The organism is Brucella sp. TWI432 (assembly GCF_039674445.1).
GTDB lineage: Bacteria > Pseudomonadota > Alphaproteobacteria > Rhizobiales > Rhizobiaceae > Brucella > Brucella chromiisoli.
In genome coordinates this window covers 173,015-224,830 of record NZ_JBDJNL010000004.1, presented here as the reverse complement: position 1 = coordinate 224,830, position 51,816 = coordinate 173,015, and the positions used below count along the sequence as shown (strand labels likewise).

The following is a 51,816-nucleotide window of genomic DNA, read 5'->3' as shown; positions in this document are numbered from 1 at the left end:
GCTTCAGATACAGAAGCCAGGCACGACTACGCCTGTTGATATGGGGCAGCAGACTTTTGACGGTCTGGATCGGCTCAAAACTGTTACAAATGGTGGTCGGCAGTGGAGATATTCATACAGTGACAGCGATCAATGCATCTCACAGAAACCATCGCAGGTCTACTCTCCAGATGGTTTCCATCTTACGTATAAATATAACGTCTACCTCGGGGAAGTTATTACACAGATAGACGCTTCAAACTCTTCCAAGAAGTATTATTACAGCTCTATTGGACGTTTGTCTGCCGCAAGCGAAACAGGTGGCCTTGTTACTACTTATGCTTACGACAGTCTTGGGCGTGTGAATGAAAAGACGCATATAAGAGCGGCAAAATTCCTATTGGAAGAAACGAAATGGTCTGTTCTTGGTAGAAGACTGAGCCAAACAGATGTGGATGGTACAGTCACAAAGTTCACTTATAATAAGAACGATGGCAGCCTGAATTCGGTGAGCGGGACGGACGTTCAGGCAGATTTTAGCTACAATAATGGACACATATCTGGCTGGAGCGTACTGAATTCGTCAGATGCGTTCACGCTGAATGCGACGATCACACGCGATGCGTTTCTCAGAGAGACCGCAAGAACATATACCAGTACCAAAATGCCAAAGGCCCTCACTGTGGGTCAGGCATTTGATCCGCTGCTTGGCCTTGTGTCGTCGCGCAGCATTCAGGAAGCTGGAAGCTCTGTTGCCACTCAGAAATATTCTTATGAATACGATAATCGTAACCGCCTCTCGAACTGGAAAAGCACAGGGGTAAACCATCCGCAGGATCCGCTGGGCTTCCCTCTCACTGATCAGGTGTTCACCTATGATGCGTTCAGCAACATCACCCAGGCACAGAACACCTATGCCGATGGCAGCACAAAGCAGTTTACATACGGCTTCAGCGCTACTGACAACGCGCAGTTGCTGAGCGTGCATTGCAGCGACAGTTCCGTTGCAGACATTGCACTCGAATATGACAGCTGTGGGCGCATGGTAAAAGACGAAGCGGGCAGAAAACTCACTTATGACCGCTTCGGACGTCTGTACTCCGTGCAGGATGCTACGAATACACTAACCTATGCTTATGATGCGTTTGACAAGCTTAGTAGTCAGACACTTTCTGATGGCAAGCAAACCAACTTTTACTATCGCGACAACGCCTTAAGCTACGCCATTGATACCAACAATGGCACGCAGACAATCAACAGATGGGTGCGGGCCAATGGTGAGTATCTCGCCCATCAAACCCCGCAAGGCATCTCAGCGGCAATTACCACCGCTATGGGCTCCACCCTGGCTCAACTCGACAAGACGGGCGTGAGCGCATTGAGAGCATACACCGCCTATGGCTATCTGCATGCAGACCCGGATCCAACGGCCGACCTTGATTTTAATGGACAAATCAGGGACCCCATCACAGGCCACTATCACCTGGGAAATGGATACCGCGCCTTCAATCCAATCCTTATGCGATTCAATGCCCCAGACTCCCTGTCGCCTTTCGGGCAAGGCGGTGTCAATCCATACGCTTATTGCCAAGGCGATCCTATAAACTTCGCAGACCCTTCAGGGCATTTCAAGATGAATTGGGTGTTGGCCGGGGCAATGCTCATGACATTGGCAGTGGTGGTTGTGCCAGGTGCTGGAGCCATAGCTGATACAGCGGAGATGGGCATTGCCGCGTATAGAGTAGCAACGGAGGGTGCAGAAGCAACTGAGGCAGCTGCGGTTTTGGCTGAAAAATGCACGGTGGCAAACATAGCTTCAACCGGTGTAAAGCTCGTGGCAGTGGCTGCAACAGCGACGCAGATAGGAACAGGTATTGCTTCCATGTGTGACTATCAAGCTCCCAAAACAGTGATCATACCTACAAAAAATGGCAGCATTACAAAAACCGTTGACGATAATTCAAAAAGTGAAAATCTAGAGGCCTGGAGTATAGGCGCAGGCGCTGTAGCATGGGGCGCTACGATGCTGGCCGAAACTGTAAATAAAGGCATCAATAAAATTGCAGAGCGCTTTAATAGAACCGAGAGTACTTCAGGCAACACCGGTGAGCAGGTAGAAAATGAGATATCCTCAACAGCCCGAAATAGGTCCGTATCGACACAGACTCCCGGATCGTTTTCGTTGCATTCGGAAGCTCGTAGCCCCTCTTCAGCAAACCTTGATACTTTAATACCTATGCCTCCAGACCGTACACCAGACCTGCCCCCCGCCCGCGAAACCGTCAGACCCCCTTTGAGAGCACCATCAGGGCAGATGTCCAACGTGTTAGGGATGCCTTTCTTGGGGAATGATGACTGAATGTAAAGGCTTTTTTTGAAAGAATACTGTGTTTTCAGCGTTTTATGACTATGTCGAATTGTAGTCATATTATGACAACCACAACGCTAAGGGCTGAAATACCTAGAGTATTTCCTGTTTTGATTGAACCATTGGAAATGCTCTAGCGGCAGTAGATGCAGCATAGTCTGAGTCGGCAAATGAAGTGATGTAGAGTGGTATTTGATTGCAACTTTTTTGCTTTCAATGGATGCCTTGGTTGTTCTATTATACTCGTTAAATGAATAAAAATCACTTTTTTAGATAAAAATATGACGCATAATTATGTATTATTTTTTTTCTAAAGTGATTTTTTTGAATTTTATTTAAACATAAAAGGATATTAGTTATGGGTGATGCAAAAAGCCTTAAGATTTCTATCAAGAACAGCCCTGCCAAACCATGGACAGGCGCAGGCAATAAGCCTGATGATGCCTCTATAATTATTGCTGAAGTCAGCGTTGCTGATGGAGTGGATGGCACAAGCTATATGGCAAAACTGCAGTTCACCGGTGTAAATGAAAGTGAAGTATATTTCCTTGATGATAATGGCGCAATCACTGGCCTAAAAACAAAGGACCTTATACTAAAAGGTTCTGCGGTTACTATTGTTAAATTCACCGCCGAAAAATCGCTGAGTGCGAGTATAACCGGCGCTTTGTACGAAAACACATTTATGGTTCCGAAGTCCAGTGATACGCAGAAATTCACATTTTCGGCTCCGTTAGATAAAATTAAGCTAGATATATCTCCAACAGAGAGTGCTTTTGATGGTAAAATATATGCTACAGTATCTGTAACCGCTGGTGGTGTTGCAGTTGAGGGACAACAGGTATCATTAGACTTAAATAAGTTAGGTCCAGCGGTATTTGTTGAAAATCCAGAGAAATATACAATTTCTCAAGGGGGGTACTCTGCTTCTGGGAATACTGATAACCTTGGGAATTTTGAAGCAAAAATAACGCCGCTTCTCTGGGGAGGTGATTACTTGATTGCCAGCATAAGTGATCGGTCTGGAAATGAAATTGACCATGATACAAAAGATTTTACTATAATGGCGCCAGAAGATTTGTTTATGGACTTGATTGTACTGTCAAGTTCAAATGATGATAATGAATTATTAGCTTGTGGGGAACTTAGTACAGATGGTGTATTTTGCTATCATGGTTACGCAGCGGCCGATGGAAAGTCGTTTATTACAATATATGGCTTTTTAGGCCGAAAGACAAAATCGGGAGATGGATTTGGCGGTGAGATATTGAATATAGCAATAAGTGGTGGCGTCGAATTTGATCAAAAAACATTTGAAGACCCCAATGACAACTATCTCTATAATTCCTCTAAAGAAGCTCACTTAAAGACGCAGGCGAGTGGAAAAACGCAAACTTTAACAATTAGAAGTACACAGCCATGCAGAGGTAGCATAACTATCACTCGCGGTTCGGGATTTCCATCTGTCGTAGTCGATTTCGAGTTTTTTGATCCTTGGACAGACGTTAGCTCTGTTAGCTCAACGTTCATGTCATCGCCGAATTTCTCGAGAAGATTACTTTTTGCAAACGGGAACCATTTCGCGGGTTTGAAGGTTATGTTAAACCCCAGATCTCCAAGGGTTAATTTGTCGCTCAGCTCCGACACAATTCGCCAGCATATTAGACTTATCGATAATGTTACCCAAGAGTACTTAGGAATGGGTGATTTTTATCAATGGAGAGCTTATGATACGCCGCCTAATGATAGCTATGGCACGGCCCTGTTTGACTCAGGTGGACCAATGCTTGAAGAAGAGCAGCCTTCTGAAGCGATTAATTTAAGAGTAGTCAATTACTACATTACATCTACCGCATATGCTGGCGAGAAAGGTGAAACCGACTCGTATACATTTGGTCTGGAAATCAAACTTCCCGGAATGAGGATAGAACCGACGGATCCACCTCAGAGGGATCGCTATGGAAATGTCCTTGGTGAGGCTCATTCTATTGCTCCCATTACATATTGCACGAACGGAACGGAACCTCTCGATTTAAGTAGGTGCCCCTCTATCAGAACGCTGGAGAAGCGAACGATTACCGGCAGTGACTTAAAAGTGGACGCATTTTTCGATAAAAAAGATATTAATGACTTTGGCCCTGTGAATAAGGATGCGATAGATACGGCAGATAATTTCTACAGAGTTTGGTACTTCGAGGCTTACATTGATAATACGAAATTTGCTATACCAAGTGATATTGCTACATTGAGTGCTAATACAGCAATTAATTGGCCTTACGGTTTGAGACAAGTCACTAAAGATCTTTACAGTTACCAAGTTTATTTATGGCCGTTTAATGTAGATCCAAAATACCCTCCGAAGAAATTGCCGTCTCCAAATGAAATGACTGTAGAGGGTCAGATGGATTCACCAAAAACAAAACTCTATCATCCTGAGAAAGCGAAAATATATTTTGCTTGGTATGCTAATTTTTCATGTTTCCCTGAAAAAAGCACTCCTAATAAATTCATTTCTATAACGGGTTTCGATCAGTATGGAAACGACCTAGCATTTACATTTGATACAGCAGGTATGCCGACCAATTACAAAAATTCGGGAAAAGATGTCAGCGAATGGAACCCGTTCATCTCTGGATTTAACGAAAGGGCCGAGAAAATACAAAATCGATATAATACATCTATCGATACTGAAAGCAATAAATTGTTAACGCCTGGTGTTCCTTTTGGTGCTATTGCATTCGGAACTTATACTTTAGGTATAGATATTGAATATAACGGAGTGCGTACGAGTCAATTCTTGGGTGCGGAGAAGTATAGTTCAAGTTCTAGCTGGAGTTATTTGAAGAGTCAAACGGCGCGACCGGATCCGAGTCAAGTGGCGTGGACTATCTCAGCAAATCCCAATACATTCGATTCCATTTTAAATCATAAATTATATATGACTTTTTTTTACGATAATGTAAATAATTTTATTATCCCGGCAAAGTATTCCCCGAATACATCAGCTGATGCAATGTGGTTAACAACGAGTTCATTAAAAGGCACTACACCATACGATAATTTGTCAAAGTGTTCTTTGATGCTGTCACCCGTATGGAATACGGGAAATTTCGTTATATTCTGCACTGAAGGGGCAGGATATATATATGCTTATGCAGTAGATCACGGCATGTCTTTTAAAAATTTTGAAGAGGGCAGTTATAACTTTGAATTCTACATAACTTAGAGCAGCGCTCATAAATAGGCTTTTGATTTGAATGAATTGGTGATCCAAAGACCTTGAAGTGCGAGGTCTTTGGACTTTACCGCCTTGTTTTGGCTGGCGAGAATTGCCAAGTGGTTATGATTTTTTACTGTGTCTGTTTTCATTTTCAAGTCAGGCGCGTTATCTTTGCGGTGTAATTTGGCCCAATCGCTTCGAGGCTTCTATTTTGGATAAGTTGAGAATATGCATGGGCTGCTGTTTGCGGTATGACACGATCGGGATGTAATCATGAGAGGTGAGTCTTCGATTGGGTGGGGCGAGCGCAGAGCGTAAATCATTGCTGCTATTGCTGTTACAGTTCACTATCTCGCGCTTGAAGTCGCTGCCCCTATATTGTTGCACGCTTATCGTGCATCCCCAGTCTGGAAAAGTTGCAAGCTAAAAAATAGAAACTCATAACTTTATCAGTTGCGAGATGAGCAGGAGTCTGATCATCTTCTAAAAAAGCGATGACTTAAAGCATGCCTCTCTCAAATTGGCAGGTTTTGGGATAAGTCTGCGTCAAAACAACAAAATGAGATACATCGCTCTGATGGGATCAGATCGAAACGTGCTCTGAGAAGGGAATGCCTGAATGTCTGTAATGCCCGGTTTGCGTGCTGATACCATACTTCATAATGGTACGATCTGGTGTGGGTATGAGGAGGGCACAGCAGAAGCTCTGGCGATCTGGCAGGGCAAAGTGCTTGCAACGGGCACCAAAGATGAGATCTGGTCGCTCAAAGGCGACAATACGCATGTGATTGATCTGGAGGGGCAGTTTGCGACGCCGGGTTTAAACGATGCACATCTGCATCTCATATCAGTGGGGCTCACGCTCAACTGGATTGATGCGACATCGCAAGCGGCACCGACATTGGAAAGCTTGCTCGATGCAATACGCGAACAAGCCGCTTCCACACCTGCCGGAACCTGGATCAGGGCGCGTGGCTATGATCAAACCAAGCTTGATGTTGGCCGTCATCCGTATAAATCAGAGCTTGATGCTGTGGCGCCGCATCATCCGGTCATGCTCGTGCGTGCCTGCGGCCATGTATCGATTTTCAACTCGAAGGCTTTTGAGCTTGCGGGAATTGATGAAAATTCACCGGTGCCGGATGGTGGTCTGATTGAACAGCAAAATGGCGTGCTGACGGGCATGGTCGCAGAAAATGCGCAAGGCGTTGTGCGGAAGGCTATCCCAAAGGCAACCACAGAAGAGATGATCGACGCCATTGAGGCTGCGGGCAATCTTCTGCTTTCTTACGGTATCACCAGCGTCATGGATGCAGCCGTTGGTCAGGTTGCAGGCTTTGATGAAATTCGGGCCTACAATTTCGCCAAGCTTAACAAACGATTGCCGGTCCGCACCTGGCTTGTGCTTCTGGGCGATCCTGGAGCGTCGATTGTCGAAAAATGCTATGAAGCCGGTCTTGTGTCCGGCGTTGGCGATGACATGTTGACGGTGGGTGCGGTCAAGATTTTCCTTGATGGCTCCGCAGGCGGTCGCACAGCCTGGATGAGCAAGCCTTATCTTGGTGATGATAACAATATTGGTGTGCAGATTTTACCCGATGCAGAGCTTGAAGCGCTGGTGCTTGACGCGCATAAAAAAGGCTATCAGCTTGCCTGCCATGCCATTGGAGACGCTGCCATCGGGCAGCTGATTACCGCTTATGAAAAGGCGCTTGCAGCTTACCCCGATGCGGACCGTCGCCATCGTATTGAACATTGTGGCTTCTCCACACCACAGCAGCACGAGCGGATGAAAAAGGCGGGGATTTATCCATGCCCACAGCAAGTGTTTATTTATGATTTTGGCGACGCCTATATTTCGGTTCTTGGTGAAGAAAAAGCACTGTCGAGCTATCCGCTCAAGACATGGAAAGATCTTGGTTTCAAGCCCGCAACGGGCAGCGATGCGCCTGTCTGTCACCCCAATCCCTATCCGAACATCTATTCGATGCTGACGCGTGAGACCGGCAAAGGGACAGTCATGGATGCGCGTGAGCGGGTGAGTATTGAAGAAGCGCTTCAGGTCTATACCGAGTATGGTGCTTTCTCGCAGAAGCTCGAACATGTGAAAGGCAAGCTGATCCCCGGTCAGGTGGCCGATATCGCTGTGTTCTCCCGCAATATGCTCAATGCGAAGCCGGATGAAATCCTTAACGATACGCGTTGTGTGCTCACCCTTCGCGATGGCGAAGTGGTGTTCAGAGCACCGAACGGATCATAAGAAATCAAGTGAGAGGATAAGATGGGGAAGAATATGAGAAAATTTGCGTTGCTTGCAGCATTGTCCGCAGTTTTGATGGCGGGCACTGCCGCTTACGCTGCCGACGCGCCTCGTTCCGGAGGCGTTATTAATTTCGTAGCCCCTTATGGGGATAGTTTTTCGACGCTTGATATTCAGGCATCTCCGGCCACGCAGGATGAGTTTTATGCAAAGGCTATTCACCGCACGCTTTATGATTGGGATGCCGATCAGAATAAGCCGGTATTGGGTCTTGCAACAGATGTAACGGTCTCGGATGACAAGCTTGTCTATACATATAAGCTACGGGAAGACGCATTTTTTCACGATGGTAAGCCATTGACGGCGGATGATATTATCTGGAGCTATACCCGGATAATGGACCCGAAGAAGGCATTTCCTCCGGCACGCTATATTTCCGAAATAAAGGGCGCGGAAGACTATACCCAAGGCAAAGCAACGGAAATTTCCGGCCTGAAAAAGATTGATGATCACACGCTCGAAATCACCCTTAAACAGCCGATAGATCCCGGTTACCAGTTCATGCGCAACAATACGGCCATTTATCCGGCCGGAGAGGGCGACAGCGATGTCTTTCAACGTCACCCGATTGGTCTTGGCCCTTACAAGTTTGCGGAATACATTCCCGGCTCCCGTCTGACGGTTGAAAAGTGGGATAAATATTACGAAAAGGGAAAGCCTTACGCGGACAAGATCAATATCATGATCATGGGGGATGCCTCTGCACGTGATGTGGCCTTCCGCAACAAGGAGATTGATGTCGCGGTTCTTGGGCCTGCACAATATACCGCCTATCTTGCAGATCCTGAGCTTGCGAAGAACATGGTGGAAGTCGCGGAAGTTTACACGCGTGCTGTTGGTTTTAACCCGGATTTCAAGCCGTTTCAGGACAAGCGTGTTCGTCAGGCGATCAATTATGCCATCGACAGTGATCTGATCATCAAGCGTCTTGTGAAAGACAAGGCATATCGTGCGGTCGGCTGGCTGCCAAATTCTTCGCCAGCTTTCGATAAGGATGCGAAGCCTTATCCCTATGATCCTGAAAAGGCGAAGGCGCTGCTTGCCGAAGCCGGTTACCCGGATGGCTTTGAGTTTGAATTGACCGCGACGCAGAATGAAAGCTGGGGCCTGACGATTGTTCAGGCCATCATTCCGATGCTGGATAAGGTTGGGATCAAGGTGAAGGCAAAGCCGGTTGAGGCCTCTGTTCTCGCCGATGTGGTTCCAGCGGGCAATTTTCAGGCTTATATGTGGTCGCTGGAAAGTGGACCTGATGCGCTGACTGCGATGCAATGCTTCTATTCAACGACGCCGCAATCTGCTTGCAACTATCAGAAATTTGCCAATGCGGACTTCGACAAGCTGGTCGATGAGGCCAAGCTGGCTAAAACCGAAGAAGAAAAAAACGAGATTCTGAAGAAGGCCAACAATCTGTTGCAGGAGGAAGCGCCGGTCTGGTTCTTCAATTACAACAAGGCTGTCATGGCGCATCAGCCATGGCTGCATGGTCTTCAGCCGAACTCGGCAGAGCTCGCGGTTCAGTCCTATGAAAAGCTCTGGGTTGACGACACGGTTCCATCGGGGCGTTAAATCGAGCCTATCTGGATCGGCTCGCCTTTTGGGGGCGGGCTGGTTTCTCTTCGATCTGAAAAGAGGACTGTGTGCTCTATTTTATTGTCCGCCGCGTCTTGCAGATGATACCGACGGTCATTGCTGTATCCCTGCTGATCTTTATCATTTTTAGCGTGGTCCCCGGTAGTATTGCCTCGGGACTGATTGCGAATGGCAAGGGCATGAGCGATCCCAAAATAGTCGAAAAGATCACGCAGGAGTTTGGCCTCGACAAGCCTGTTCATGTCCGGTTCGGCAATTATATGGTGCAGCTTGCGCAGTTAGATCTTGGCATTTCCTACAGATCAAGGCAGCCCGTCATCTCGCTTATTCACGAGCGTATGGGGCCGACGCTGAAGCTCGCATTTGCAGCCATGGCTTTTGCGATCCTTGTTGGTGTGCCGCTTGGTTTTCTGGCAGCCCTCCGGCCCGGCAGTATTCTGGATAGTGTTACCATGATTGGTGCAGTATCCGGTCTTTCGTTGCCGCAATTCTGGCTTGGTCTGCTTCTGATGTATTTCTTTGCGCTGACGCTTGGCTGGTTACCGAGTTTTGGCTATGGCGATGGCGGTATAAGGCATGTGATCCTGCCTGCACTCACCTTGGGCGTTGCGCCACTTGCCCTTCTGGCGAGAACCACGCGCGCAGCCGTTCTTGAAGTGATGGGTGCTGATTTTATCCGCACCGCGCGCTCCAAAGGCATGAGCAGCTTCCGCCTTGTCAAATGGCATGTCATGCGCAACGCGCTGGTGCTCATTATAACGACGATCGGATTGCAGTTTGGCTCGATGATGGGGCAGGCTGTTGTGGTGGAAAAACTTTTTTCATGGCCGGGGCTTGGCTCCTTGCTGATCGACAGCGTGTCGATGCGTGATATTCCGGTCGTGCAAGGCGCCATTCTTGTGATCGTATTGTGGTTTCTGATCATCAATACGATTGTTGATATTCTCTATGCGGTCATTGATCCGCGTATAAGCCACGAGTAGGCCGATGAAATTGCGTTTCAATCTCGTCTTTGGCGGCCTCATCTGCGCTATCATGGTGACGGGCGCGGTTTTTGCGCCATGGATCGCGCCTTATCATCCAGTGATGGATGCGGATCTCATGAATGCCGAGCTGCCGCCGGACGCCCAGTTCTGGTTTGGGACCGATGCGCAGGGGCGTGATGTGTTTTCTCGCCTGCTTTATGGCGCGCAGGTCTCCCTGACTGTTGGTGTTGTATCGCAGTGTATCAATACGGTCATCGGCCTTAGCCTTGGTATTTCGGCAGGTTATTTCGGCGGCTGGTGGGACGATCTTGTCAGTGGTCTCACCAATCTGATGCTGGCAATCCCTTCGTTAATCTTTGCGCTTGCGATCATGGCCGTGCTTGGGCCCGGTTTGGCAAGCCTGCTGCTTGCGCTGGGCCTGACGAACTGGTCGTGGACCTGCCGTATTGCGCGAAGTTCGACATTGTCTCTTAAAAAGCAGGGCTATATTCAGGCGGCTAAAATGCTTGGTTATAGTGATGTGCGCATCATGATCACACAGATTGTACCCAATATGATTGGGCCAATCCTTGTCATTGGTACGCTTGGCATGGGGGACGCTATTCTTGCGGAAGCAGCGCTTTCTTATCTTGGGCTTGGCATCAGTCCGCCAGAGCCGAGCTGGGGCAATATGCTCACCGATGCGCGGGAACTGATTGTCAATGCGCCTTGGGCAGCCGTCTTTCCCGGGCTGGCAATCTTTTTCACTGTGCTTGGGCTTAATCTTTTCGGTGATGGTCTGCGAGATTGGCTCGATCCGCATATGAGGACGCGCAAGGTATGAGCGAACAAGCACTTCTTGAGGTGGAAAACCTGCGCATCGACATTGCTTCGGGTGCAACACAGCACAATGTGGTCGAAGATGTGTCTTTTACAATTGGCGCTGGCGAAACATTCGGTTTGGTCGGCGAGTCTGGCTGTGGCAAGAGCATAACCGCGCTGTCGATGATTGGGTTGCTGCGTAAACCGCTCTCGGTGACAGGGGGGGCAATCCGTTTCAAAGGGCAGGATTTACGCGCAATGTCATCGCGTGACATGCGCAAATTGCGCGGCAATCGCATCGCCATGATTTTTCAGGAGCCGATGACAGCACTTAATCCTGTCTCACCCGTGGGTCGACAGATTGCGGAGATGTTCGTGCTGCACGCGGGCGCAATATGGCATGAAGCAGAGCGTAAGGCTGTTGAGGCGCTGGCAAATGTGCAGGTGCCTGCACCTGATCAGCGTGTGAAGAACTATCCGCATCAGATGTCTGGCGGTATGCGACAACGCGTGATGATAGCCATTGCCCTTGCCTGTAACCCCGATTTGCTGATTGCAGATGAGCCCACCACGGCCCTTGATGTCACAGTACAGGCGGAAATCCTGCGTCTCATGCAGGAGCTTTGCACAGCGCGCGGAACGTCTGTGCTGATGATCAGCCATGATCTGGGTGTGATTGCCAAAATGTGCCGCCGGGTCGGCGTTATGTATGCCGGGCATCTGGTCGAGGAGAGAGCGACGGCAAGCCTTTTTCAGCATCCATCGCATCCTTATGCGCAGGGTCTTCTGGCCTCCCTTCCTCTGCTTGGCTCCCGTCAAAAACAAGGGCAGCGCCCCTTGCAGGAAATTGCCGGCGTGGTGCCGTCGATTTCTGCCTTTCCTGCGGGGTGCAGGTTTGAACCGCGCTGCACGCGTGCAACGGATATTTGTCGGGCTGAAAAGCCGGGATGGACGCCTTTGCAGGATGCAGGCTTGGTGAGGTGTTTCCATCATGAATGAGATGCGTTCAACTCAGCCCATGGAGCCGCTTGTTCGCATAGACGATCTCTGTGTTCGATTTCCGGTGAGTGGCGGCATTTTCAGCCGTTCAAAGCAGTTGCTGCATGCAGTCAATCATATGAGCCTCGAGCTGATTAAAGGTGAGTGCCTGTCGATTGTTGGTGAATCCGGTTGCGGTAAATCCACGCTTGCGCTCTCAATCGTCGGATTGCAAAAACCCACGAGCGGAGAGATTTATTTCGAGGGCAGGCCAATTACAGGCGTAAACGAGCCGTCGCGGCTAGAACGTGCAAAAATGGCGCAGATGGTTTTTCAGGACCCGTTTGCTTCGCTCAATCCTCGCCAGACAGTTTATACGTCGCTTGCGGCACCCTTAAAACTTCATGGTGTAAAATCACGCTCCGAAATAGACGGTCGCGTGGAGGAAATTTTACGTCTTGTCGGCTTAAAACCGGAGCAAGCCAAGCGCTTTCCGCATGAATTCTCCGGGGGGCAGCGTCAGCGTATCGGGATCGCACGCGCATTGTTGCTCAATCCCAAGGTTATTGTTCTCGATGAACCAGTGTCTGCACTTGACGTTTCCATCCGCGCGCAGATCATCAATCTGCTGCTGGAACTCAAAGAGCGGTTGGAGCTGTCCTATATCATGATCAGCCATGATCTAAGCGTCGTTGAACATATGAGCGACCGCGTGGCTGTGATGTATTTTGGACAGATTGTCGAAAGTGGGCCATGGGACCGGGTATTTTCAAATCCAACGCATCCCTATACGCGTCGCCTGATTTCAGCCATTCCCGATCCAGTGGCCGAACTGACGGGCACGCGTCTCATTGACGATAGAAGTGCCCCTCAAGCACCGCAAGGCTATGCATTTTATCCAACGCGCTTTGGCTCTCATGATGTGCATCAGCCGCCGCCATTGACGCAACTGACTGACATCGGCGGTGGACAGTATGTTCGGGTGATTGAGGCGAACTGAGCAGCCTATTGATGTAAGTGTCTGAAAATCAGTTCGCCAATCGGGATGGCTGAGGTTGCCGCAGGCGAGGGCGCATTGCAGACATGCAGCACGCGCTTTGAGCGTAAAAATTTGAAGTCGTGTATTAACGTGCCATCTTTCGAGACAGCCTGCGCACGGATCCCGGCACGATAAGGCAGAAGGTCATCAGCGCGAAGCGACGGGCAATATTTGCGGCATTTTTCCAGATAACTGGATTTAAATACGCTGTCCTTCATTTCGTTCAAGCCGGAGCGAAGATGGTTTGAAATGACCTTCCAGAAGCCGGGGAATTTTGCGTATGTGGCGATGTCCTCAAGGCTCACCGAGAATTTGTGATAGCCTTCGCGCGACATTCCAAGAACTGCATTTGGCCCCACCGTTAATCTGCCATCCATCATCGGGGTTAGGTGAATGCCGAGAAACGGCATAGATGGATCAGGCACCGGGTAGATCATGCGTTCGACCAGATTGCTAAGTTCCGGCTTTAGCGCGTAATATTCACCACGAAATGGCACGATTTGGAAGTCTACGGCCTTTCCTGAACGTTGTGCGAGGCGGTCTGCCTGTAGTCCGGCGCAGGCAATAACCGAACGGCTTTCCCACACATCCTTATCTGTATGGACACGGACGCTGTCGGAACGCTCTTCGATGCGATCAACCTCAATGTTGAATAGGATGGTGCCACCAGCAGCTCTGATAATATCGCCCATGACCTGAGAGACTGCGCGATAATCAACGATCCCGGTTTGCTCAACGAGCAATGCACCAAGCCCCGTCACAGACGGTTCGATCTCGATTAGCTCCGCATTATTCAATCGACGGCAATTGATGCCGTTCGTCGCAGCATTTGTTTCGAGATTGTCTAAGCGCTGCAATTCGATCTGGTTGGTGGCAACCACCAGCTTTCCGGGTGTGCGGTAGGGAATAGCATTTTCATCGCAAAATTGCTTCGTGATGCGCTCACCTGCGCGGCAAAGCTCGGCTTTCAGACTGCCGGGCTTATAATAAATCCCAGCATGAATAACTCCGCTGTTATGTCCGGTCTGGTGCGCGGCCAGCGTGCTTTCTTTTTCCAACAAAAGAAGGCGAGAATCCGGCTCGCTTTTGACTATTTTCAAAGCGGTCGCCAAGCCGACGATGCCGCCACCTACGATACAATAGTCGAACATGGTTTGCGCTCGATGTTTGATGCCTGATGCAGGATAATCTTGTCACCAGTGATGCCAATGGGCTTTATCACTCATGATGCCGCAATCGGCTGATTAATTGCAACAACAACTCGCGCTTGTTAAAGATACGCACCATTGCAGTGGGCTTTGACGAAGCTGGCCCAGCTTATCGTCTGCAAATCAATTAAACACTGCTCAGCAGAATGCTGGTTTCACTGTTCAGGACGCCTTCGATTGTTCGCACTTCACGCAAAACGCGGTCAAATTCGTGAAGGCTTTCCGCATGTATTTCTGCCACCAGATCCCATGACCCATTGGTCGTGTGCAGCGTGCGTATCTGTGGCAAACCTCTTAAAAGTTTTATGACCTTGGTTGTTGAGCGACCTTGCACTTCGATCAGCATGATCGCGTGCACAACTCCATCGCTGGAATCTTGCCGGACGCGTATGGTGAAGCCCAGCGCTGCACCTGTCTCAAGCAATCGGTCGAGACGCGCCTGCACGGTCCCGCGTGAAACGCCGAGGATTGTCGCCAGCTTCGAGAGTGGTGCACGTCCATCCTCTCTTAAAATGGCAATGAGCTTGTGATCCAGTTCGTCAAAAATATGCATAGCGTTTTTTATATTTTGACTGTGCAAATTGCTATAATTTTTACAATTCACCCAGCACTTTTATAATTTTAACTGACTTTATGCTCTCCTAATCTGCTTCTCAGAGTTCTGATGGAGGTGAGGGTAAGGATGTTCAGCGGATGACAAAAAGTCTGATTATACAGCCGAGGTCCACGTCGACATCGTTTGAGCTGGCGTGGTGGTGAGCCAGAAATGTCAACTGTCTCCTGAAACGCCATATGTTTTAACCCCTTGTTTTCATGCATGTCCCTTGTGGAAACCCGCTAATTTTTCCGCGACATGTTTTAGCAGTGAGAAAAGTCTGAGAATGAGCAGACCCTCTGTCCAGAGTCCGAAATCGGTCGTTATGATCCGGCCGCACCATTTTACGCCCAATGCGCAAACCGCAAAGGACAATGCGTTTCAGTCTATCGACGAGCAACGCTCTGCTGAAGTTCTTGCGAAAGCAGCCTTCGACGAAGTCACAGCCATGGCAGAAGGTTTGGCCGATGCGGGGGTAACGGTGCATTTGTTTGAAGACGAAACCCAAGCGCTGCCGGATTCCGTTTTTCCAAACAACTGGTTTTCGACCCATTCGGGCGGGCATGTTGCCATTTATCCGATGTTTTCGGAAAGCCGCCAGAAAGAACGCCGCCCTGATGTTATCGAAATGCTCAAACGCGACTATCGCGTTCAGGATGTTATCGATTACTCCGGTTTGGAGCGCGATCACTTCTATCTCGAAGGCACCGGCGCCATGGTTCTTGACCATATTGGACGTGTAGCCTATGCAGCCCGTTCCAACCGCACCAATGAAGTGGCGCTCGAGCGTTTCTGTACACATTTCAACTTTGAACCGATGGTGTTCGATGCGGTCGATTCGTCGGGAAGGCCCATTTATCATACCAATGTGCTGATGTGCATTGGTACGGATTACGCGCTGGTGGGTACCGATCTGATCACAGATCCGGTCCGTCGTCAGGACATTGTTGATCGGTTGCAGGAAACCGGTCGCACGCTCATTCATCTCTCTGCTGAGCAGATTGGTGAATTTGCAGGAAATGCCATTGAACTGGAAGGTCGTGATGGCCGGGTTCTGGCGCTTTCTGCACGCGCCTATGCCGCATTGAGCAAGATCCAGATCGAGACAATCGAACAGACCGCGAAGCTGATGCCTTTCGCAGTCCCGACGATCGAACTTGCGGGCGGATCGGTTCGGTGCATGTTGGCTGGCATTCATCTCTCGCGCCGCACAACAAACGGCACACATTTGCTTTACGCAACATCAAGAGCCGGTTAGATAGGCTCCAGCTTAAATAAGGGAAACCTTCAATGTCTTCCAACAGACCTGTTTATGAGTTCAATTCGATCATCGTCCGTGAGCCTTCGCACTCTGTGGTGAATGGTCTTCGCGCGCTGGATAGCGGCAATCCCACCTATGAAGGTGTGAAGGCTGAGCACGATGCCTATATTGCTGCCATGCGTGCTGCAGGCGTCGAGGTCACCATTCTTCCGGCACTCGAAGAATTCCCCGATTCTATTTTTGTTGAAGATCCTGCACTCGTCTTTACTGAAGGTGCAATTTTGCTTCGTCCGGGCGCACTGACCCGTGTTGGCGAAACGGCTGAGATCGAACCGACGCTTCGCAAGATGTTTGATACGGTTGTGGAACTGCCGGAACCGGGCTTTGCCGATGGCGGCGATGTTCTGACGACACAGAAAACTGTGATGATCGGCCTTTCTGCCCGTACCGACAAAGCAGGTGCAGCCGCACTGATCGCCAGCCTTGAAAAGATTGGGCGCAAGGGTGAGGTTGTCTCAACCCCTGAAGGTGTACTTCATTTCAAAACTGATTGCTCACTGGTTGATGAAGAAACCGTTCTTTCCACGAGCCGCCTTGCAAAGTCCGGTGTCTTTTCGGGCCTTCGTCAGTTGATCGTGCCCGAAGGTGAAGAGGCAGCTGCAAATGCATTGCGCGTCAATGACGTGGTGATGGTAGGCTCCGACTTCCCACGCACCATCGAGTTGCTGGAAAAGAGTGGCTATAACGTGGTTCCGCTCAAGACAACGCAAATCGGCAAGATCGACGCCGGCCTTTCGTGCATGTCGCTTCGCTGGTATCGCAAATAATTCTGATGGCTCGGGGGCATTTGCTCCTGGGCCGTTTTCTCTCTGCATTCCCTGTGCCTGCTCTCATCCAAAGGCAGGCCGCTACAAAAATATAAGGAGAACGGGAACATGGTTGGTTTTAAAGGGAAAATTGCAGGTGCGATTGCGCTTGTTGCATTGGCTGGTGGTGCCGCTCAGGCGGAAGGAAAGCTTCGTCTCGGTATGACGCCGGAGCCGTATATGCCTTTCACACAGGTTAATGCGGCAGGAGAGTGGGAAGGGCTGGAGGCAGACCTTTCACGCGCACTTTGCGAGAAGCTCGCAGACAAGTGCGAATTCAAGTCCATGGCATGGGATGGTCTCATTCCTTCGCTGACTGAAAACAAGGTGGACTTCATTATCGGTGCGTTTTCCGTCACAGATGAGCGTCGCAAGGTCGTTGATTTCAGCACGCCTTATTATACGGAAGGTACTGTTGTCGTCGGTGCGAAGTCGGATACAGACACGGTTGGCACGGTTGCTGCAAGCGACGGTTCAGGCGAAGTTGTCGATCAGGCATCATTGGCTGACAAGATCGTTGGTGTTCAGACATCGAGCGTACAGTCGGCCTATATGACCAAGTATCTGCCGGATGTTTCTTTGAAGAGCTACGACACCGCAGACAATTCGGTTGCTGATCTGGTTGCAGGCCGCGTTGATTATGTTCTCGCACCGGATTTGTTCGTGCAGAACTTCCTCAAAACGCCGCAGGGCGCTGATTACGAAATCAAGCTTGTTGCGCCCAAGAGTGTGGTTTTGGGTGAAGGTGTTGCCTATGCAGTACGCAAAGGCGATACGGCGACGCTTGAAAAAGTCGATGCGGCGCTTGCCGAGCTCGACAACGACGGCACCCTGAATGGGCTCGTCGACAAGTGGATTTTCGAACAGAAATAATCCTGATGAGGGGCGAACGCCGGTAGCGGCGTTCGCCCTGCAGCGTCGATCCAAAAAACTGAATTTGTTTTTTGGAAATTGCGATGCGTCGTTTCAAAACTTCGGATTGTTTTCTGCGCTTTGGTCCAAGGGAGCAATGCTCTGAATGATTTCCTGTCTGATCGGATGAATCGTTATGGATTCTTATTGGCAACTGCTCGCTTGGGGAAGTGAGGGCTGGGGAGACGAGTTTGCGCACGGACTTATGATGACCTTGCAGGTCTCAGCCGTGGCATTTGCAGTCTCGTTTGTTTTTGGTCTTGCTGGCGCCTCCGGGAAGCTCTCGCGCAATCGCTTCATAAAAGCTATCGCCGAATTATATACGACAGTGGTTCGGGCTTTGCCGGAGCTGCTTGTTATCCTGTTGCTTTATTTTTCTGTCGCCACAGGCGCCGAGAAGCTGCTCAAAGCGAGCGGTCTTGTCGGAAACGATTTCCAGTTCAGTGCCTTCTGGGCGGCAATTATCGCGCTGGCTTTTGTCAACGGCGCGTTCATGACGGAAGTGCTGCGGTCTTCTTATCTGGCTATTCCGCGCGGGCAAATAGAAGCTGCGCTGTCCATCGGTATGCGCCGCCGCCAGATATTCACGCGTGTCACTTTCCCGCAAATGATGCGTCATGCGGTTCCCGGTATCGGTAATCTTTGGCTCTCAATCACCAAGGAAAGCGCCATTATTTCGGTTCTCGGTTCATTCCATGAATTGCTTTATACGGGTTATCGTGCAGCCGCATCGACCAAGCAATACGTCTTCTTTTATGGCCTCACAGCATTTCTCTTTCTGTGCATCACGCTGGTTTCGGTTCTGATCATTATACAACTCGAAAAGCGCCTGAGCCGGGGGCACGGATAATGGAATCGATTGCAAAAATCATTGAGTTCCTGCCGCCGCTTATCAAAGCGCTCCCGCTGACGCTGTTCTTGACTGCAACGGCGGGTGTCATCGGTCTTGTTTTTGGAACACTGAGTGCTCTGGCGCTTCTTTCAAAAAAGCGCGTCCTGAAATGGCCTGCTTTCACTTACACGTTTATTTTCCGTGGCACGCCGCTTCTGGTGCAGCTTTATCTGATCTATTACGGGCTTGGACAAATCCTGCCCGGAACCTGGGTTAGACATAGCTTCCTCTGGCCTTACATGCGTGACGGCTTATGGTATGCGGTCTTCGCGCTGAGCCTCAATCAGGGTGCCTATAATGCGGAAGTCATTCGCGGTGCGATCAAGTCGATCCCCCGCGGTCAGATCGAAGCTGCACTTTCTATTGGTATGACGCGGTTCAAGATTCTACGTCGCATAACGCTGCCGCTGGCTTTCCGTCATTGTATGCCCGTTTTGACCAGTGATCTTATCATTCTGCTCAAATCGACGTCGCTCGCCTCAACGATCACCATCATGGAAGTGATGGGTACCGCGCGCGCGCTTCAACGCAGTTCTTTGTCGATCTTTGAGCCACTGATCGCAGCAGGCATTCTTTATTTCACCGTTGTGTTCATCCTCACCCGGATCATGAATGTGGTTGAACGGCGCATGAGTGGCTCACGCGCGTCTATGGTCTGATCTGTTTCAGGAGCAATTCAAAATGACGTCCATGGCACTCACCGTCCGCAATATTCACAAGAGCTTTGCTGGTGTCGAGGTTCTCAAAGGCATCTCGTTTGAAGCCAAAAAAGGCGATGTGATCTCGCTGATCGGCAGCAGTGGCTCCGGTAAAAGCACTTTGCTGCGCTGCATTAATTATCTGGAAACACCGGATGAAGGCGAGATCGCAGTTGCGGGGGAGGTAATCCGCACGAAGGTCGGGCCGGACGGAAAATCGCATGCTGCCGATCCTCGACAGCTTGTTCACATCCGTACGCGTCTGGGCATGGTGTTTCAGAGCTTCAATCTTTGGTCACACCGCACGATCCTTGAAAACATAATCGAAGGCCCTGTTCATGTTTTGGGCATGTCAAAAGCCGAAGCCATTGCCGAGGCCGAGGTTTTGATGGAAAAAGTGGGTATCACGCCTAAACGGGATCAATATCCGACGCAGCTTTCAGGTGGGCAGCAGCAGCGTGCAGCTATCGCGCGGGCGCTTGCAATGAAGCCGGAGGTTATGCTTTTTGATGAGCCAACCTCGGCACTTGATCCGGAGCTTGTGACGGAAGTGTTGCAGGTTATCAAGAAGCTTGCTGAAGAGGGGCGTACCATGGTCATGGTGACGCATGAAATGGCGCTTGCCCGCGATATTTCGAGCGAAGTTATCTTCTTGCACCAAGGGCTGGTTGAAGAACGTGGTGCGCCAGAGACTGTGATGAGTGATCCACAGTCGCTACGCTTGCGCCAGTTCCTGCATATGAATTGAGTACAACAAACATGACCGATAAAAATCAAGGCGCATTTATCGACGAACTCAAAGCGATCCGCAGACATCTGCACAGCATCCCTGAGCTTGGACTGGAGGAAGTGGAGACTTCCGAATTTATCGCCTCGACGCTGGAAAAGTGGGGCTATGCGTTAAACCGTGGTCTTGCAAAGACGGGTATCGTCGCTTCTTTGCGCCGCGGCAACTCAAACCGTTCTATCGGGTTTCGCGCCGATTTTGATGCGCTGCCAATTCTGGAAGAAACGGGCCTGTCTTACGCGAGCAAGAACAGTGGCAAAATGCATGCTTGCGGTCATGACGGCCATACAACCATGCTATTGGGGGCCGCGTGGTCGCTTGCACAGGATAAGGATTTTTCAGGAACTGTTCATTTCATTTTCCAGCCTGCCGAAGAAAACTATGGCGGTGCGCAAATGATGATCGAGGAGGGGCTCTTTGAGCGTTTCCCTTGCGATCAGGTGTTTGCGCTGCACAACTGGCCGGGGCTTGAAGCTGGAAAACTTGCATCCAAAGCGGGTCCGATTGCGGCGTCCATCGATGCTTTGACGCTGACGGTGAAGGGCAGCGGTGGACACGGAGCGGAGCCTGAAAAGACGATCGACCCTATTGTGGTGGCGTCAAGCATCGTTATGGCGTTGCAAACTATCGTTGCCCGCAATGTCCCGCCCCATCAGTCAAGCGTAATCACCGTTGGTGCCTTTAATTCGGGTGCGGTCTGTAATGTTATTCCTGATGCGGCAAAACTCGAAATTTCGATGCGCGCGACTGATCCCATGATACGCGAAACGCTGCGTGATAAGGTCGAGCAATTGGCGAAGATGCAGGCGGCGAGCTATGGCGCCGATGTGAGTTTCGATTGGATGACGGGGTATCCGGCGACGATTAATGATGCCAGGGCCGTTGAACAGGCAAGAGCAACGGTTGTTCAGCATTTTGGTGAAGACAGTTTTGAAGACCTGGATAAGCCGTTTATGGGCAGTGAAGACTTTTCTTTCATGCTTGAAAAGACAGCCGGTGCCTATTTCCTGATTGGCAATGGCGATAGCTCTGGTCTGCATACGGCAACTTACAATTTCAATGATGAGATTCTTGAGCGCGGCGTATCGTTTTTTTGTCACCTCGCGAAAGATATACTCGGCACAAAGCTTGTTGAATAACAGGCTTTTGGCCTCGTCTATTCCAGTCAGTCTTTCACGGACGAAGCCATCGCCTGTAATATGATAACAGCGGATGCAGCGCCCGGATCAACATGCCCGAGTGAGCGTTCACGCAGGCGCGCTGCACGGCCTTTTGTTGCAATCATGGAGCGGGTCGAGTTGGCACCGGCAGTTGCTGCCGCCACTATGTTTTCCCAAAATGCGCGGAAGTCCAGATCTTCCTGAACAGCAATTTGCGCCGCTTCTGCAGCTGGTAGCCAGGCATCAAGCATCGTCTTGTCGCCGCGCTGCCCATGGCCGCGTTCACGAATGCCCACACCGATTGCTTCGATAATGATCGCGCATGTTGCGGAATCAAGGTCTTTGCGTTCCATTGTTGCTTGCGCCGCGCGGCGAAAACCGGTTGCATAGAGTGGTCCGGTGGATGCTCCCACAGCGTTGATAAAGGCTGTCGCAGCCGTATTGAGAACGGTTGAAATATCCGCATCATCCAGATCAAGCTGAAGCAATTCGCGCTTCACCGCCTTAAACCCAAGGGCCATGGTTGTGCCATGATCCCCATCGCCTATGGTGCCATCAAGTTCGGAAAGCCGATCTTTGTCAGCTTCAATGGCAGTTGAAACTGCATCAAACATGTTTGCAAGACGGCGAGCCGCAGTTTCCGACATGAAATTCCTCCTCAAACCTTACAACCGTAAGCCGTGTTGCTCATCATAAGGCGCATGCTAATTTACTTATAGGCAGAACAGAAAAGGCAATAAATACCGGCGTTTTAGCCTATTCTAAGGCTTGCCGTTTCGCATGGATGCTGCAACAGCTCGCTCAATTCCTGATCAAGATGAAGGATCGATATCGAAGCCCCTGCCATGTCCAGAGAGGTGCAGTAATGCCCGACCCAGTTGGCTTCAATATGAATGTTCTTGGCATCCAGCCGCTGGGCGACACGTCGATAGAGAACATAAAGCTCCATGAGCGGTGTGGCTCCAAATGAATTGACCAAAACGGCAACCCGATCGCCAGAGACGGCGTTCATTTCATTGAAAATTCTGTCCATGATGCCATCAACGATTTCATCAGCCTGTCGAATCCGGTCACGCGAAACACCCGGCTCACCGTGAATGCCGACGCCGATCTCCATGTCCTCCGGCCCGATCTCGAAGTTATGCCGTCCTGTTTGTGGCAATGAGCCGGGTTCCAGTGCAACACCGATGGTGAAGGTCCGTGCGTTGGCCTTGCGTGTCACAACTTCGCACGCTTCCAGTGAAAGCCCCTTGTCACAGGCCGCACCTGCAACCTTGAAAACGAAGAAATTGCCTGCCACGCCACGCCGACCGTCCTTGTCATCAATGGGTGAGGAGGCAATATCGTCGGTGGTCAGAACAGTTTTAATCCTGACACCTTTTTCCTCGGCCATTTCAGCCGCCATCTCGAAATTCATGACATCGCCGGCATAATTGCCATAGACAAAGAGAACCCCTTCGCCTTTGGAAGCAGCAAGTGCACATGCAACAATAGGGTCGGGTGGCGGTGAGGAAAACACGTTGCCGACAGCCACTGCGTCGGCAAGTCCTTTGCCCACATAGCCGAGGAAACATGGCTCATGCCCGGCACCGCCACCAATCACCAGTCCGACCTTGCCAGCACGGGGACCCTCACGTGCAACGAGCGCGCGGTTGGAGGTGCCGATGGGTTGTAGGAATTTGCCATGCGCCCGCACAGCGCCGTCGAGCATTTCCTCAACCACCTCATTTGGATTGTTGAGCAGCTTTTTCACACGCATGCGAAACGCCGCAGGCATTTGACTGGCCTTTGGGCGCTGCGAAAGGCGCGCTTCGAGATCGATGACGCTGTCTGCACGCAGGATTCCAAGTCCGGTTGCCGCATCGGTAACCAGCACATTGATATGACCGCCGCGAAGGGCCGCAAGCAGCGCCGGCACCTTGTCAAAGCCGCCAGCCACGGCAATCCGCGTCTGTATCTTTTGCAGTTTATCAAGCGAGATGCCGATTGTGCGGCCATCCAGCGGCCCGGCAACGGGTTTTCCACGTTCATCAATAAAGCGCCCGGCGACAACACCAACCGCGCCTGCCGCAAGATAGTGCTGCAAGGATACGGATTCAAAAAAGCCACTTGTATGAATCGTGGAATTGGATCGAAGCGAGGACACACCAAACAGTATGCGATTGGCCTGTTCCAGTGTCGCAAACTGCTCTTGTATCAGGGGTTCTTCGAGCAGCACATTACGGGCTGTTGGCGAGCGCACCATGGCGGGCGCCGTGATGTTGACACAGCGCGCAGATACGGCTTCTGCGAGCACCGCAGCACAACGTTCCGGCGTATAGGGGAAGGATGCGGTCGTTCCGCCTGTCGCCTGCACAACAGTCACATCCTGCAGGGCTGCAATATCAGTATGCTCGCCCACTGCAAGTACGGTCCGGCCCCAGGCTACAGCCAGTGTGTCACCGGATTTCAACGTCTTGTTGAGAGCATGGGCACCCGCCACACCAAGGCGATCAATCAGCGGACGGGCATTGTCATCGTGAGGGATGATAAGGCAATCGGTCAGACCAAAATGGCGCTTGAGTTCCTGCGCGACAGACAGCGATTCAAGCCAGCCGCCGCCGATAGAAATATTGACGATCCCTTTTTCGCGCGCCTCAGCCAGATAGCTGTTTACGGTCGCGCGCGAGATACCCATAACATCGGCAATCTCGCTCTGCGTCAGGCCATCCTCATAGTAAAGCCAGCAGGCCCAAACATAAAGATCGTCTCCGTAACGCATGGGGATAGCGGTCGCATTTTCGCTGGCATTCGACCGGGGTTTGCCGACTTTGCGCGATGTGTTGGGCTTGAGCGTCATGCGATGTTCTGTTGCCTCCGTTCCGGCCGCAACGATGAAAGCAAGTGATCGCGATTGCAACATGATAGAGCGAATTTGATGGCTGAACGTGTTTGCTCACACAGTTTTCAGCCATCAAATTCAAATTCTATGCAGACTTATTGCTGAAGACGGTTTTTTGCCTGCGCAGACAAGTCCGTCAGAATCAGCGCGCAGGATGTTGCACCCGCGTCGAGAACCCCTAGCGAGCGCTCGCCGAGGCGGCTTGCACGTCCGATTTTTGCGACGAGATTAAGCGTGGAATCGCGACCGGCTTCAGCAGCCAGCGAGAGCGCATCAAGGGCCTCGGAGAAGGACTGACCATCGTTATTGGCCTCGTCAAAAGCATTGATTGCCGGGATCAGCGTGTCAAGCAGCGTCTTGTCACCAAGCTTTGCTGAACCGATTGACTGGATGCCTTCAAGACCGGCATGAAGCATCGCGCTAAAAGCGGCAGCATCGATATTCTCAACGCCTTCCAGCTTTTCTGCGAATTCGTTGAACATCACACCATAAAGCGGTCCCATTGACCCACCGATTTCGGTGAGCAGAACTGTGCCTAACGTATCAAGACCTTCTGCAAGCGAGACGCCCTTATTTCTCAGGCGCTCGGCTGCAAGGCCAAAGCCCTTGGCCATATTCACACCGTGATCGCCATCACCGATTTTTCCGTCAATTTCGCTGAGATAAGCTTTGTTTTCGATAATTCTGTCTGCAAGCGAAAGAACGATTTCACCCGATCCGGCATTTTTGAATGTCTGCATGATATATTTCTTTCTTAGAGAACTGCCGTGCACCGGGCTTCGACATCCAGAAGCGTCTTAAGTTCATCGTCCAGCGCCATGACTGTCAGTGTTGCGCCAACCATTTCAAGCGAGGTAAAGTAGTTGCCGACATAGGTACGATAGATCTTGAGGCCGCGTGCGGTGATCTCCCGCTCAATGGTATCGTTGAGAATATAGAGCTCGTTGACTGGCGTGGCGCCAAGCCCGGAAACCAGAACGGCAACTTCGGTGCCTTCCGGCAGATCGTGATCGTCGAGAACGATCTTGCTCATGTCCCGGGCAATCTCGTCGGCGCGCTTCAACGGTTCGACACGCACGCCCGGCTCGCCATGATGACCGATACCGACTTCCATCGTTCCGGGTTCAATCGTGAAGTTTGGATGCCCGACCGCCGGCAGTGTGCACGGGCCAAGACCAACACCGATTGAGCGGCAATTATCGATGGCTTTCTGCGCGCTTGCCTGTACTTCAAGAAGGCTAGCACCCGATGCAGCTTTTGCACCACCGATCTTCCACATGAAGATTTCGCCAGCAACACCGCGACGTTTTTCCCGTTCACTGGCAGGGGCCGAGCAGACATCATCATTGGCGACAACAGTCAGCACTTCAATTCCGGCCTTGGCAGCAAGCTTTATTGCCATTTTCACGTTCATGTTGTCTCCGGCATAATTGCCATAGAGACAAACAACACCCTTTCCACCATTGGCTTCGCGGGCTGCATCATAAAAGCTCTTGGCGGTCGGCGACGAGAAAAGCTCTCCTACAGCCACCGCGTCGAGGAGATTTTTACCGGTGTAACCAATAAAAGCAGGTTCATGGCCCGAGCCACCGCCAGTAATAACGCCAACTTTACCTTCGATTGGTGCATTTTGGGCGACAACAACACGCGGGTTTTCCGACGACAACCGCACCAGATCTTTATGGGCTTTGATAAAGCCTTTGACGGTGTCTTCGACAACTTCATCCGGATTGTTAATAAATCTTTGCATTTTGCACCTATTGAAGGCGAGAGATAAGTTCCCGCTCTGAAATTTTAATGCCGTATTTTGGTAACGAACAAGCGTGAGACCATTTGCTTTGTGAAAGAAGTGTGTCTCCACCATCAATCAGAAGGTCTGAACCATTTATCATGTTCGCGCCGTTTGATGCCATAAAGACTGCGATGGCTGCGATTTCTTCCCAAAACGCGAAGCGTTCGGTAGGAATGCGCGCCTTCGATGATGGAAATGCCAGATTTTAGAGCGTCATCGGGCGTGGAATACTCAATTTCTTCGCGGCATAGCCAAATCTTTTTGCCGTCGCGCTGCTGAATACCCATCCGAATAAAGCGGAATGTGGATTTGCAGGCGACAATGCCGTTGTAAAGGGCGGCACCCTCTGCGAACGATTTTTTTGGTTTTTCAGTTTTCAAGAACGTCTGCACGGCATCCTCCTTGACCACGCATGGCAAAAATCACAAACAATTCGACGTATGTCAATATAGGTAGATGACATTTGTCAAATTATACCTATCAAATGTCAAATCTTGAATATTTGCCGCGCTAAAGGGCGAGTGGTTTCCCGCGCTTATCGGCCCGGGAGAGGGAATATCTGTTCAATGTGTTCAGTGCATCCAGCGTTTACGGCATTGCTTTTGGCGCGGTGTTTATGGTGATCAGACTGGGTTTGATTGCTATCGATAGCGCGTGTGAACAAACGAATCCGCGGAGGGAAGCGGGAATAGAAAATTGCTCCCAATATTGTGATATACAGAAATATTTTCTCCCAGCTTAAAGGTGCTACATCCCGCCGGGAAACAAATCCCAACGGAGTCAATAATGAAGCTTTATTATAAGTCAGGTGCATGTTCTCTGGCCCCGCACATCGTTCTGATCGAGGCAGGTTTTACCTATGATCTCGAAGCGGTTGATCTTAAGGAAAAGAAGATCGCAAGCGGTGCTGATTATTTTAAAATCAATCCACGTGGTGCTGTTCCTGCACTTGAGATTGAACCGGGTGTGGTGATCACGCAGAATGCTGCTGTTCTCCAGTATATTGGTGATCATTCCGATGTTGCAGCTTTCAAGCCAGCCTATGGCACGATCGAACGCGCGCGCTTACAGGAGGCGCTCGGTTTCTGCAGTGATCTGCACGTGGCTTTCAGTGGCTTGTTTGCGCCTGATCTTTCTGATGATGCGAAGCTTAAAGTAATTGCTTCAATCAATCGCCGCATGGGCCAGTTAGAAGCAATGCTTGCGAATGGTCATTCCTACTGGTTGGGCGAAGACTTCACGCAGGCAGATGCATATGCCGCCGTGGTCATGGGCTGGGGCCTGATGTTGAACGTTGATCTCTCTGCTTATCCAAAAGCCCTCGCGTTGCGCGAACGCGTCATGGCGCGCCCTGCGGCTCAGAAGGCTTTGAAAGAGGAAGGTCTTATTTAAGATCAAAGGCCGGAGACAATTGGTTTTCGGCCTTTTTTTATGGGTTCCTTCGCAACCTGAGACTGTTCACTCGTGAACAATCAGTTGAAACCACGTGTCCAGAAAACGGCTGCGTTTGTGGCCGTCAAGATAACCCAGAAGCTTCGGGCCAAGCTCAATGGGTTGAAGTGGAGCTAGATCAGACGGGCTTTCGTCTGACGTGAGGCCGGTCTTTTTAAGCAAGGATTGGCCATTTTCCGATGTCCGGCACGGGCACATTATAGGCAAGATCAATACGGCCACGGGGCCGATATGGCGCCATATATGTCTGTCACCCGATGAAATGACGGTGCGTGTCGTGAATTAACATGATTTTAAAACATAATCTAACATTTAAATCGTTATAATGTTATCCACATCATTGTGATGATATCAGAACGGTGTTACGTCCTCCCTGTCTCAGCCCATTATCGGGCGTGTCTTGAAGACATCCGCATGGAGATTGTCAGTAAATGAATTCCGTTTCCCTCGCTTCCCACGTGCTGGAACTGCTTCTTGTTCAGGAGCAGGGTCAATGACGATGGCAGGAAATTACGCTCCACTGGTTCTGGCTGGCGACAATGATCGCATTGATGCAGAAGCTGCCGGTGAATATCTTGATGGCTGGGCGGGGCAGGACAGTCTGCGCCTTGCAACAAGCAATGTGATTAAAGCAATTCTGGCTGGATCCGGTCGCCTTGCGGGCCGTATTGCGCGAGGGTCCATTCCTGGTGATCCCGGCAAGCTCGTTGGCGTTAACAGCGATCAGGACCAGCAGAAGAGCATTGATGTTGGCGCGCACAATCTTTTTGTCGAGTTGTTGATTGCAGCAGGTGCTGCATCGGTTTTGTCGGAAGAAGCGGAGCTGCCTGTTCCGGGCAAGGCTGATGGGCTGGTTGCCGTTGCAATCGACCCGCTTGACGGCTCCGGCAATGTCGGTCTTGGCGCGCCGCTCGGCACCATTTTCTCTATCTTCCCTGCGGATACGGCAGAGCCTTTCCTTCAGCCCGGCAATCGTCAGCTGGCAGCAGGCTATGTCTCGTTCGGCAATTCGATTGATCTCGCCTTTTCGGTCGGCGAAGGCGTTCTTTTTGCAACGCTTGATCCGGTCAGCGGCCTCTTCCAGATCACCCGAAAGAATGTGACGCTTCCGGAGCGTACATCCGATCTCGCCTATAACGCATCCGTTTATCGTCATCTCTCGGCGGGCATGAAGGCCTATGTCGATGATTGCTACAACGGCAAGGACGGTCCGCGCGGACGCAATTTCAATATGCGCTGGTTGGGTGCAGCGGTCGGCGACATGCACCGCATCATGCAGCGCGGCGGTATCTTCTTCTATGTGGACGATGCGCGCCCGGGCTACGAAAAGGGCCGTCTGCGTCTCGTTTATGAAGCCAATCCGATCGCGTTCCTCAGCCAGCAGGCTGGTGGCAAGGCAACAAACGGTTCCACGCCGATCCTCGATATCGTTCCCGAAACCTATCACGAGCGCAGTGCGCTGGTGTTCGGTGTTGCGGAAGAAGTCGATGTGCTTGGTGAATATTATGCGCGTTCGCGCAATTAATTAGGAGGAAACTCAGATGGCACGTATTACGCTGCGTCAATTGCTCGACCATGCTGCTGAACATAGCTACGGTGTTCCAGCGTTCAACATCAACAACATGGAACAGGCGCTTGCTATTATGGAAGCGGCCGATGCTGCCGATGCGCCAGTTATTTTGCAGGCTTCGCGCGGTGCGCGTTCCTATGCAAACGATATCATGCTGCGCCACATGATGGATGCTGTTACGGAAATCTATCCGCATATTCCGGTTTGCGTGCATCTTGATCATGGCAACGAAGCTGCCACGTGCATGACCGCCATTCAGGCAGGCTTTACCTCCGTCATGATGGACGGCTCGCTGAAAGCTGACGGCAAGACGCCTGCTGACTGGGATTACAACGTCTCTGTTACGCGTCAGGTCAGTGAAATGTCCCATCTTGGCGGCATTTCTGTTGAAGGTGAGCTTGGTGTTCTCGGTTCGCTCGAAACCGGCATGGGTGAAGCAGAAGATGGTCACGGCGCAGAAGGTCAGCTTTCGCATGACCAGCTTTTGACTGACCCGGATGAAGCTGTGAAATTCGTACGTGAAACCAAGGTCGATGCGCTGGCAATCGCCATGGGCACTTCGCATGGCGCTTACAAGTTCAGCCGTAAGCCTGATGGTTCCGTGCTTGCAATGAACGTGATCGAAGAAATTCACCGCAAGCTGCCAAACACGCATCTTGTCATGCATGGATCGTCTTCGGTGCCGGAAGATTTGCAGGGAATCATCAACAAGTATGGCGGCAAGATGAAGCCAACATGGGGTGTGCCTGTTGAAGAAATCCAGCGCGGCATCAAGCATGGCGTGCGCAAGATCAACATCGACACCGATAACCGTATGGCGCTGACGGGCCAGATCCGCCGCGTGTTGCAGGAAGATCCGAGCGAGTTCGATCCACGCAAGTATTTGAAGCCTGCAATGGCTGCGATGACGAAGCTCTGCAAGGATCGTTTCGAGCAGTTCGGAACGGCTGGCCATGCTTCGGCTATTCGTCCGATCCCGCTCTCGGAAATGGCCAAGCGCTATCGTGATGGTTCGCTGGACCCGAAGTTCAGCTAAGATTTTCTGATTACGGCAATAAAAAAGCGGCGGGAAAACCTGCCGCTTTTTTTGTGTCTCAACGTGTCAAAAAATCAGCACTTATTGTACTTGGCATCGACTTCGTTAATTGCGTCAACATTGCCAGCCGAACGGCCATTTTCGTCAAAGGTCTGTGCAAGGAACGCATCAGCAATGGTCTTTGCAACTTCCGAACCGATAACGCGTGCGCCCATCGTGATGATCTGCGCATTGTTGGAAAGTGCTGCACGTTCTGCCGAATAGGTGTCGTGGGTCAGCGCTGCGCGGATGCCCGGAACCTTGTTGGCTGCAATGCAAACACCGATGCCGGTGCCACAAACCAGAATTGCGCGGTCATAGGTGCCGTCGAGAACGGCGGATGCCACACGGTCCGAGAGGTTTGCATAGAATGCGTCTGCACCAGCGTCCGTGCGGGAGATTTCGGACACTTCAAAACGATCCTTCAGGTGATCTGCAAGAACCTTGGCCAGACCTTCGCCAGCGCTGTCGCCTGCTACTGCTACTTTCATGATATTGCTCCTTAATTAGCTTTGATGGTTTTGGCGCATTTCGCCAGAATGTCGAGATAGCCTTCCACGTTCCATGCCGAACGGCCAATGAACAGGCCATCGATATGCGGGCAGGCAATGAGTTCTTCGCAGTTGCCGGGATTGACCGAGCCGCCATAAAGGCAAGGAACACGACGGCCAAGGATACCTTCTGCAACCGCAATAATTTCAGCCTGGCGGGCATCGGCATAGTCTGCCGAGGCTGGAATACCGTTTTCACCAATCGCCCATACGGGTTCGTAAGCGAACAGGATTTCAGCTTTCTTCTGTTCATCCGAAAGCTGAGAAAGTGCTCCGCGCACTTCTTCTGCCAGCACTTCCGCAGCGCGTTCGTTTTCTCGGTCTGCCAGCGTTTCCCCGATGCAGATCAGCGGGATCAGGCCATGACGAATAGCTGCTTCGACCTTGAGGCCAACGGTTTCGTTGGTTTCTCCAAAATGTTCGCGACGCTCTGAATGCCCCAGTTCAACGATGTCGAGGTTGCAATCTTTCAGCATCAGCGGCGAGATTTCACCGGTCCATGCGCCCTGATCAGCCCAGTGCATGTTCTGTGCGCCAACCTTGACGGAAGTGTCCGACAGGATTTCTTTTACTTCGCGAACATAGGTAAACGGTGGAATGACAAAGCGCTGAATGTCTGCCGAACGACCGCTGTCGGCGTCCTTCAATGCAGTCGCGAAAGCGCGCGCTTCCGCAAGCGTCTTGTTCATTTTCCAGCTCGTACCAACCCAGAATTTGGACATGCTCGAATGCTCTTTCTTTTCGTGTTTATTCTGCAATTGTCAGTTTGATGCCTGCCGGCTCAAGTTCGGCTACAAGGGCATCGCCCGGAGATTTATCCGTAATGATCGCATCAAAATCGCCAAGATCAGCCATCACATGCAAGGCTGTGCGGCGGAACCGTTGATGATTGACCAGAAGGCATGTGCGGGTTGCCGATGCGGTCATGGCGCGCTTGGTGCGGACGACATTTTCATCCATATGATAAACGAGGCGTCCATTGACCGCAGGCGCGGAAATAAAGGCAATGTCTGCGCTGAGTTTTGACAGGGCTTCCTCGGTCAACAGGCCGAAGAAGGCGTTGAACTTTGCTGAAAATACGCCGCCGAGCGCGATCAGATTGATGCCGCCTTCACCCTTGAGGTTTTCGATGATGACTGCATTGTTTGTGATCACAGTCAGCGGGCGCTTCTCAATCAACATGCTGCCCAGAACCGCAGCGGTGGAACCGTCATTGATCATCACGGTCATGCCGGGCTCGATCAGGTCAAGGGCTGCACGCCCCATCTCAATCTTTGCTTCATTGTCCTGCTGAACGCGAAAACGGAAATCGCTTTCAAACTGAGAACCGGCATCCATCGTTGCGCCGCCGCGTACTTTGCGCAGCACGCCTGATTCTTCAAGGGAATCCAGATCGCGATGAATGGTCATTTTGGACACAGAAAAACGTTCGGCCAGATCGTCAAGATCGACTGCATGATTTTCAATCAGCAGATTGATGATCGCCTGTCTTCTGTCGTCGCGTTTCAAGGTGTTTCCGATCTCAAAACATGGTTGCTGATCGCGCAAACTTAAAACACAAAATCACAAACCAATCTATATAAAATGTGATTTTGTGATATTTTGTCGATCAGTTTGTGTTTACTGCACAAGCACTCTTGCAGTGCGCTCATCGGTGATCAAACCATAAAGGCGTCCACTTTTGAGCACAGCGCGAATAGCTTGGGCTTTTGAAAGACCACCCGCCAGACCAATGATGCGGCTCATATCTGCATTTTCAACCGATGCTGCAATGGTGCGGGCTGTCAGGCCTGTTTCAAGCCGCGTACCGTTTGCATCGAAGAAATGACCCAGCATTTCGCCGATGCCTCCACGACTTGCGATCTCTTCCATTTCAGAAAGTTCGATCACGCCTGATGTGACAAGCTGCGCATGGGCATCAACTGTACCCAGACCAACGATTTTCAACTCGGCACGGCAGCCCATTTCGAAAACTGTCGTTACACCCTTTTGTGCCAACAGAACCTCGCGGTCTTCTGCGGTATTTGCAAAAAATGGCACGGGCATCACATAGGCTGGTCTGCCGGTCTTCTCGGCGATGCGATGCATCACATCATGCGGATTGGCAGCAAAGTTTCGTGTCAGGCCGCCAAGCAGCGAGACAAACTGTACCTCTTTCGCCGCCACGCGTGGCATGTGATTGACCGCTGCCGAAAGCGTGCGGCCATGGCCAAGGCCGATCACTTCATGGTCGCCAAATTCGATCTCTCTGCGCAGAAATTCTGCTCCGGCATTACCCAGCGACACGAGCGGTAAGGCTTCCTCGCCCAGATCAGGGGTAACTTCACAATATTCGAGATTAAAACGCTCAGCGAGACGGTTTTCGAGATCGATACATTCCGTAATGTCGCCGTCGATTGTCACTTTTACGGCACCATCCGCAACAGCTTTGGCGATCAATCGATGCGCTTTCACAGAGGGAAGTCCAAGCCGTTTTGCGACGGCTGACTGGGTCATCCCCCCGATAAAATGGAGCCAGGCGGCACGAAGGGCTAAGGAATCCTCTGCATCTGCCATTTTTCTGCTGCCTGCTCCCCGATTCTTTATTGTTTTCTTATAGTTATATTTTCAAATCTCCCGCGCCAGTGTCAATGTGCGGTGCCCAGAAGGCCACACTTTCCGCGATCTGCGGGATGACTTCACGGTCGTTTGGTTCACGTTCCTTAAACGATAGCTCAAGGCAGATTTCATTGTCCACAGCACCGCCTTCGGCAAAGGCCTTAAGCAGCGGTTCCGGCTGGATACGGCCTTTGGCATTGAAAGCCGCTGTGAATGGACGGTGCCCGCCCTTATCCATAAGACTCTGTTTGATGTGAATGATTGGTGAGACCTTCGGCACGGCACGCGCCCATGCATAAGGGTCGAAATCATCCGGGTTCGATGATGTCACATCGCCATGATCGATGTCGGCCATCATCCACATCGGGATGGCCATGTCTGCTGCGGTCAGCCGATCCTGAAGCTTGATGCTCTCAGCGATTGTTTCACCAAACTCACGGCCGATGCTCATCGGCTCCCAGAAAACATAGTCAAGACCAGCACGGCTCGCATGTTCAGCAACTTCTGCCCAACAGTCGATCGCGATCTTGATCAGCTCTTCGCGGCGTTCAGGATTATCAAAATCCTTGTAAGTGAAAATCGCAAATTGCGTGCCGACCGATTTGCCGCCAAGATCGCCGATAATATCGGCAAATGTCTTGAACCAGTCGACATAATAGCGACGAACATCTGCGTCGGGGTGGCCGAAATGATTGAGGCGTCCATAAGGGCCGGTCATGCCGGAAGTGACGCGGACACCGGTGCGCTGCAAGGCTTTGTCCATATCGCGGGTGAGGCGACGAATGGTCGAAGCCTGCCAGCTTGGATTGATGAACTCATGCGTAAGCTGAAGATCGCGCAGACGCAGGTCGCGCGCAACAGTTTCGATCAGATCATCCGGCTCAGCAAAGCGGTTCACAAGCGGATTGGTATTGAGCGAAAGCGTAAGGGCCATGGTGTCCTCAGGCGGAAATTTTAGCGTTGTCGAACCATGCAATGAAAGCAGAGCGCTCGGCTTCACTGAGTTGCAGGTAGTGCTTGGTGCGGCGATAGAGAATGTCGTTTGCCGTTTTCGCCCATTCTTTCGCAACCAGATAACGGACTTCGGCTTCGTAAAGATTGCCACCAAAGTGCTGACCAAGGCCAGCAAGATCACTTACACCCGCGACGATGTCCTTGGTGCGTGCACCATAGAGGCGTCCATAATGTTGCACCAGTTTGCGCGGCATCCATGGGTAGCTGTCGCGCAGGCTGTTTGCGAAGGTTTCATAATCCGCATTCGGGATTTCGCCGCCCGGCAATGGTGCATCATGTGTCCAGTCACCGCCCATTTTCGGGAAAATGTGCTTCAAGCGATGCATACCGCGCTCTGCAAGCTCACGGAATGTGGTGATCTTGCCGCCAAAGACGTTCAGCAGAGGCGCGTCGTTGGTCTCATCCAGATCGAAAACATAGTCGCGCGTGACGGCTGATGGGTTACCCTTACCATCGTCAAACAGCGGACGCACACCGGAGAAGCTATGAAGTACGTCTTCACGACGCAGCTTTTCCTTGAAATAGCGGTTGACCGCCGTGATCAGGTAATCGATCTCTTTCTCATCCGCGCTCACATCTTCGGCGCGGCCTTCATAAGCGATATCGGTGGTACCGATCAGCGCCTTGTCGCCTTCATATGGGTTGATGAAGATCACGCGCTTGTCGTGATTCTGCACGAGATAGGCATTCGCACCGGACCAGAATTTCGGCACGATAATGTGGCTACCCTTGACCAGACGCACATTGCGCGAAGAATTTGAACCGGCAACATTGGTGATGACGTCTGTCACCCATGGGCCTGCGCAATTGACGACGCAGCGCGCGCGGAAGCTGCGCACTTTGCCCGTATCGCGATTCTTTGTTTCAATGATCCAGCCGCCTTTTTCGCGACGCGCCGAGGTGACTGGTGTGCGGGTTAGAATGGTCGCGCCTTTTTCAGCAGCGCCCAGAGCATTGAGAACAACGAGACGGGCATCATCTACCCAGCAATCGGAATACTCGAAGCCCTTGGTATATTGATCGAGAATCGGCGTGCCTTCCGGGTCGCGCTTGAGATCAAGCGTGCGGGTTCCGGGCAGCTTCTTGCGACCGCCGAGATGATCGTAGAGAAACAGGCCGAGACGCACCAGCCATGCCGGACGATCCTGCGGGCTGTGTGGCAGAACAAAGCGCATCGGCCAGATGATATGCGGTGCGGCGTTCAACAAAACTTCGCGCTCGATCAGCGCTTCGCGAACCAGACGGAATTCGTAATATTCGAGGTAACGCAGACCACCATGCACCAGCTTGCCAGAGCGTGACGAAGTGCCTTCGGCAAGATCGTCTTTTTCCGCAAGCACAACCTTGAGGCCGCGCCCGGCTGCATCGCGAGCTACGCCCGCACCGTTGATACCGCCACCAATCACAAACAGATCGTAGGTTTCCGGTTCAGCCATCTCATGCTCCTTCGGATGCCGGCACTCCGGCAAAATAAACTATTATTTCAACCGATTGGCGGATTACCGATCGGCTGCAAGCTTGTCCCAGATGGGTGTCAGAGCCAATCTTGCATCTTTGTAGGCGTCGAAAAGTTCTTCATAGCGTGTCGCCTGCGTTGCATCCGGCGCTTCGCTTGCTCCGAGCAGAGGCGCAACCCATTCGTTAATGCAGTCGTCCATGCTCTGATAAGCGCCGATTGCCACCGCAGCCATCATTGCTGCCCCGGCAGCACCTGCTTCTTCACGCGATGAAACCCGTACAGGGGCGTTGACTGCTGCAGATAAGGTGCTGCGCAGGGCACGCGAGCGTGCAGCGCCACCCGTCAGGCGTAATTCGGCAGGCATATCACCCATCGCAGCATAGCAATCGCGTGTTGCCATGCCGAGACCTTCGACCACTGAACGAACCAGCTCAGGAAAGCGGTCGCGGCTCGAAAGGCCGATAAAGCCTGCGCGCGCAAAGGCATTGACGAAAGGACCGCGTTCTCCGGCTTCGGAGATATAGGGATGGTAAAGCAGCGCGCCGGGGCGGCTGGCATTGAACCAGTCGTCGAGGCGAGGGATGAGATCGTTCAGCGAGACTTTTTGGTCTGCCGTTGACATAAGATCGGCAGCGATCTGCAAAATCCAGTCGATATTGATCGTCGCGCCCATATTGGTCTGAACCTGCGTGACGATGCCCGGAACAGGCAGAGCAATAACATAGCCCGTTCCTTCCGCATTCAGATGAATGTCGGAGACGGGTTTTGCGCGCATATGCACGCCTGTTGAGCCTATGGTCGAGCAGCCTGCATCTGCTGTGCCGCAATAGACGCCCGCGCCAAGCGCGGTCATCACCATGTCGACATAACCAAGGCTCACCGGCGTTCCGGCCAACAGACCTGTTGCAGCTGCCGCTTGGGGGGAAAGCGGATGCTGCGTCAGAGTGCCATCCACGATTTCGGGTAGCAGGCTGCGGCGCTTAATGAGGCCGAGCGCTTCAATAACCACATCGTCATACTGGCGATTGCGGAAATTGCCGAAGGTGAAACTGGCTTCCGAGGGGTCTGTGGCACGGACGCCGGTGAGGTTGAGGTAAAGCCAATCCTTGCAGTGCAGGGCGACTTCTGCATTATCGAGCAGTTCCGGTGCGAAACTGTCCATATGCGCCATTTGTGTGCCTTGCTGGCAGGTGTTAAGGCCTGTGCCGGTCGCTTCAAAGCGCGCGCGGTTCATCGGTCCTGCTGCAAGTCTGGTAACAGTGTTTGCTGCGCGGGCATCGAGCCAGATCCAGGCGTCGCCAACCGGCTTGTTATCGCGTCCCACAAGCCATGTGCCGTCCCCTTGACCTGTAACGGAGATCGCGGCGGTGCGTTCACTCAAATTTGGAATTTTATCGGCAAGGCCGCGCAAAGCCTTGGCACAATCTTCCCATGTCTGGGAAAGAGATTGCGTAACGGCACCGTGCTCACCGGTTTCGTATTTGTTGCGGACAGCCGCCGAATCGAGTTGACGACCATTCAGGTCGAATGCCACAGCCTTGACGACGGATGTGCCCGCGTCGATGCCGATGATTATATCACCTTTACCACGCATGACTGAATTACGCTTTCCCAATCAGGTCCTTTGCGGACATTTGGATTTCCTCCCGCGACAAAATTCGTCGCTCGCGGCCCATGATTTTTATGAAAATAGGCCTTCGCTCATGATTGAGATAACATAACGGCATCGGTCTGTCTGTAAAATTTTTGTGCACAAGCATTTTTTTTCACCAAATGGTGATGACGGCAAAATTTGCCAGTTTGGCAGAGGGGTTTCCTACATGGTGCTTAATAAGGAGAGATGGTATTTTACCCAATTAGTTTGTTGTTTTTATTAGTTATTTTATAAGAATGACGTATGTGTGGCCAATGTCTTTATCCTTGTTGAGGTTGCTTGAGAATGGTGCTACGGGACACGAATTGTGCTGGAGCTCTGTGAGTTTTTGGCGCAGGATTGTGCGAAATTCGGGATGTTTTGAAAAGACGCGATTGACAGATATGGGTCTTTATAACATGATTATTGGAGTTGATAACATGCTGCTATCATAGAACATGACGGCGGCATATTTGTTTCCAGGCCACGCGGAGGGGCGGTGCCGGCGACATGCGGAGGATTTGATGTTTAAGATTTCTGCCCCTGTTTGCCCCGCTCTTTTGGCTCCCTCTCATGTGTGGGAGCAAGGGTAGTGCAGCATGGACGCACGCTCCTGGCTGTGTAAGGTCAGCCGCATCATCCGTTTCACCAACGACAATCCGGCATAATTTGCTGAAGGCGTTTGATAATGAGTACACAAGCTAATCAAGTTTCACAGAAACCCGCCAAAATGAACCGCGCAACCCTTTGGAGTGTGGTTGCTGCGGTTGTGGTTATCGGTGCAATTGGTTTTGATACGAAAGTTGTGAAGATCGGATCTGATGCCGATGTCCGTCAGCAGGTTTTCTCACCTGAAGCTTATGGCGCGTCGGAATTTCCGAAGGTCAAGGCAAGCGTTGTAGAACGTGCAGTTGATGCTGTCGAAGTTGGTGCTGCCCTTGTTGCTGACAAGGTTGCGGCTGGCAAGAAATACGGTGTTGGCAGCGTGAACCCGGTTATCCCGGTCAAGTTCACGGGCACAGTCGAAGAGCGCAAGTCGAACTTTAACGTCATCAAGGTCGATGGTTTCCCCGAAGGCATGGCAATTCGTGTTCAGACCGGTCCGGCTGTCAACGGCACCGATCTGCGAGATGCAACCGGCACAATCGAATTCGGTCAGTTTAAGAACCAGATTGAGTTCCAGAATGCCGGTTCCGCGCTCAACAATGAGATGAAGAAGCAGGTTCTCGAAGGCGTTGATGTTGACAATCTCGTCGGCAAGACGGTTTCGGTCACGGGCGTTTTCAAGCTTGTCAACCCGAAGAACTGGCTGGTTACGCCAGTGGAATTGCAAGTAAAATGACCGCTCAGACCAAAGTTGAAGGCAAGCACGGCGAAGTCGTTCTTTCCGCACATGACGTTGCCAAGGCTTATGGGCGCATCAATGCGCTCAAGGGCGTGAACTTTGAAATCCGTCGCGGTCAGGTCACCACGCTTTTTGGCGAAAACGGTGCAGGCAAGTCGACGCTGATGAAGGTTTTGTCGGGCGTCATTCAGCCGACATCGGGCACGATCATCCTTGATGGCGAGCCGGTGGTTTTCAATTCTTCGACCGAAGCACGCGATCGCGGCATTTCGATTATCCATCAGGAGCTGAGTCTCGCGCCCAATATGAATGTGCGCGACAACATCTTCATGGGACGCGAAATTCGTGGTGCAACAGGCGTCAATTTCGCAGAAGAAGAACGCCTGACCCGCGAACTTCTGGCGGAGCTTGAAGAAGACATCGATCCGCTCACCCTTGTCGAAGAGCTTCGTCTCGGCCAGCAGCAGGTTGTCGAAATTGCGCGTGCGCTTTCGGTCAATTCCCGCATTCTCATCATGGATGAGCCGACTTCGGCGCTGAGCGCTTCGGAAGTGGAAGTGCTGTTCAAGGTCATTCGTGACCTGAAAGCGCGTGGCGTGGCGATTGTTTATATCTCGCACCATCTGGAAGAAGCATTGCAGATTACTGATCATGCCGTGGTTCTGCGCGATGGCGCTATGACCGCTTATGCGCCGCGTGGCGAAATCGATCTTGAATGGATCGTTCGCAACATGGTGGGTGAGAACTTTGATCTCGGTTCGCCTCCAACCGGTTACGAATGGGGCGATGTCGCGCTTTCTGTCGAAGGACTGACTGTTCAGGACAAGTCCGGTGATTTTGCGCTTGTCGATAACATGTCGTTGAATGTGCGCGCCGGTGAGATCGTCTGTATTTACGGTCTGATGGGCGCAGGCCGCACCGAACTTCTCGAAACGGTCGCAGGTCGCCTCAAGGCCAGTTCTGGCCGCATTCTCCTTGAAGGGCGGGATGTTTCGGGGCTCACAATTGCCCAGCGCATTGATCAGGGGCTGGTTCTGGTGCCGGAAGACCGCCAGCGCGACGGTCTTGTTCAGACAATGACGGTTGGCCGTAATCTTTCGCTGGCCAGCATCGGCGAAATGACAAAGGGGCTTTTCACCTCCACCAAGCGTGAAAAGCACATCGTCGACCAGTCGATCAAGAACGTTCACATCAAGACGGATGGCGGCGAAGCCGCAATCGGTTCGCTTTCTGGCGGCAACCAGCAGAAGGTCGTTATCGGCAAGATGCTGGCAACTGAGCCGAAAGTTATCCTTCTGGATGAGCCAAGCCGCGGTATCGATATTGGTGCCAAGGCAGAAGTGTTCAAGCTGCTGGCTGAAAAGGCCAAGGACGGGCTTGCAGTCGTTTATACGACATCTGAAGTCGGCGAATGCCTCAGCATCGCTCATCGTATCATCGTTATGAACCGTGGACGCATTTCGGCTGAATTCGGCTCCGACGTATCCAAGGAAAAGATCATGGCCGCCTCCGGCGAGTCCATGGTCGGTCACTAAAATAATTATGGAGCACTGATAGAATGTCAGTCACGAGCACCAACGACAAAAAGGCGGCGTCCACCGGGACAAAGCGCAAAACCAGCATCGTGCATTTGCTGCTCGAAGGCCGTGCGTTCTTTGCGTTGATTGCGATCATCGCAGCCTTCTCGTTCCTCTCGCCTTATTACTTTACCGTCAATAACTTCCTGATCATGTCGTCGCATGTGGCCATTTTTGGCCTTTTGGCGATTGGTATGCTGCTGGTCATTCTCAATGGCGGCATCGATCTTTCGGTCGGTTCCACATTGGGGCTTGCGGGCGTTGTTGCCGGCTTCCTCATGCAGGGCGTCAATATTCCTGAGCTGGGCGTGATCCTCTATTTCCCGGTCTGGGCGGTTGTCATCATTACCTGTGCACTGGGTGCATTTGTTGGTGCCATCAACGGGGTCCTGATCGCTTATCTACGCGTTCCGGCCTTCGTGGCGACGCTTGGTGTGCTTTATTGCGCACGCGGCGTAGCGCTTCTGATGACCAATGGTCTGACCTACAACAATCTCGGTGGCCGTCCTGAACTCGGCAATACCGGTTTTGACTGGCTTGGCTTCAACACGCTTTTTGGTGTGCCGATTGGCGTTCTGGTGCTTGCTGTTCTGGCAATCATCGTTGCAGTCGTGCTCAATCGCACCGCATTTGGCCGCTGGCTCTATGCTTCGGGTGGCAATGAACGTGCAGCCGAACTTTCGGGTGTTCCAGTCAAGCGTGTGCAGATTTCGGTCTATGTGATTTCGGGTATTTGTGCTGCAATCGCTGGTCTGGTTCTGTCTTCGCAGCTGACTTCGGCTGGTCCGACCGCAGGTACAACATACGAATTGACGGCAATCGCCGCAGTCGTGATCGGTGGCGCTGCGCTGACGGGTGGTCGCGGTACAATTCTGGGCACGCTTCTGGGTGCATTTGTTATCGGCTTCCTGTCCGATGGCCTCGTGATCATCGGTGTATCGTCCTACTGGCAGACTGTCTTTACCGGCGCGGTTATCGTGCTCGCGGTTCTGCTCAACAGCATTCAATATTCCCGACGTTGATGGTTACGGCTCCGTCCACCGTTCCGGGCGGAGCCGGTTCTTCGGGGGTAGCGAAAACTTTCCAAGACGGCGACCACATTTAAAAGTCTCGCCCATTGGAAGTGGTAACGCCGGGAAACCGGTATAACTCAATGATAATTGTTACGGGAGTGAGACATGTTTAAGAAGGGTATGCGCGTTCTGTTTGCTGCTGCTGCAGCATTGCCGCTAATCGCCAGCACCGCATGGGCTGAAGGTCTGATTTCAATCGTGGTCAACGATCCTTCGAACCCATACTGGTACACCGAAGGTGAAATCGCCAAGAAAACCGCTGAAGGCCTCGGCTATTCGGCTGTTGTTGGCGGTCACAAGGGTGACACCAACACCGAAAGCAACCTGATCGACACCGCAATTACCAACAAGTCTGTTGCGATCATTCTCGACCCGGCAAATGCTGATGGTTCGGTCGGTGCGGTCAAGCGCGCTGTTGCCGCTGGCATTCCAGTGTTTCTGGTAAACGCTGAAATCAACGAGGAAGGCTTGGCTAAAGCTCAGCTCGTTTCAAACAACGCACAGGGTGCAGCACTTGGTGCAACGCAGTGGGTTGAGAGCGTTGGTGAAGAAGGCAAGTATGTTGAGCTGTTCGGTTCGCCGTCAGACAACAATGCTGCCACGCGTTCGAACGGCTATGAAACAGTTCTTTCGCAGTATCCTGACCTCGTAAAGGTTGGTCAGGACGTTGCGAACTGGAACCGTACGCAGGGTCACGACAAGATGCAGGCTCTGCTTCAGGCAAACCCGGACATCATCGGCGTTATCTCGGGTAACGACGAAATGGCTCTTGGTGCAATCGCTGCTCTGAAGAAGGCTGGCAAGCTTGATCAGGTCAAGGTTGGTGGTTTCGACGGTTCGCCAGATGCCGTTGCTGCGATCAAGGCTGGTGAACTGCAGTACACCGTTCTGCAGCCAGTTGCGATCTTCTCGGAAGCTGCTGTCAAGCAGGCCGACAACTTCATCAAGACTGGCAAGACCGGCGTTGACCAGGAAAAGCAGCTTTTCGATTGCTTCCTGATCACCAAGGACAATGTTGACAAGTACACTGCTCCATTCGTTCTGGAACAGTAAGACCTACATGGATGGGGCGCGGGTTAAACCCCGCGCTCCTCTAAGTATTTTAGTACCGATGCTATGAATCGGGACCGGTCAATACATTGAGCGGGCTGGGGACGAGTGGTAGGCATGGTTACAAGCAACAAAGCAAGCATTGATAGCCTTCTGACTGAGCAGGTGCCGAATGACAGCAGGCACGCACGTCAGTTGGTTCGCCGCCAGCAAATTGCTGAATTGATTATGTCGGAAGGGTCGGTGCGGATTGAAGATCTGACCGAGCGTTTCGCAATCAGCCTTATGACCGCCCATCGTGATGTGGACGAACTGGTCAGTCGCGGCCTGTTTCGCAAATCACGTGGCATTGTTTCCGCAGCCCCGACAAGCCTCATTGAAGCAAGCGATCTTTATCGCGTCGCCCGCCAATCCGAAGAAAAGAAACTGATCGCCGAAGCCGCGATGCAGTTTGTTGAGCCGGGTCAGGCCATTTTCTTTGACGACTCTACAACCGTTCTACAGATGGTGCCTTATCTGCCGGAAAAGGGGCCATTGACCGTTATCACCAATTCACTGATCCTGATGAACGAAGTGCGTGACATGAACGATGTCACGCTGCTCGGTCTCGGCGGTCAGCTTTATAATTGGTGCAACGCCTTTGTTGGTGGGATGACGATTCATGAAATCCGCCGTCTGCGTGCGGATGTGGCTTTTATTTCGATTGCTGCAATTACCGATGATCTGCTGTTCCACCAATCACCGGAAATGATCGAAACAAAGCGCGCTATGCTTGAATGTGCGGCAAAGCGCGTGCTCTTGACCGATCACACGAAGTTCGAGCGCAGGGCGCTGCATAATTTTGGTGCATTGAAAGATTTCGATGTCGTTATCGTTGATGACAAGACATCGCTTGAACACATTGAGCGAATGCAATCGCAGAACATCAATGTGGTTATCGCCGGTTCTGGCGGAACGAAAGAATAAGCCGGAAGGCTTCAGAATTTAGCGCATATATATCAGGAAATACGATCCATGCCGTCTCTGTTGGGAATTGATAGCGGACTGACCGTCACCAAGGCCGTTATATTTGACGTTGATGGGACGACGCTTGCCGTCGCCCGTCGCCGTGTACCCCAATATTTTCCAAAACCGCGCCATGTTGAGCGTGACATGGACGAATTCTGGAATGCAACTGCGGATGCGATTGCCGAAGCGCTTTCAAAAAGCGGACGTCCTGCCTCTGACATCCTCGCCATTGCCACCACGGCTCATGGCGATGGCATCTACATGCTTGATAAGGACCAGCGTCCACTTGGCAAGGGCATTCTGTCGCTGGATAGCCGTGCCGTTGACGTGGCTGAACGCTGGGTAAACAGCGCTGTTGCAGAGCAGTCAATTGCGATCACTGGTCAACTGCCACACGCGTCTGCTCCTTCCGCCATTCTGGCCTGGGTCAGGGAAAATGAGCCTGAACGTTACGCACGTATCGGCCATGTGATTGCATGCAAGGACTGGCTGCGCTTCTGTCTGACGGGTGAAGTCGGCACAGACCGCACCGAAGCATCGACGTCCTTTACCGATTACAAAACACAGGATTATTCGCAGGACGCGCTTAAACTTTTCGGCCTCGAAGCACTTTGGGATGCGCTGCCGCGCATGTCGCGTTCAGATGAAATCGTGGGTGGTGTTTCGCAAGACTGCGCAAACCGTACCGGGCTTGTTGCTGGAACACCTGTTGTTGGCGGCCTGCATGATGTGACCGCTTCTGCGCTCGGTGTTGGTGGTCTCAAGATTCGTACAGTTGCTGTTGTCGCCGGGACCTACTCGATCAATGAAACGCTGTCGTCGAAGCCCAATATCGATAAGAGCTGGTTCTGCCGCAATGGGATTGCGCCGGGTGAGTGGAACAACATGTCCATTTCGCCTGCTTCGACCGCAAATTATGACTGGTTTCTTGACAAGCTCTGCCCGGCTGAACGTCGTGAAGCGGAAGAAACAGGACGCTCAATTCATGACATGCTGAGGCCAGAAATCGACGCAGCATTGGCTAAGCCTTCAACGGCTTTGTTCCACCCTTATCTGTTCGGATCACCTTACGGTGCGATGGCGAGCGGCGCGTTCTTTGGTCTGCGTGGCTGGCAGGAACGTGGCGATATGCTGCGTGCAGTCTGGGAAGGCATTGCTTTTAACCACCGCATCCATGTCGATCATTTGAAAGATGGTTTTGAAATCTCGAGCGCCCGTCTGACGGGCGGCGTGTCGCGCAGTCCTTCATTTGCGCAGATGTTTGCCAATGTGCTGGGTATGCCGGTCACTGTCACCGATACGGATGAAGCGGCAGCATGGGGTGCAGCACTTTGTGCAGGCAAGGGTGCAGGCGTTTTCGCTGATGTTTACAGCGATCCGCGCGATCTTGATGCGATTGGCCGGACCTATATCCCCGATGCTGCGCGCAGCGAACAATATGAAAAGCGCTATGCCTTGTTCAAGGAAATCGCATCCGCGATGGGGCCGATCTGGTCCAAAATTGATGCGCTTACAGATTAGAGCGCATCCCGAAAAGTGTGAAACGGTTTTCGGATAAAGATGCGCGTTAAGACAATGATTTAGAGCGCCGATCTGATTCAGTTAGATCGAAATGCGCTCTAAAAGACAGCGAAGACAGTGAAATGAACGATTTCGTAAACAGTGCCCAAATGAAGAACCGCATCAGCCAACTCGAAGCTGACGGTGTTGATGTGCTTATTCTGGGCGCGGGTATCAATGGCGCGGGGCTCTATCGCGACTTGAGTGAACAGGGCGTAAGCTGTTTCATCGTTGATAAGGGCGACTTTGGCTCCGGCACGAGTGCGGCCCCTTCGCGCCTTATTCACGGTGGCCTCAAATATCTTGAAACCGGTGAATTCGGTCTTGTGGCGCAATCAACCGTCGAGCGCAATATATTGCTCAAAAATGCGCCGCATAATGTCCGTCCGCTACCGACATTCATTCCGGTTTTCTCCTGGACGAAGGGCATCACCGCAGCACTTCGTACTCTGTTTGGCTCGACAACTGCGCCACGCAGTCGTGGTGCCGTGCTGATCAAAATCGGCCTTGGTCTTTACGATTATTTTGGTGCGCGCGAGCGCGTTATGCCAAAGCACAATTTTCTTTTGAAAAAGAGTGCTTTGAAAGAAATGCCTTATATGACGCCGTCAATCGTTGGCGGTGGCATTTATTATGACGCATGGGTCAGTAAGCCGGAACGTTTGGTTTATGAGCTGATCAGCGATGGTTTGAAGGCCAATTCGAAAAGTGCGGCAGCGAATTTTACGTCTATTGTTGAGGCCAGCGATGGCGTTGTGAGTTTTGAAGGGCCGGATGGCGCAAAATTCGCGGTTAAGCCAAAAATCGTCATCAACGCGGCCGGTCCATGGATTGATCATGTTAATGCGGCGCTTGGTAAAGAAACCAAGATGATCGGCGGCACGAAGGGTTCGCATATCCTCATTGACCACCCTGAACTGGTCAAAAGCCTAAAGGGTCGCATGATCTACTTTGAGGCGGATGATGGTCGTATCTGCCTTGTCTATGATTATCACGGTCTTGCGCTGGTCGGTTCAACGGATATTCCGGCCAACAATCCGGATGAGGTTTTCGCGGAAGACAAGGAAATCGATTACTTCATCGAGAGCCTGCGTTCGCTGCTGCCGAAGCTGAAATTCGATCGCAGCCAGATCGTCTATACCTATAGCGGCATTCGCCCGCTGCCTGCCTCCAACGCGTCGGAGCCGGGGCTTATCAGCCGTGACCACTCCGCACCGGTTATTGAGCCGGATGCAGGCCGTCCGTTTGCGATCATTTCGCTAGTCGGCGGCAAGTGGACGACGTTCCGCGGCTTTGCGGAGGAAGTGGCAGACACGGTGCTCAAGCGCTTTGGCCGCGAACGTCTCAAATCAACCAGAACTCTGACCATCGGCGGCGGCAAGGACTACCCGGCAGATGACCGTGCGCGCACCGCATGGGTGGCAAAATACGCCAAGGAAACCGGGCTTGCAGTCGAACGTGTCGAGACACTATTGCAGCGTTATGGCACAACGGCATTGCCAATCATTCAGGACGAAGCCAAAGTTGGTGTTACGCTTTTGCCTGATACGGACAGTATCAGCCGTGCGGAAATTGCGTGGATCGCGCGTAATGAGCTTGTCGTTCATCTCTCCGATGTTGTTTTGCGACGGACAACGCTGGCAATTGACGGCGCGCTTTCGAATGCCAATCTCGCGGTAATCGCCGATATTATCAGCGTTGAATTTGGCTGGGATTCTGCTCGCAAGGCGCAGGAGCTTGAGCTTGTGATTGCCGAGCTCTCAAAGCGTCACGGGATGACGCTTGGCGAGCAGCCAGCAAAACGCCGTTAATTCAGGATAAAAAAACGGGCCACTGGCCCGTTTTTATTTGCTCAATGATTGCACGCCATAGGGTGCTAAAGTTATTGCCTCACCGCCTGCAATGACCACAGCCTGTTCATGGGATGTAATATTAACAAGCCAGACCTTATCTTCTACGGCAACCGCAAGAACGTCCGATGGACGTGAAGACTGGCACAATTGGAAGTTTTTCCCGGCAAGCTGCGCAAGCACTTTTACGGCGTTGAACAACGGACGCTTGTCACCCCTAGCTGTCGGCTCACCGTCACCTGCAAGAAGCCCGAATGGGCCGGTGAGGGCCGAAAGTGTCAGGCTGTCAAGGCCAGCATTCAGCACCGAAATGGCATAGGCCATTGCAAAACTTTCAGCGAATTTTCCATTATGGCGTGGGTCGCGATTGGCCATGGCAATGCGCTTGCCATGCGGATTTTCCATCGTTCTGCTGCCATAAGGGTTCTGGCGCATGGGTATGGTCGACGGCCCAATGCGATAGGGTTTGTCGCCGTAGATCGCCCGTACAGAACGGGTGATGAAAGGCAGTGCCTCCAATGTCTGCATGACGCTCAGATCGTCAGCGGCATGAACAATCGGATTGGTGCAATGGGTGACGAAATCAATCAGGTCGCCCGGAACGCGCTTGCGATTAAGCTCGGTGAAATAGCTCAGCATTCCGCCGCCAAGCTTCATATTCGGAAAAGCTGTTTTTGCTGCCGCATAAACATCTTCAAGTGGCGGGCAGGGTGGCCATTCGCTGCCGGGCGGCGTGGACTGCCGGTCTATCGCAGGTGAAATAATGATCGCATCCGGGTCAAAGCCAGCCGCTTCCATGTCAGAAGCAATTTGCTTCGTTTCATTTATAAGCGATTTCTCACAAGGCAATGCAATTTCTAGAGAAATTCGTCCTTGATAGCTTGCTGCCAGGGCTGCAAAATCCGCAAAAGCCGAGCCTTTATGATCTGCCAACGGGTCGTAATGAAATAACAAATCCTGCGGGCCAGTTTCCTGCAACAGATCAATCGCGGCAAGGCTTGCTTTGGCTTCTTCCGGTGTGATGATAATACCGATATTCGGCATTCGGCCGCTTGTGTCACCAAGCGTGATGCTCACTGGCTTCGCATACCGGGTGGTATTTGGTCTCGCTGTGCGCGTGTCAGCAATGTTGAGCACAATGCGCTGATGCTGGGGTTTTAAGGCTTCGATCGGATAAGGCCATGGCAAAGCAAGCGGACGCACATAGGTCTTATAAGATGCATCGGACCAGTTGCGCTGATCTTCCATCTCAAACGTATCGCCTTCCATGCGGCACTCGGCTGAAACGCCTGGCATGGCCTCATGGGTGATCGCACGCATATCCTTGAAAGGCTGCCATGGCTCAATCAGATCGGGTAGATGGGTTTTGTTGAGCGTACCATCGACATGCTCGACACTAATCGGCGAACCCGCAACGCCAACAATCGGATGCAGGATACAGAAGCCGCAACGGTTGGTTTCAAAACCTGTCGAGGTATTGGCAACAGCATCGAATGTGAGCGTGCCACCACTCTCTGACTGAATGCGAACATCAATGGTGAGTTGGGTCGCATCCGGACCTTCGCAACGCGCCTGATAGGTGACGACAAAGCCGGTGTCGTTTTCTTCGACGTTGAGGTCGTGGATTTCAGGGGTATATGTTCCCCAGTCACGATCCCGCACCAGATAGGAGACAGCGCGCAGAACTTCTACGCCGTCATAAGTGATAGTGCGAAGATTCCCGTCGCTTAAATCGACAGAAAGCAAGCCCGCTTTCAAAAGCGTCGGCTGAGCTTCGGTTTCACGGGTTCCATAGAGCAGGAAAGGATCGATGTTGCTCATTTGAGCAACGCCGTAATGTCGACGCGGTTGCCGCTCGCAGCACTGTCATAAGCAGCTTCGACAAGTGCGAAAGTCTTGAGATTATCCGCGCCCGATGTGGAGGTTTCTTTACCCGATGCAAGCTGATCCACCCAATGCTGTTGAATGGCAAAAACGCTTTCCTGAATATTGTGCCACGGGCGTGAGGCCCATGAAAGCAGCTTTGGCGAAACGTCGGAAACCGTGGTGCCGTTCGGCGTCATCACTTCAAGGCGGTAGCCGTGATAAAGCCGGATAGAGCCTTTCTCGCCATCAAGTTCAATAAGTGTTTCCGGGAATGGATCTGTCTCCAGCTTGGTGGCGTAGCTCACATCGACAATCGAGGTGGCACCATTTTCATGGTCCATGAGAATGGTTGCTACGTCTTCGCCTTTGATCTTCGGGTTCACGCGCTTGGTGCGTGCGACAAGGCTGGTCACATCGCCCAGAATAAAGCGTGCAATATCAAGCGTGTGAATGCCTAAATCTTCGATGATAAAGCGTTCGCCCTCTGCAAGATAAGGTTGGCCGGAAAACACGTCGAAGCCGGAGCGGAAGGAGAAGCGCCCCCAGAAAGCTGCGCCGATGACGCCGCTATCAAGCGCCTTGCGTACCGCCTGAATAGGCGTCTGCCAGCGGAAGTTTTCATGGACCATCAGCGGAATACCCGCTTCATCGCAGACCTTCACCATGGCCTTTGCATCATCGAGCGTTTTGGCAAAAGGTTTCTGGCAGATTGCGGGTACCTTGTGGGCCGCTGCAAGCTCCACCAGAGCGCGATGGCTTGAAACTGTGGTGGCGATGTCGACAAAGTCGATGCAGCCATCTGCAAACAGCGCCTGCGCATCCGTGTAGCGGCGTTCGATGCCAAACTGGTCGCCGACAATTTTCAACCGCTCAGGATCGCGGTCGCAGATCGCCACGATTTTGGCACCCAAGACGTCATTCCATGCATGCATCTGGTTGATTGCGAAGAAGCCGCAGCCGATCAGAGCGCCATTCAATTCTGCCATTTACTGAACCTTTATCCTGCTTTTCGGGACGTGCTCGTGTTCAATATTGGCGAAACTGCTGAAATTGCAAAATTTGCGCAATTTTCTGCATGGTTCCTCCCAAATCAAGCCTGTCTCCCAAACGGCTGAAAAAGGGAGGGCTAGCGCCCTCCCTCATGGTAATTACGTGATGCGACGGATGCTTTCTGCGATTTCTTCCGGTTCAAAAACGTTCTTCCAGTCGTCACGCATCAGCGCAGGAATACCGAATTCGATTGCCTTGTTGCAGGCATCGGAGAACACGCCCTGCACTTCGCCAAAGATGACGGCGCCAAGAACATTCATGTGGCCGAGCAGGAAGTCGCGCGCTGCTTCTTCAGGAACGCCGCGACGAACGCATTCGTCCATGGCCTGCTTCATCACAACCAGAAGCGATGCGCAAACGGTTTCCGAAAGACCTGGCTCGAGAATTGCGAGCTGCTCGACGGTGACGCGGTGCGAGCGCATGACGGGTGCCCAGATGACCTTGGCGATTTCTTCACCCAGTGCATAAGCTTCTTCCGGGCCCTGCATCAGGGCTGAAACGATGTGCTGCTTGGCAAACAGACCGCCGAAGTGGTCTTTCTTTGCCTGCATGTCGGTTTCGTCGTTGAAGATTGGTGGATGGCAAGGATGGGTCACGAAATAGGTGAGGTCTGCGCGTTCCGGCAGGTGACCGGCAAATGGTGCGGCTGCATCGAGTGCAATAACCAAAGTGCCGGGCTTGAGCTTGTCAACAATGCCTGCTGCAACTTTACCGATGATGGTATCTGGCACAGCTAGAATGACGACGTCTGCGCCTTCCAGCCCTGCATCCGCATCGATGGTGTCGATGCCGAGTTCGTTTTTCAGACGATCCTTACCGGCGTCGCTGACTTCGATGTGACGAACGTCAAAGCGCGAACCTTTGAGGTTCTTGGCCAGACGGTAGCCCATCTTGCCGCCCGCTCCAAACAAAGCGATAGCTGTCATAATTGTATTTCCTTCCCGTAGTTTTGGTATCCAACTGGCATAACCAGTCAATGAGACTTCCAGTTTCAGGCGGTCAAGCCGTCGCGAATCTGGCTGAAATATCCGTCAGAACCGACCTGACCGCCCTTGAGAGCAATCTGGAGGCCGTTGGTGGCGGCGTGAGCGCCGTGCGCCGTGCAAAGAGGCGACCCCGGTGTTTGTGGAAGCGGCAGAAGCGTGGTGAGCGCATCGACGTGCAATTCACGCAATGCGTGGCTGGACGTATCGCCGCCGGCAATGACCGCGCGGGTAAGCTGTTCGCGCTCGACAAGGCTGCGGAGGATGAAGCCGAGGCTGCGCGCCAGTTTGTGGCGGCTGCCTGCGATCTTGTCGATTTCTACACCGCGATCAGCCGAAGGGCCGAGCGCCGTGTTGAGGATCACGCTGTTGCCTTGCTTGAGCGCCTTCTGGCCTTCTGCAATGGCGGTTTCGATAGCCTGAGCACTGTTTTCGCTGATAATATCGAGCGGATTGAGATCAATGCCGGTAAAGCCGGAAGCGGTCGCGTGGCGGATCTGGCGCTCGGTGGTTGGTGACACGCTGCCTGAAACGACCGCAATGCGGTCCGCCTTTCCGGGAAGCGCAAACTCTTTCTTCGCACCGATCAGCCCGGCTTTGGCCCAGGCGGCCAGAAGCGCATATTCGACGCCAGACGAACCAGTAACAAACCAGCCCGCATCAGGACGAAGACGCCAAAGCTGTTCGCCCGCCTGCAACTGGCTTTCGTGGCTGTCGACGTCAAGCAGCAACATGCCGTCAGCATTTTTGGCAATCGCATCCAAGC

General features: G+C 52.0%; 42 protein-coding genes and 1 pseudogene (1 of these 43 running past the window's edge). 25 read left to right on the top strand and 18 right to left on the bottom strand.

The genetic code is table 11. The features are described 5' to 3' along the window. From ABE527_RS09710 to ABE527_RS09675, 8 genes are all read left to right on the top strand, one after another. On the top strand, positions 1–2,338 hold a 2,338-nt coding region (locus ABE527_RS09710), incomplete at its 5' end, for an RHS repeat-associated core domain-containing protein (RefSeq protein ID WP_499696782.1). A gap of 367 nt (positions 2,339–2,705) precedes the next feature. Continuing rightward, positions 2,706–5,573, top strand: a complete 2,868-nt coding sequence (locus ABE527_RS09705) for a hypothetical protein (RefSeq protein WP_499696781.1) — start codon at positions 2,706–2,708, stop codon at positions 5,571–5,573. A gap of 622 nt (positions 5,574–6,195) precedes the next feature. Then, complete coding sequence (locus ABE527_RS09700) at positions 6,196–7,827, top strand: amidohydrolase (protein ID WP_499696787.1); 1,632 nt, start codon at positions 6,196–6,198, stop codon at positions 7,825–7,827. Positions 7,828–7,860: 33 nt separating this feature from the next. After that, positions 7,861–9,456, top strand: a complete 1,596-nt coding sequence (locus ABE527_RS09695) for an ABC transporter substrate-binding protein (RefSeq protein ID WP_265983958.1) — start codon at positions 7,861–7,863, stop codon at positions 9,454–9,456. Positions 9,457–9,527: 71 nt separating this feature from the next. Next, on the top strand, positions 9,528–10,463 hold the full coding sequence (locus ABE527_RS09690; protein WP_499696780.1) for an ABC transporter permease: 936 nt from the start codon (positions 9,528–9,530) through the stop codon (positions 10,461–10,463). A gap of 4 nt (positions 10,464–10,467) precedes the next feature. Then, positions 10,468–11,289 carry an ABC transporter permease gene (locus ABE527_RS09685; protein ID WP_499696779.1) on the top strand — a complete coding sequence of 274 codons (822 nt, stop codon included), beginning with the start codon at positions 10,468–10,470 and terminating at the stop codon, positions 11,287–11,289. Then, positions 11,286–12,266, top strand: coding sequence for an ABC transporter ATP-binding protein (locus ABE527_RS09680; RefSeq protein ID WP_499696778.1), 981 nt, complete (start codon positions 11,286–11,288; stop codon positions 12,264–12,266). The genes ABE527_RS09685 and ABE527_RS09680 overlap by 4 nt, the downstream gene beginning before the upstream one ends. Beyond that, positions 12,259–13,245, top strand: coding sequence for an ATP-binding cassette domain-containing protein (locus ABE527_RS09675; RefSeq protein WP_499696777.1), 987 nt, complete (start codon positions 12,259–12,261; stop codon positions 13,243–13,245). Before ABE527_RS09680 ends, ABE527_RS09675 begins: the two co-directional genes overlap by 8 nt. A 5-nt stretch (positions 13,246–13,250) precedes the next feature. Here ABE527_RS09675 and lhgD read toward each other — a convergent pair whose 3' ends face one another. Both lhgD and ABE527_RS09665 read right to left on the bottom strand, forming a co-directional pair. Next, positions 13,251–14,435, bottom strand: a complete 1,185-nt coding sequence (gene lhgD, locus ABE527_RS09670; RefSeq protein ID WP_499696776.1) for an L-2-hydroxyglutarate dehydrogenase — start codon at positions 14,433–14,435, stop codon at positions 13,251–13,253. 184 nt (positions 14,436–14,619) lie between these two features. Further along, positions 14,620–15,045: an Lrp/AsnC family transcriptional regulator gene (locus tag ABE527_RS09665; protein ID WP_265983964.1), complete on the bottom strand. Its 426-nt coding sequence runs from the start codon at positions 15,043–15,045 to the stop codon at positions 14,620–14,622. Positions 15,046–15,373: 328 nt separating this feature from the next. On the opposite strand from ABE527_RS09665, the gene ctlX reads away from it, so the two are divergent. The 7 genes from ctlX (at position 15,374) to ABE527_RS09630 (ending at position 21,642) form a co-directional block, all read left to right on the top strand. After that, a complete protein-coding gene (ctlX, locus tag ABE527_RS09660; protein WP_265983965.1) occupies positions 15,374–16,345 on the top strand; it encodes a citrulline utilization hydrolase CtlX in 972 nt (323 codons plus the stop codon). 32 nt (positions 16,346–16,377) lie between these two features. Beyond that, positions 16,378–17,175, top strand: coding sequence for a dimethylarginine dimethylaminohydrolase family protein (locus ABE527_RS09655; RefSeq protein WP_499696775.1), 798 nt, complete (start codon positions 16,378–16,380; stop codon positions 17,173–17,175). Positions 17,176–17,283: 108 nt separating this feature from the next. Beyond that, on the top strand, positions 17,284–18,087 hold the full coding sequence (locus ABE527_RS09650; protein ID WP_499696774.1) for a transporter substrate-binding domain-containing protein: 804 nt from the start codon (positions 17,284–17,286) through the stop codon (positions 18,085–18,087). Between the two features lie 175 nt (positions 18,088–18,262). Next, positions 18,263–18,976: an ABC transporter permease gene (locus ABE527_RS09645; protein WP_265983968.1), complete on the top strand. Its 714-nt coding sequence runs from the start codon at positions 18,263–18,265 to the stop codon at positions 18,974–18,976. Continuing rightward, on the top strand, positions 18,976–19,677 hold the full coding sequence (locus tag ABE527_RS09640) for an ABC transporter permease (protein ID WP_265983969.1): 702 nt from the start codon (positions 18,976–18,978) through the stop codon (positions 19,675–19,677). The genes ABE527_RS09645 and ABE527_RS09640 overlap by 1 nt, the downstream gene beginning before the upstream one ends. Before the next feature lie 22 nt (positions 19,678–19,699). Then, the gene (locus ABE527_RS09635; RefSeq protein ID WP_499696773.1) at positions 19,700–20,464 is read left to right on the top strand and encodes an ABC transporter ATP-binding protein; all 765 of its coding nucleotides are present in this window, start codon (positions 19,700–19,702) and stop codon (positions 20,462–20,464) included. 11 nt (positions 20,465–20,475) lie between these two features. Continuing rightward, complete coding sequence (locus ABE527_RS09630; protein ID WP_499696772.1) at positions 20,476–21,642, top strand: M20 aminoacylase family protein; 1,167 nt, start codon at positions 20,476–20,478, stop codon at positions 21,640–21,642. 26 nt (positions 21,643–21,668) lie between these two features. Here ABE527_RS09630 and dhaL (ABE527_RS09625) read toward each other — a convergent pair whose 3' ends face one another. The 5 genes and pseudogenes from dhaL (ABE527_RS09625) to ABE527_RS09605 form a co-directional block, all read right to left on the bottom strand. Then, positions 21,669–22,310 (bottom strand): dihydroxyacetone kinase subunit DhaL, encoded by a 642-nt coding sequence (dhaL, locus tag ABE527_RS09625; protein ID WP_499694349.1) that lies wholly within the window; start codon positions 22,308–22,310, stop codon positions 21,669–21,671. Positions 22,311–22,414: 104 nt separating this feature from the next. Next, positions 22,415–24,502 (bottom strand): bifunctional sugar-binding transcriptional regulator/dihydroxyacetone kinase subunit DhaK, encoded by a 2,088-nt coding sequence (locus ABE527_RS09620; protein ID WP_499696771.1) that lies wholly within the window; start codon positions 24,500–24,502, stop codon positions 22,415–22,417. Between the two features lie 137 nt (positions 24,503–24,639). After that, positions 24,640–25,284, bottom strand: coding sequence for a dihydroxyacetone kinase subunit DhaL (gene dhaL, locus ABE527_RS09615; RefSeq protein WP_499696770.1), 645 nt, complete (start codon positions 25,282–25,284; stop codon positions 24,640–24,642). Between the two features lie 14 nt (positions 25,285–25,298). After that, complete coding sequence (locus ABE527_RS09610) at positions 25,299–26,294, bottom strand: dihydroxyacetone kinase subunit DhaK (RefSeq protein ID WP_265983975.1); 996 nt, start codon at positions 26,292–26,294, stop codon at positions 25,299–25,301. A 94-nt stretch (positions 26,295–26,388) separates the two neighbouring features. Further along, positions 26,389–26,526, bottom strand: a pseudogene (locus ABE527_RS09605) (SDR family oxidoreductase); the annotation flags it as partial. Positions 26,527–27,122: 596 nt separating this feature from the next. Between ABE527_RS09605 and gst the strand changes: the two are divergent. The 3 genes from gst to fba all read left to right on the top strand — a co-directional run bounded on the left by gst (position 27,123) and on the right by fba (position 30,394). Next, positions 27,123–27,728, top strand: a complete 606-nt coding sequence (gene gst, locus ABE527_RS09600; protein WP_499694347.1) for a glutathione transferase — start codon at positions 27,123–27,125, stop codon at positions 27,726–27,728. A 553-nt stretch (positions 27,729–28,281) separates the two neighbouring features. Continuing rightward, positions 28,282–29,313, top strand: a complete 1,032-nt coding sequence (locus ABE527_RS09595; RefSeq protein WP_499696769.1) for a class 1 fructose-bisphosphatase — start codon at positions 28,282–28,284, stop codon at positions 29,311–29,313. 16 nt (positions 29,314–29,329) lie between these two features. Beyond that, positions 29,330–30,394 carry a class II fructose-bisphosphate aldolase gene (fba, locus tag ABE527_RS09590; RefSeq protein WP_499696768.1) on the top strand — a complete coding sequence of 355 codons (1,065 nt, stop codon included), beginning with the start codon at positions 29,330–29,332 and terminating at the stop codon, positions 30,392–30,394. A gap of 74 nt (positions 30,395–30,468) precedes the next feature. On the opposite strand, the gene derI is transcribed toward fba, so the two are convergent. From derI to ABE527_RS09555, 7 genes are all read right to left on the bottom strand, one after another. Further along, entirely contained in the window at positions 30,469–30,924 is a 456-nt protein-coding gene (gene derI / locus ABE527_RS09585) for a D-erythrulose-4-phosphate isomerase (protein ID WP_265983979.1), read from the bottom strand. 11 nt (positions 30,925–30,935) lie between these two features. Then, positions 30,936–31,706: a triose-phosphate isomerase gene (locus ABE527_RS09580; RefSeq protein ID WP_265983980.1), complete on the bottom strand. Its 771-nt coding sequence runs from the start codon at positions 31,704–31,706 to the stop codon at positions 30,936–30,938. A gap of 25 nt (positions 31,707–31,731) precedes the next feature. After that, positions 31,732–32,493: a DeoR/GlpR family DNA-binding transcription regulator gene (locus ABE527_RS09575; protein WP_265983981.1), complete on the bottom strand. Its 762-nt coding sequence runs from the start codon at positions 32,491–32,493 to the stop codon at positions 31,732–31,734. Between the two features lie 111 nt (positions 32,494–32,604). Then, positions 32,605–33,540, bottom strand: a complete 936-nt coding sequence (locus ABE527_RS09570; protein WP_265983982.1) for a sugar-binding transcriptional regulator — start codon at positions 33,538–33,540, stop codon at positions 32,605–32,607. Positions 33,541–33,583: 43 nt separating this feature from the next. Next, complete coding sequence (locus tag ABE527_RS09565) at positions 33,584–34,516, bottom strand: TIM barrel protein (RefSeq protein WP_499696767.1); 933 nt, start codon at positions 34,514–34,516, stop codon at positions 33,584–33,586. 7 nt (positions 34,517–34,523) lie between these two features. Then, a complete protein-coding gene (locus ABE527_RS09560; RefSeq protein WP_499696766.1) occupies positions 34,524–36,032 on the bottom strand; it encodes a glycerol-3-phosphate dehydrogenase in 1,509 nt (502 codons plus the stop codon). A gap of 63 nt (positions 36,033–36,095) precedes the next feature. Continuing rightward, on the bottom strand, positions 36,096–37,649 hold the full coding sequence (locus ABE527_RS09555; RefSeq protein WP_265983985.1) for an FGGY-family carbohydrate kinase: 1,554 nt from the start codon (positions 37,647–37,649) through the stop codon (positions 36,096–36,098). A 727-nt stretch (positions 37,650–38,376) separates the two neighbouring features. Here ABE527_RS09555 and ABE527_RS09550 point away from each other — a divergent pair. The 7 genes from ABE527_RS09550 to ABE527_RS09520 all read left to right on the top strand — a co-directional run bounded on the left by ABE527_RS09550 (position 38,377) and on the right by ABE527_RS09520 (position 47,112). Then, positions 38,377–39,030, top strand: a complete 654-nt coding sequence (locus ABE527_RS09550) for a DUF2291 family protein (RefSeq protein WP_265983986.1) — start codon at positions 38,377–38,379, stop codon at positions 39,028–39,030. Continuing rightward, on the top strand, positions 39,027–40,568 hold the full coding sequence (locus ABE527_RS09545; RefSeq protein ID WP_499696765.1) for a sugar ABC transporter ATP-binding protein: 1,542 nt from the start codon (positions 39,027–39,029) through the stop codon (positions 40,566–40,568). Before ABE527_RS09550 ends, ABE527_RS09545 begins: the two co-directional genes overlap by 4 nt. A gap of 23 nt (positions 40,569–40,591) precedes the next feature. After that, entirely contained in the window at positions 40,592–41,632 is a 1,041-nt protein-coding gene (locus ABE527_RS09540; RefSeq protein ID WP_187547098.1) for an ABC transporter permease, read from the top strand. A 156-nt stretch (positions 41,633–41,788) separates the two neighbouring features. After that, positions 41,789–42,736: a D-ribose ABC transporter substrate-binding protein gene (locus ABE527_RS09535; protein WP_499696764.1), complete on the top strand. Its 948-nt coding sequence runs from the start codon at positions 41,789–41,791 to the stop codon at positions 42,734–42,736. Positions 42,737–42,850: 114 nt separating this feature from the next. After that, positions 42,851–43,699, top strand: coding sequence for a DeoR/GlpR family DNA-binding transcription regulator (locus ABE527_RS09530; RefSeq protein ID WP_499696763.1), 849 nt, complete (start codon positions 42,851–42,853; stop codon positions 43,697–43,699). Positions 43,700–43,747: 48 nt separating this feature from the next. Then, the gene (locus tag ABE527_RS09525; protein WP_499696762.1) at positions 43,748–45,262 is read left to right on the top strand and encodes an FGGY-family carbohydrate kinase; all 1,515 of its coding nucleotides are present in this window, start codon (positions 43,748–43,750) and stop codon (positions 45,260–45,262) included. Positions 45,263–45,384: 122 nt separating this feature from the next. Further along, positions 45,385–47,112, top strand: coding sequence for a glycerol-3-phosphate dehydrogenase/oxidase (locus ABE527_RS09520; protein ID WP_499696761.1), 1,728 nt, complete (start codon positions 45,385–45,387; stop codon positions 47,110–47,112). A gap of 33 nt (positions 47,113–47,145) precedes the next feature. On the opposite strand, the gene apnL is transcribed toward ABE527_RS09520, so the two are convergent. The 4 genes from apnL to ABE527_RS09500 form a co-directional block, all read right to left on the bottom strand. Further along, positions 47,146–48,972: a D-apionate lactonase gene (apnL, locus tag ABE527_RS09515; RefSeq protein ID WP_499696760.1), complete on the bottom strand. Its 1,827-nt coding sequence runs from the start codon at positions 48,970–48,972 to the stop codon at positions 47,146–47,148. Continuing rightward, positions 48,969–50,003 (bottom strand): Gfo/Idh/MocA family protein, encoded by a 1,035-nt coding sequence (locus ABE527_RS09510; RefSeq protein WP_499696759.1) that lies wholly within the window; start codon positions 50,001–50,003, stop codon positions 48,969–48,971. Before ABE527_RS09510 ends, apnL begins: the two co-directional genes overlap by 4 nt. 162 nt (positions 50,004–50,165) lie before the next feature. After that, positions 50,166–50,993, bottom strand: coding sequence for a phosphogluconate dehydrogenase C-terminal domain-containing protein (locus tag ABE527_RS09505; protein WP_499696758.1), 828 nt, complete (start codon positions 50,991–50,993; stop codon positions 50,166–50,168). A gap of 65 nt (positions 50,994–51,058) precedes the next feature. Then, on the bottom strand, positions 51,059–51,816 hold the 3' portion of the coding sequence (locus ABE527_RS09500) for a four-carbon acid sugar kinase family protein (RefSeq protein ID WP_499696757.1). The gene runs 580 nt beyond the window's last position; only the last 758 of its 1,338 coding nucleotides appear in the window; its start codon lies beyond the right edge, outside the window — the gene reads right to left on this strand; the stop codon is at positions 51,059–51,061.

What these genes read in the sequence shown, in the direction of transcription:
- ABE527_RS09685 (WP_499696779.1), top strand. Translation starts at nt 10,468, where the DNA reads ATGAAATTGCGTTTCAATCTCGTCTTTGGCGGCCTCATCTGCGCTATC.
- ABE527_RS09620 (WP_499696771.1), bottom strand. Translation starts at nt 24,502, where the DNA reads ATGACGCTCAAGCCCAACACATCGCGCAAAGTCGGCAAACCCCGGTCG.
- ABE527_RS09595 (WP_499696769.1), top strand. Translation starts at nt 28,282, where the DNA reads ATGACGATGGCAGGAAATTACGCTCCACTGGTTCTGGCTGGCGACAAT.
- ABE527_RS09645 (WP_265983968.1), top strand. Translation starts at nt 18,263, where the DNA reads ATGGATTCTTATTGGCAACTGCTCGCTTGGGGAAGTGAGGGCTGGGGA.
- ABE527_RS09545 (WP_499696765.1), top strand. Translation starts at nt 39,027, where the DNA reads ATGACCGCTCAGACCAAAGTTGAAGGCAAGCACGGCGAAGTCGTTCTT.
- ABE527_RS09665 (WP_265983964.1), bottom strand. Translation starts at nt 15,045, where the DNA reads ATGCATATTTTTGACGAACTGGATCACAAGCTCATTGCCATTTTAAGA.
- ABE527_RS09570 (WP_265983982.1), bottom strand. Translation starts at nt 33,540, where the DNA reads ATGGCAGATGCAGAGGATTCCTTAGCCCTTCGTGCCGCCTGGCTCCAT.
- ABE527_RS09635 (WP_499696773.1), top strand. Translation starts at nt 19,700, where the DNA reads ATGACGTCCATGGCACTCACCGTCCGCAATATTCACAAGAGCTTTGCT.
- ABE527_RS09560 (WP_499696766.1), bottom strand. Translation starts at nt 36,032, where the DNA reads ATGGCTGAACCGGAAACCTACGATCTGTTTGTGATTGGTGGCGGTATC.
- ABE527_RS09520 (WP_499696761.1), top strand. Translation starts at nt 45,385, where the DNA reads ATGAACGATTTCGTAAACAGTGCCCAAATGAAGAACCGCATCAGCCAA.
- ABE527_RS09540 (WP_187547098.1), top strand. Translation starts at nt 40,592, where the DNA reads ATGTCAGTCACGAGCACCAACGACAAAAAGGCGGCGTCCACCGGGACA.
- ABE527_RS09700 (WP_499696787.1), top strand. Translation starts at nt 6,196, where the DNA reads ATGCCCGGTTTGCGTGCTGATACCATACTTCATAATGGTACGATCTGG.
- ABE527_RS09510 (WP_499696759.1), bottom strand. Translation starts at nt 50,003, where the DNA reads ATGGCAGAATTGAATGGCGCTCTGATCGGCTGCGGCTTCTTCGCAATC.
- ABE527_RS09535 (WP_499696764.1), top strand. Translation starts at nt 41,789, where the DNA reads ATGTTTAAGAAGGGTATGCGCGTTCTGTTTGCTGCTGCTGCAGCATTG.
- gst (WP_499694347.1), top strand. Translation starts at nt 27,123, where the DNA reads ATGAAGCTTTATTATAAGTCAGGTGCATGTTCTCTGGCCCCGCACATC.
- ABE527_RS09630 (WP_499696772.1), top strand. Translation starts at nt 20,476, where the DNA reads ATGACCGATAAAAATCAAGGCGCATTTATCGACGAACTCAAAGCGATC.
- ABE527_RS09505 (WP_499696758.1), bottom strand. Translation starts at nt 50,993, where the DNA reads ATGACAGCTATCGCTTTGTTTGGAGCGGGCGGCAAGATGGGCTACCGT.
- ABE527_RS09695 (WP_265983958.1), top strand. Translation starts at nt 7,861, where the DNA reads ATGAGAAAATTTGCGTTGCTTGCAGCATTGTCCGCAGTTTTGATGGCG.
- dhaL (WP_499694349.1), bottom strand. Translation starts at nt 22,310, where the DNA reads ATGTCGGAAACTGCGGCTCGCCGTCTTGCAAACATGTTTGATGCAGTT.
- ABE527_RS09675 (WP_499696777.1), top strand. Translation starts at nt 12,259, where the DNA reads ATGAATGAGATGCGTTCAACTCAGCCCATGGAGCCGCTTGTTCGCATA.
- ctlX (WP_265983965.1), top strand. Translation starts at nt 15,374, where the DNA reads ATGAGCAGACCCTCTGTCCAGAGTCCGAAATCGGTCGTTATGATCCGG.
- ABE527_RS09610 (WP_265983975.1), bottom strand. Translation starts at nt 26,294, where the DNA reads ATGCAAAGATTTATTAACAATCCGGATGAAGTTGTCGAAGACACCGTC.
- derI (WP_265983979.1), bottom strand. Translation starts at nt 30,924, where the DNA reads ATGAAAGTAGCAGTAGCAGGCGACAGCGCTGGCGAAGGTCTGGCCAAG.
- ABE527_RS09555 (WP_265983985.1), bottom strand. Translation starts at nt 37,649, where the DNA reads ATGCGTGGTAAAGGTGATATAATCATCGGCATCGACGCGGGCACATCC.
- ABE527_RS09580 (WP_265983980.1), bottom strand. Translation starts at nt 31,706, where the DNA reads ATGTCCAAATTCTGGGTTGGTACGAGCTGGAAAATGAACAAGACGCTT.
- ABE527_RS09640 (WP_265983969.1), top strand. Translation starts at nt 18,976, where the DNA reads ATGGAATCGATTGCAAAAATCATTGAGTTCCTGCCGCCGCTTATCAAA.
- lhgD (WP_499696776.1), bottom strand. Translation starts at nt 14,435, where the DNA reads ATGTTCGACTATTGTATCGTAGGTGGCGGCATCGTCGGCTTGGCGACC.
- ABE527_RS09705 (WP_499696781.1), top strand. Translation starts at nt 2,706, where the DNA reads ATGGGTGATGCAAAAAGCCTTAAGATTTCTATCAAGAACAGCCCTGCC.
- ABE527_RS09530 (WP_499696763.1), top strand. Translation starts at nt 42,851, where the DNA reads ATGGTTACAAGCAACAAAGCAAGCATTGATAGCCTTCTGACTGAGCAG.
- apnL (WP_499696760.1), bottom strand. Translation starts at nt 48,972, where the DNA reads ATGAGCAACATCGATCCTTTCCTGCTCTATGGAACCCGTGAAACCGAA.
- ABE527_RS09655 (WP_499696775.1), top strand. Translation starts at nt 16,378, where the DNA reads ATGTCTTCCAACAGACCTGTTTATGAGTTCAATTCGATCATCGTCCGT.
- ABE527_RS09565 (WP_499696767.1), bottom strand. Translation starts at nt 34,516, where the DNA reads ATGGCCCTTACGCTTTCGCTCAATACCAATCCGCTTGTGAACCGCTTT.
- ABE527_RS09525 (WP_499696762.1), top strand. Translation starts at nt 43,748, where the DNA reads ATGCCGTCTCTGTTGGGAATTGATAGCGGACTGACCGTCACCAAGGCC.
- ABE527_RS09680 (WP_499696778.1), top strand. Translation starts at nt 11,286, where the DNA reads ATGAGCGAACAAGCACTTCTTGAGGTGGAAAACCTGCGCATCGACATT.
- ABE527_RS09550 (WP_265983986.1), top strand. Translation starts at nt 38,377, where the DNA reads ATGAGTACACAAGCTAATCAAGTTTCACAGAAACCCGCCAAAATGAAC.
- dhaL (WP_499696770.1), bottom strand. Translation starts at nt 25,284, where the DNA reads ATGCAGACATTCAAAAATGCCGGATCGGGTGAAATCGTTCTTTCGCTT.
- ABE527_RS09650 (WP_499696774.1), top strand. Translation starts at nt 17,284, where the DNA reads ATGGTTGGTTTTAAAGGGAAAATTGCAGGTGCGATTGCGCTTGTTGCA.
- fba (WP_499696768.1), top strand. Translation starts at nt 29,330, where the DNA reads ATGGCACGTATTACGCTGCGTCAATTGCTCGACCATGCTGCTGAACAT.